55 protein-coding genes and 2 pseudogenes (1 of these 57 running past the window's edge) are annotated in these 57,671 nt (G+C 51.5%); 37 read left to right on the forward strand and 20 right to left on the reverse strand.

Going from position 1 to position 57,671, the window contains the following annotated elements; all coding sequences use genetic code 11:
• The first annotated feature begins 170 nt into the window (after positions 1-170).
• From AN477_RS18865 to AN477_RS18875, 3 genes are all read left to right on the forward strand, one after another.
• Complete coding sequence (locus AN477_RS18865) at positions 171-791, forward strand: hypothetical protein (protein WP_054970736.1); 621 nt, start codon at positions 171-173, stop codon at positions 789-791.
• Positions 792-903: 112 nt separating this feature from the next.
• Positions 904-1,482: an RNA polymerase sigma factor gene (locus tag AN477_RS18870; protein ID WP_054970737.1), complete on the forward strand. Its 579-nt coding sequence runs from the start codon at positions 904-906 to the stop codon at positions 1,480-1,482.
• A complete protein-coding gene (locus AN477_RS18875; protein WP_054970738.1) occupies positions 1,479-2,252 on the forward strand; it encodes an anti-sigma factor in 774 nt (257 codons plus the stop codon). The genes AN477_RS18870 and AN477_RS18875 overlap by 4 nt, the downstream gene beginning before the upstream one ends.
• Positions 2,253-2,311: 59 nt before the next feature.
• Here the strand turns inward: AN477_RS18875 and AN477_RS18880 are convergent, their stop codons facing one another.
• The 4 genes from AN477_RS18880 to AN477_RS18895 form a co-directional block, all read right to left on the reverse strand.
• Positions 2,312-5,194 carry a DUF2309 domain-containing protein gene (locus tag AN477_RS18880; RefSeq protein WP_054970739.1) on the reverse strand — a complete coding sequence of 961 codons (2,883 nt, stop codon included), beginning with the start codon at positions 5,192-5,194 and terminating at the stop codon, positions 2,312-2,314.
• Positions 5,195-5,202: 8 nt separating this feature from the next.
• Entirely contained in the window at positions 5,203-6,726 is a 1,524-nt protein-coding gene (locus AN477_RS18885; protein WP_054970740.1) for an NADH dehydrogenase subunit 5, read from the reverse strand.
• Between the two features lie 324 nt (positions 6,727-7,050).
• Positions 7,051-7,398 (reverse strand): Na-translocating system protein MpsC family protein, encoded by a 348-nt coding sequence (locus tag AN477_RS18890; protein ID WP_054970741.1) that lies wholly within the window; start codon positions 7,396-7,398, stop codon positions 7,051-7,053.
• A gap of 91 nt (positions 7,399-7,489) precedes the next feature.
• The gene (locus tag AN477_RS18895; RefSeq protein WP_054970742.1) at positions 7,490-8,476 is read right to left on the reverse strand and encodes an aldo/keto reductase; all 987 of its coding nucleotides are present in this window, start codon (positions 8,474-8,476) and stop codon (positions 7,490-7,492) included.
• A 169-nt stretch (positions 8,477-8,645) separates the two neighbouring features.
• Between AN477_RS18895 and AN477_RS18900 the strand changes: the two genes are divergently transcribed.
• A complete protein-coding gene (locus AN477_RS18900) occupies positions 8,646-9,908 on the forward strand; it encodes a beta-ketoacyl-[acyl-carrier-protein] synthase family protein (RefSeq protein ID WP_054970743.1) in 1,263 nt (420 codons plus the stop codon).
• Positions 9,909-9,964: 56 nt separating this feature from the next.
• Here the strand turns inward: AN477_RS18900 and AN477_RS18905 are convergent, their stop codons facing one another.
• Entirely contained in the window at positions 9,965-10,399 is a 435-nt protein-coding gene (locus tag AN477_RS18905) for a threonine/serine exporter family protein (protein WP_054970744.1), read from the reverse strand.
• Positions 10,400-10,420: 21 nt separating this feature from the next.
• Positions 10,421-11,179: a threonine/serine exporter family protein gene (locus AN477_RS18910; protein WP_425388201.1), complete on the reverse strand. Its 759-nt coding sequence runs from the start codon at positions 11,177-11,179 to the stop codon at positions 10,421-10,423.
• A 243-nt stretch (positions 11,180-11,422) separates the two neighbouring features.
• Here AN477_RS18910 and AN477_RS18915 point away from each other — a divergent pair, with 243 nt between their 5' ends.
• Both AN477_RS18915 and AN477_RS18920 read left to right on the forward strand, forming a co-directional pair.
• Positions 11,423-12,361, forward strand: a complete 939-nt coding sequence (locus AN477_RS18915; RefSeq protein ID WP_054970745.1) for a manganese-dependent inorganic pyrophosphatase — start codon at positions 11,423-11,425, stop codon at positions 12,359-12,361.
• Between the two features lie 36 nt (positions 12,362-12,397).
• Entirely contained in the window at positions 12,398-13,279 is an 882-nt protein-coding gene (locus AN477_RS18920; RefSeq protein ID WP_054970746.1) for a DUF1028 domain-containing protein, read from the forward strand.
• A 132-nt stretch (positions 13,280-13,411) separates the two neighbouring features.
• On the opposite strand, the gene AN477_RS18925 is transcribed toward AN477_RS18920, so the two are convergent.
• Both AN477_RS18925 and AN477_RS25960 read right to left on the reverse strand, forming a co-directional pair.
• On the reverse strand, positions 13,412-14,911 hold the full coding sequence (locus tag AN477_RS18925) for a leucyl aminopeptidase (RefSeq protein WP_054970747.1): 1,500 nt from the start codon (positions 14,909-14,911) through the stop codon (positions 13,412-13,414).
• A 122-nt stretch (positions 14,912-15,033) separates the two neighbouring features.
• Positions 15,034-15,234: pseudogene (locus AN477_RS25960) on the reverse strand (glutaredoxin family protein); the annotation flags it as partial.
• A 184-nt stretch (positions 15,235-15,418) separates the two neighbouring features.
• Between AN477_RS25960 and AN477_RS18930 the strand changes: the two are divergent.
• Positions 15,419-15,613, forward strand: a complete 195-nt coding sequence (locus tag AN477_RS18930) for a heavy-metal-associated domain-containing protein (RefSeq protein ID WP_054970748.1) — start codon at positions 15,419-15,421, stop codon at positions 15,611-15,613.
• A 25-nt stretch (positions 15,614-15,638) separates the two neighbouring features.
• On the opposite strand, the gene msrB is transcribed toward AN477_RS18930, so the two are convergent.
• Positions 15,639-16,070 carry a peptide-methionine (R)-S-oxide reductase MsrB gene (msrB, locus tag AN477_RS18935; protein ID WP_083486467.1) on the reverse strand — a complete coding sequence of 144 codons (432 nt, stop codon included), beginning with the start codon at positions 16,068-16,070 and terminating at the stop codon, positions 15,639-15,641.
• 238 nt (positions 16,071-16,308) lie between these two features.
• Here msrB and AN477_RS18940 point away from each other — a divergent pair, with 238 nt between their 5' ends.
• Positions 16,309-17,481 carry an MFS transporter gene (locus tag AN477_RS18940; protein ID WP_054970749.1) on the forward strand — a complete coding sequence of 391 codons (1,173 nt, stop codon included), beginning with the start codon at positions 16,309-16,311 and terminating at the stop codon, positions 17,479-17,481.
• 120 nt (positions 17,482-17,601) lie between these two features.
• Here AN477_RS18940 and AN477_RS18945 read toward each other — a convergent pair whose 3' ends face one another.
• The gene (locus tag AN477_RS18945; protein WP_054970750.1) at positions 17,602-18,081 is read right to left on the reverse strand and encodes a hypothetical protein; all 480 of its coding nucleotides are present in this window, start codon (positions 18,079-18,081) and stop codon (positions 17,602-17,604) included.
• Between the two features lie 280 nt (positions 18,082-18,361).
• Between AN477_RS18945 and AN477_RS18950 the strand changes: the two genes are divergently transcribed.
• The 6 genes from AN477_RS18950 to cysC all read left to right on the forward strand — a co-directional run bounded on the left by AN477_RS18950 (position 18,362) and on the right by cysC (position 24,926).
• On the forward strand, positions 18,362-18,844 hold the full coding sequence (locus tag AN477_RS18950; RefSeq protein ID WP_054970751.1) for a hypothetical protein: 483 nt from the start codon (positions 18,362-18,364) through the stop codon (positions 18,842-18,844).
• 125 nt (positions 18,845-18,969) lie between these two features.
• Entirely contained in the window at positions 18,970-20,841 is a 1,872-nt protein-coding gene (locus tag AN477_RS18955; RefSeq protein WP_083486468.1) for an alkaline phosphatase family protein, read from the forward strand.
• 264 nt (positions 20,842-21,105) lie between these two features.
• The gene (locus AN477_RS18960; RefSeq protein ID WP_054970752.1) at positions 21,106-21,804 is read left to right on the forward strand and encodes a response regulator transcription factor; all 699 of its coding nucleotides are present in this window, start codon (positions 21,106-21,108) and stop codon (positions 21,802-21,804) included.
• Positions 21,801-23,183, forward strand: coding sequence for a sensor histidine kinase (locus AN477_RS18965; RefSeq protein ID WP_054970753.1), 1,383 nt, complete (start codon positions 21,801-21,803; stop codon positions 23,181-23,183). The genes AN477_RS18960 and AN477_RS18965 overlap by 4 nt, the downstream gene beginning before the upstream one ends.
• 211 nt (positions 23,184-23,394) lie before the next feature.
• Complete coding sequence (locus tag AN477_RS18970; RefSeq protein ID WP_281176389.1) at positions 23,395-24,297, forward strand: sulfotransferase family protein; 903 nt, start codon at positions 23,395-23,397, stop codon at positions 24,295-24,297.
• Positions 24,294-24,926, forward strand: a complete 633-nt coding sequence (gene cysC / locus AN477_RS18975; protein ID WP_054970755.1) for an adenylyl-sulfate kinase — start codon at positions 24,294-24,296, stop codon at positions 24,924-24,926. The genes AN477_RS18970 and cysC overlap by 4 nt, the downstream gene beginning before the upstream one ends.
• Positions 24,927-24,956: 30 nt before the next feature.
• On the opposite strand, the gene AN477_RS18980 is transcribed toward cysC, so the two are convergent.
• Together AN477_RS18980 and AN477_RS18985 are read right to left on the reverse strand one after the other, a co-directional pair.
• On the reverse strand, positions 24,957-26,048 hold the full coding sequence (locus AN477_RS18980) for a glycosyltransferase family 4 protein (RefSeq protein ID WP_054970756.1): 1,092 nt from the start codon (positions 26,046-26,048) through the stop codon (positions 24,957-24,959).
• A gap of 20 nt (positions 26,049-26,068) precedes the next feature.
• Entirely contained in the window at positions 26,069-27,148 is a 1,080-nt protein-coding gene (locus tag AN477_RS18985) for an ATP-grasp domain-containing protein (protein ID WP_054970757.1), read from the reverse strand.
• Between the two features lie 158 nt (positions 27,149-27,306).
• On the opposite strand from AN477_RS18985, the gene AN477_RS18990 reads away from it, so the two are divergent.
• The 3 genes from AN477_RS18990 to AN477_RS19000 all read left to right on the forward strand — a co-directional run bounded on the left by AN477_RS18990 (position 27,307) and on the right by AN477_RS19000 (position 30,059).
• A complete protein-coding gene (locus AN477_RS18990) occupies positions 27,307-28,008 on the forward strand; it encodes a PIG-L deacetylase family protein (protein ID WP_054970758.1) in 702 nt (233 codons plus the stop codon).
• A gap of 115 nt (positions 28,009-28,123) precedes the next feature.
• On the forward strand, positions 28,124-29,221 hold the full coding sequence (locus AN477_RS18995) for a YheC/YheD family protein (protein WP_054970759.1): 1,098 nt from the start codon (positions 28,124-28,126) through the stop codon (positions 29,219-29,221).
• A 55-nt stretch (positions 29,222-29,276) separates the two neighbouring features.
• The gene (locus AN477_RS19000) at positions 29,277-30,059 is read left to right on the forward strand and encodes a L,D-transpeptidase family protein (RefSeq protein WP_054970760.1); all 783 of its coding nucleotides are present in this window, start codon (positions 29,277-29,279) and stop codon (positions 30,057-30,059) included.
• Here AN477_RS19000 and AN477_RS19005 read toward each other — a convergent pair.
• The gene (locus AN477_RS19005; protein WP_054970761.1) at positions 30,002-30,493 is read right to left on the reverse strand and encodes a DUF188 domain-containing protein; all 492 of its coding nucleotides are present in this window, start codon (positions 30,491-30,493) and stop codon (positions 30,002-30,004) included. The two genes, AN477_RS19000 and AN477_RS19005, sit on opposite strands and share 58 nt — an antisense overlap.
• A gap of 6 nt (positions 30,494-30,499) precedes the next feature.
• The gene (locus AN477_RS19010) at positions 30,500-31,663 is read right to left on the reverse strand and encodes an iron-containing alcohol dehydrogenase (protein WP_054970762.1); all 1,164 of its coding nucleotides are present in this window, start codon (positions 31,661-31,663) and stop codon (positions 30,500-30,502) included.
• Between the two features lie 167 nt (positions 31,664-31,830).
• Here AN477_RS19010 and AN477_RS19015 point away from each other — a divergent pair, with 167 nt between their 5' ends.
• The 11 genes from AN477_RS19015 (at position 31,831) to AN477_RS19065 (ending at position 41,908) form a co-directional block, all read left to right on the forward strand.
• Complete coding sequence (locus AN477_RS19015; RefSeq protein WP_211266034.1) at positions 31,831-32,937, forward strand: TIGR04053 family radical SAM/SPASM domain-containing protein; 1,107 nt, start codon at positions 31,831-31,833, stop codon at positions 32,935-32,937.
• Positions 32,938-33,140: 203 nt separating this feature from the next.
• Positions 33,141-33,758, forward strand: a complete 618-nt coding sequence (locus AN477_RS19020; protein WP_054970763.1) for a hypothetical protein — start codon at positions 33,141-33,143, stop codon at positions 33,756-33,758.
• A gap of 432 nt (positions 33,759-34,190) precedes the next feature.
• Entirely contained in the window at positions 34,191-34,751 is a 561-nt protein-coding gene (locus AN477_RS19025; protein ID WP_054970764.1) for a sulfocyanin-like copper-binding protein, read from the forward strand.
• Between the two features lie 12 nt (positions 34,752-34,763).
• Positions 34,764-35,408: a cupredoxin domain-containing protein gene (locus AN477_RS19030; protein WP_054970765.1), complete on the forward strand. Its 645-nt coding sequence runs from the start codon at positions 34,764-34,766 to the stop codon at positions 35,406-35,408.
• A 147-nt stretch (positions 35,409-35,555) separates the two neighbouring features.
• A complete protein-coding gene (locus AN477_RS19035) occupies positions 35,556-36,368 on the forward strand; it encodes a cytochrome c oxidase subunit II (RefSeq protein ID WP_054970766.1) in 813 nt (270 codons plus the stop codon).
• 66 nt (positions 36,369-36,434) lie between these two features.
• Complete coding sequence (locus AN477_RS19040; protein WP_211266035.1) at positions 36,435-38,300, forward strand: cytochrome c oxidase subunit I; 1,866 nt, start codon at positions 36,435-36,437, stop codon at positions 38,298-38,300.
• Between the two features lie 36 nt (positions 38,301-38,336).
• Positions 38,337-38,921 carry a hypothetical protein gene (locus AN477_RS19045; protein WP_054970768.1) on the forward strand — a complete coding sequence of 195 codons (585 nt, stop codon included), beginning with the start codon at positions 38,337-38,339 and terminating at the stop codon, positions 38,919-38,921.
• A gap of 63 nt (positions 38,922-38,984) precedes the next feature.
• Complete coding sequence (locus AN477_RS19050; protein WP_054970769.1) at positions 38,985-39,203, forward strand: hypothetical protein; 219 nt, start codon at positions 38,985-38,987, stop codon at positions 39,201-39,203.
• Between the two features lie 151 nt (positions 39,204-39,354).
• The gene (locus tag AN477_RS19055) at positions 39,355-40,284 is read left to right on the forward strand and encodes a heme o synthase (protein WP_083486473.1); all 930 of its coding nucleotides are present in this window, start codon (positions 39,355-39,357) and stop codon (positions 40,282-40,284) included.
• Between the two features lie 17 nt (positions 40,285-40,301).
• Positions 40,302-40,661 (forward strand): hypothetical protein, encoded by a 360-nt coding sequence (locus tag AN477_RS19060; protein WP_054970770.1) that lies wholly within the window; start codon positions 40,302-40,304, stop codon positions 40,659-40,661.
• A gap of 14 nt (positions 40,662-40,675) precedes the next feature.
• Complete coding sequence (locus AN477_RS19065) at positions 40,676-41,908, forward strand: hypothetical protein (RefSeq protein ID WP_054970771.1); 1,233 nt, start codon at positions 40,676-40,678, stop codon at positions 41,906-41,908.
• Between the two features lie 140 nt (positions 41,909-42,048).
• Here the strand turns inward: AN477_RS19065 and AN477_RS19070 are convergent, their stop codons facing one another.
• The gene (locus AN477_RS19070; RefSeq protein ID WP_054970772.1) at positions 42,049-42,708 is read right to left on the reverse strand and encodes an SCO family protein; all 660 of its coding nucleotides are present in this window, start codon (positions 42,706-42,708) and stop codon (positions 42,049-42,051) included.
• A gap of 66 nt (positions 42,709-42,774) precedes the next feature.
• Positions 42,775-43,662, reverse strand: a complete 888-nt coding sequence (locus AN477_RS19075; RefSeq protein ID WP_054970773.1) for a phosphotransferase — start codon at positions 43,660-43,662, stop codon at positions 42,775-42,777.
• Between the two features lie 174 nt (positions 43,663-43,836).
• On the opposite strand from AN477_RS19075, the gene AN477_RS19080 reads away from it, so the two are divergent.
• A complete protein-coding gene (locus AN477_RS19080) occupies positions 43,837-45,531 on the forward strand; it encodes an ABC1 kinase family protein (RefSeq protein ID WP_054970774.1) in 1,695 nt (564 codons plus the stop codon).
• A gap of 54 nt (positions 45,532-45,585) precedes the next feature.
• Here the strand turns inward: AN477_RS19080 and paaI are convergent, their stop codons facing one another.
• The gene (gene paaI / locus AN477_RS19085; RefSeq protein WP_054970775.1) at positions 45,586-46,050 is read right to left on the reverse strand and encodes a hydroxyphenylacetyl-CoA thioesterase PaaI; all 465 of its coding nucleotides are present in this window, start codon (positions 46,048-46,050) and stop codon (positions 45,586-45,588) included.
• A 106-nt stretch (positions 46,051-46,156) separates the two neighbouring features.
• Between paaI and AN477_RS19090 the strand changes: the two genes are divergently transcribed.
• From AN477_RS19090 to AN477_RS19115, 6 genes are all read left to right on the forward strand, one after another.
• Positions 46,157-46,978, forward strand: coding sequence for a mechanosensitive ion channel family protein (locus AN477_RS19090; RefSeq protein WP_169787928.1), 822 nt, complete (start codon positions 46,157-46,159; stop codon positions 46,976-46,978).
• 83 nt (positions 46,979-47,061) lie between these two features.
• Positions 47,062-48,558, forward strand: a complete 1,497-nt coding sequence (locus tag AN477_RS19095) for an MDR family MFS transporter (RefSeq protein WP_054970777.1) — start codon at positions 47,062-47,064, stop codon at positions 48,556-48,558.
• Positions 48,559-48,795: 237 nt separating this feature from the next.
• Positions 48,796-50,985, forward strand: a complete 2,190-nt coding sequence (locus AN477_RS19100; protein WP_083486476.1) for a HelD family protein — start codon at positions 48,796-48,798, stop codon at positions 50,983-50,985.
• A gap of 139 nt (positions 50,986-51,124) precedes the next feature.
• Positions 51,125-51,973 carry a VOC family protein gene (locus AN477_RS19105; protein WP_054970778.1) on the forward strand — a complete coding sequence of 283 codons (849 nt, stop codon included), beginning with the start codon at positions 51,125-51,127 and terminating at the stop codon, positions 51,971-51,973.
• A gap of 26 nt (positions 51,974-51,999) precedes the next feature.
• Positions 52,000-52,665, forward strand: a complete 666-nt coding sequence (locus AN477_RS19110; RefSeq protein ID WP_054970779.1) for a MarC family protein — start codon at positions 52,000-52,002, stop codon at positions 52,663-52,665.
• Between the two features lie 172 nt (positions 52,666-52,837).
• Positions 52,838-54,076, forward strand: coding sequence for an aminopeptidase (locus AN477_RS19115; protein ID WP_054970780.1), 1,239 nt, complete (start codon positions 52,838-52,840; stop codon positions 54,074-54,076).
• 60 nt (positions 54,077-54,136) lie between these two features.
• Here the strand turns inward: AN477_RS19115 and AN477_RS19120 are convergent, their stop codons facing one another.
• Positions 54,137-54,913 (reverse strand): SDR family oxidoreductase, encoded by a 777-nt coding sequence (locus tag AN477_RS19120; RefSeq protein ID WP_054970781.1) that lies wholly within the window; start codon positions 54,911-54,913, stop codon positions 54,137-54,139.
• 277 nt (positions 54,914-55,190) lie between these two features.
• Between AN477_RS19120 and AN477_RS24745 the strand changes: the two are divergent.
• Positions 55,191-55,302 (forward strand): annotated as a pseudogene (locus AN477_RS24745) (Lin0512 family protein); the annotation flags it as partial.
• 122 nt (positions 55,303-55,424) lie between these two features.
• On the opposite strand, the gene AN477_RS19125 reads toward AN477_RS24745, so the two are convergent.
• Entirely contained in the window at positions 55,425-55,607 is a 183-nt protein-coding gene (locus AN477_RS19125; protein ID WP_054970782.1) for a hypothetical protein, read from the reverse strand.
• A gap of 167 nt (positions 55,608-55,774) precedes the next feature.
• On the opposite strand from AN477_RS19125, the gene AN477_RS19130 reads away from it, so the two are divergent.
• On the forward strand, positions 55,775-56,653 hold the full coding sequence (locus tag AN477_RS19130) for an SDR family oxidoreductase (RefSeq protein ID WP_083486478.1): 879 nt from the start codon (positions 55,775-55,777) through the stop codon (positions 56,651-56,653).
• 124 nt (positions 56,654-56,777) lie between these two features.
• On the opposite strand, the gene AN477_RS19135 is transcribed toward AN477_RS19130, so the two are convergent.
• Positions 56,778-57,671 carry the 3' portion of a CocE/NonD family hydrolase gene (locus AN477_RS19135; protein ID WP_054970783.1) on the reverse strand. It continues 840 nt past the right edge of the window, so only the last 894 of its 1,734 coding nucleotides appear in the window; its start codon lies off the right edge, out of view; the stop codon is at positions 56,778-56,780.

Consider the following 57,671-nt stretch of genomic DNA (forward strand, 5'->3'; position numbering starts at 1 on the left):
CCGAGAGTCCATGGCAAAACTCACCGGTACCGACGAACAGCAATTGCTGGCGCCAACGTCAGTGTTGCATAAATAGCCGACACTAAGGGGTTGCACTCAAATTTACACCACTTGACGGGACACTACCGAAGGCAACTGCAACGCTTGGTACTATCACGGTAGGAATTACAATGGTCGCATGCACCACAACCGTCTTTGCCGCCACCGTCGACTTTCAAGCGCACGGCTTTCCAAACGTAGCAGCGGAAGCATTGATACCAGTGGGAGTAGGGGCCACACTCCAAGCTGGAGGAGCCAAGGTCACCATACCTGCAGGTGCGTTCAGCGACCCAGTGAAATTCGAAATCTTACAAGGACCGCTGGTCAGTTTTGACGCTAAGGCACCTGAAGGACAAACGTCGATTTTCGACTTCGCATTTAAGGTAATTGATGAGAAAACAGGAGCGCTTGTAGCCAGTTTTGGTAAACCAGTTGTCTTCAGTTATACGAATCGCAATGTGAATGTGCAAAGTATGTACTACAACATCGGTCCCACAGGGATGTACACACTGAATCCAGTCAAACCAACGATCTCTGTCGATACATTGACACACGGAATCACAGGCGCTTCGGTTGGATGGGTCATTACCTCTCCATGTGCAGAGGTAAAAGACCAACCGCGGTATCTAAAGGGTTTTCCCACTCTGAGCAACATTTCAACGGACCAACTTGGCTTGTCACAATACACATCTTTCTTTGTATTTGAGGAGGACATATTTTATGCGCTTTTACATCAATGGCGTGTTAAATAAGAAAAAGAGTCTGAACTGGAGAAATGATGATTGATGCTCGGAGTGCAGCGGACCAGTTACCGTATAATCGACGGTAACTGGTCCGCTTGATGTCAAAGGAGTGAGCGTGCGGATGGAACTGCTCGATGATGCCGATTTATTTTCGAAAATTCAGGAAGGAAACTCAGAGGCCTTCGAGCAGATGTATGACAGATACAGTGGCCTCGTTTACACGTTTGCGCTCCATGGGTGCAGCAATGAGGAACTTGCAAGCGAGGTCACTCAGGATGTGTTTGTCAGACTGTGGACTACGAGTGCACAGTACCGGCCGGAGCAAAGTCAGTTTCGAACCTGGCTGCTGACCATAACTCGACGCATTTTGTATGACAAATTGCGTCAACAGCGACGAAACGGAGCCGTAATATTGGAATGGTACGGACAGACTGCAGACGATCTAGGGACAGGCTTAGAACGCAGCGTAGAATCGGTGAGTTTTCACCACTGGTTTCGCGAAGACGTCTCAGAGGCGATGCAGGCTCTGAACTTTGAGGAAAGAACTGTCATCGAGTTAGCCTACTTTCACCAGTTGACACTAAGCGAGATCGCACAGCAGATGAACCGACCCTTGGGGACCGTAAAAACTCGTCTGCACAAAGCATTGAAATTCCTTCGAGAGATGATGCCGGAGTGGAGAGAGGGGGCTGAAAGGTGAAATACGAAAACTGCGAAGACCTCGATCTTCTAGCTTATCTGCGAATGAGAATGCATGATGATGAACGAAAATCTGTGGAGAAACATCTGGCTGCGTGTGCCAGGTGTCGACACGAGCTGCGTGAATTGAGTCAGGCAGAGGACCAACTGGTCCAGCTTTTGACACCTGTAATGCCGCCCGACGAATTACTTTCAAAGACTCTCTTGAAAGCGTACGAACAGCGACCTCCTGTGAATGTATCCCCGATAAGCGAAGTGGTTTCACCGCAGGCATATGGGCCGAGGCGGGCGACAGCATCAGATAAGGAACACCTACTGCGGTATCTCGTACCGTGGACGCTCAGTGCGGCTTTGCTTATTGTGTCCGTCTTCCTCGCCGGACAGGTCGCCAGGGATTCGACGTCATTAAAAACGATGCAACGACAACTAGCTGCTGCGTCTAGAGCAGTGACTCTGCAACCGACACAGGTGCAAGCCGGAGCAACCGGCAAAGTCGTCATCATGCCGACCCAAAGTGGCATTCAATTGCTTGTTTATATTTCGAATGTCAAACCGACAACGGGCTCACAGGTGTATCACGTTTGGCTGTTGCACCACGGTGTCCGGCAGAGTGCGGGCGTGATAAAAGTGAATTCGAATCGTGTTGGCGTTTTACAGGTTCCACTAACGGGACCACAGACGAGTTCTGACACAATTGGCATCACACTAGAACCGAATGCGAAAACCAAGATTCCACTCGGGCCGAAGGTGCTTGGCGCAAATCAGGTGTAGGAGCGATTGGGTTTCGTTATTTACTGCGAACCACAGATATCGAACATCTGTGGTGCCATTTATGACGTAAAGACAGGGCGTGTTGTGCCCGTATTATTCGACACCTCCGAGAATCCATGACCTCCATTATCTGTCACGAAGGCGTCACCAGTCCAATCTTCCCAGAGGCCGCTCGGGTCGATGGTGGCAAGACGGACCCATCCGTTTTGCACCTTTTGGCGAAACGAGGGATTTGCTTCGAGAATGTCCGCCATACGGGTTCGAGGTGCTTCGACGATGATGAGAAGCCGCAGGGGAGTATGGTACGGTTCCTTGTCAGACTCCATAACACTTTGCCACGGCACGCCAGTTAGTAAATCGCTGCCGTTACCCTCCATGACACCGAGTCCTGAGGTTACGGTTTGGGTAGCTTTACTCCCAGCGCCATAATAATCTGGAGCGACCGTCGAAGCGTAGTATTGCAGGTTAATCCACTGTGCAACTGTTCCCGGTCCCGAGAGGATAGCGTTCAAAATTTCGCCGTCCGAGTCCGCTTGCCAGTCGTAACTGTGGAGAAAAACGCGACCTTCCAGGTTGCAGGACTTGGTTAAATTGCGGTGCCCAATAACGAATGCGGCGTTCTTGGCCAGCCCCCACTCAGGTCGGACTTCACTCCAATCCTCTGATAAGCGCTCTGCCTGACGAACCGGCGCTTCAATCTGTCTTGGTGTCAACGGGAATTCGCGCAAACGCTCTGTGACAGCGGCCCTTTGGACAATCGGCAATACACGATTCACTTGATCAAACGCGTCTTTTGCGCCTTCTGATAAACTTGGTACATACAGCCAACGCAATGTGTCCAGGGTTGTGATGTGTTCCGCTGCAAGGAATAACGTTGCTTCGGGAATTTCAATGCCAATTTTCTTGAGTGATGCACGAACACTTGTTGTATTGCACAACGTTGCCAGAATCCTCGCGTTATGAGCCCCTGACGCTCCTCCACACGCTCCACAATCCAGCTTTGCAGCATACGGATTGTTCGTCGTTTCGCTGCCGTGTCCGCATATGACTACAATCGGAGCAAAATCTCTCGTAAGTCCAATGGATGCAAGAAACTGTCGAACGTATTCAACTTTCAGGTTATCTGGTATTCCGACAGCGAGAGGACTGTTCAGAGAAAGAGAAGACTCCTCTCGTTTTGCGTGAGCTGTATCTGGACCTGCATTGTCGGAGGCGTCCTCCCTTACGGGCCCTTTCGGTACGCCGGTTATCTGATCTGCTATGTCAATGGAGAACATGGTTTTTGGCTTTTTAAGCCATCGCTGACGCAATTGACGAATGGCTTTGCCAGTCATTCTTGGGAAGAAAGTACGAGCAATCATGTGCAATGCCATCCAAAATCCTGTCACTTCCGGCAAGAGCAGGCTCCCCAGAGTGCTTTGCTTCATGGTCTTAAAAGCGTGCGACACGGTGTCAACCGCATCACGGCGCGCCAGATATGGCATGTGATACTCGTCGGCTGCATACTCCACAATGAGGTGCTTAGGAGTGAGGATAACGGGCAAAGAGGCGTGAGCATGGCTCATGCCGAGCGACTTGACAGCTACTGGCAAACCAAAGAACCCTGCTGCACCGTAGGTCTCAAATGGTCCACTTCGTTCCAGCCGTCGACGATATGGCTCAGACCGTACGTCGATACAAAATACAAACTGTGCAGAAGGCGCGACGATGCGCTCTGAATCGCCGATATGGCTCTCAGCTTCAATGATTTCAAGCCTGCGGGACGTTCCAAAGTCCGGCTTTGTAAGCGTCTGAGATTCTCCCGTAAGGAGTTTTTGAAGTTGTGCACTTTGGGTGTCTTCCCAAGCTTCCAGCCACAGTCTCCGTGCAGTCAAAAGATTAAATCGATGTGCTATCGATAGTCGTTTGATTTGCCCCTCCGGTGAGAGGTTAAGCCATTCGCATGGCTGCATTCCGGCGTAATGTTTCCACGCTGCAATACCATTCTGGATGAACTTGGGCGCAGCTGGGGATTCATCCTTTAGGGGCAGGTATGGCGCAAGATATGCCCACTCCATCGAGATACGAATGGCTAAGTAATCCAGCACCAGAGATCTTTCAGCGTCAGCGCGCTGTGCGCGCCAGTACAGCATACCCGCCCAACCAGGTAACGCGAGAAGGTGTTCCCGCAAATACGATTCGACATCTGATACTGGGATTTGTAGTTTATCCAAGGCCAGTTGCAGAGCGGATGAGGCGTCAGCAGGCCACTGATGCAGGCGTTTTCGGACAGCCCTGGGCAACGCTGGGTCGTGCTCTACAAGTTGTCGCCAGGCTGCGTAAAATCCCTCTTCTCGATAAGGCAGTGACCACACTGCTTGAGATTCATCAAGGTAAAGCTTGCACCACTTGATAGCCTGATGGTTGAGCCTGTGGTTTGTGTCTCTGTTACTGAAGCGGTCAAACTGCTGGCTCAGCGGCTGGACTTCACCTTCGGCTTTCGATGAGAATGAAGTTTCCAGGTGCAGCATGGAGGAGGCAGCTTCTTGGACAGCGAGATTGGAGATAAGGTCACCAGGTATCTCTTGGAGTGACATTACAGCTCTACAGAAGACTTCCACCGTCTCGCGAAGATCATCTCCACCCATTTCTGCGTCGAGCCACTTTTGAAGTCGCGCGTCAACAAACCGCGGTTCAATTTCCCCTTTTTGCTGCGCTGCTCGAATGATGGCAGCACTAGGGTAGAGATCTACCCCTTGACTTCTCTTCATATGTTCGGCCACACGGTGAAAAGGTTCTGATTCAAGATTCATCCAAGGCGATCGCGCAGCAAACTGATCAATGGGCCAGAGTGGGGCAATCGCTTGAACTGCGCGATCCACAATCTGTTCGAGTTGAAATCGTCTCGGAAAATGGTCCTGATGCGTGCTCAGCAGCTCCGGCTTGATATTCATGTCTCTCATTCACATCCTTATCCTACCAATTGTCTGACTTGCGGCTTAGATTCGGGGTACGCTGGGCGGACTTGGATGAGGTTTGTACTCGGCTCACCAAGATAAACCAGCCAGAGATAAAGCTTGCTGAACCGACGCGTGGTTTGTCGGTGCAGCCAGTACATACCTACACCTGTAAGCGTTAACCACAGTACACTTACGACCACAAATCCAGTTGGCAAGACAACACTCGATGCGGGAGAGAGTTGAAGCCATGGAGCCAAGATGGCATGCACCATTTGATAGGTTAACGCGGACACGGTCAAAGCACCAATGCCAATTAGTAGCTGACTCTTTGGCATGCGATCTACCACGAGTTGATGCCACCCAATACCTGCTGCGCATCCAAGAATGACTGCACTCAGTAACCGATATCCCGGGGAGGGAGCAACCAACCAATAGCCCAATGCCACGATGACGCCGACAAGGAGCACAGATAATAAGGACCAGAGCGTAGGCGTTGTTACCTTGGTGGTGGCAATCTTTGGCTTGATTACAGACCCCGACTGAAAAAACAGACTGGATTTAAAGAACCCGTGCATGACCAAATGGATGACAGCTGCGACATACGCCCCAAGTGAACACTGAACCAACATGAACCCCATTTGTGCGATAGTCGATGCGACCAATTGTCGTTTGTAGTCGACATGGACGCGCATAATTCCAGTCCCAATCAAAATGGACACCGCGGCAATGGCGAAGAGTGTTTCTCGTGCAGGTATGCTCTGAAACAGCGGGGAGAAAACCGTCAACAAGACACCACCAACGTTCACGAATCCTGCATGCATCACTGCAGAGACAGGCGTTGGTACCGCGGCAGAGTGAACAAGCCAGCGTTGGAATGGCCACTGTGCAGCAGGAATAATGGCAGTGAGGACGAGCAGAAAGTCAATAGCAGTCGTGGAGGATGCTGTCATGTGTGCGAGTCCGGTTTGACTGAGTGCAACAGAGATATCCCAAGATTTTACGGTTTGTCGAACAAGAACAGCGGCGACGGTAAAGGAAACCCAACTCAGAGCAAACATCAGTGCTGCCTGTCTGACCATGATCTTTATAGAGGCAGATGACCGGTTTAGACTGAACAACAGAAGCATCCCAATCAAAGATACTCCCCAGCATAGAGCCATCCAACGAATATCATTCATCAGCCACGTCAATGAATTCACGGCTGTTGTCACTGTGAAGAGGGTGAAGTATTGACGGTACTTTCTGTCACCGAGAAGATACCGAATTGAGAATCGCTGAACCACGGCATTGACTATATTTACAAAAGCAGCCACGAGCCAGCCCAGTCTGCTCAAGTGCCAGAAAGAGGTCGTCATCGTATCCCCGCTCGTAAGCGCAACAATTGCGGCCAGGGAGGGCAGGATAAGGAGCCCTTGATGGACAAATACGTACCGAATTGAGACCCTGGGAGATAGAAAAATCAGTGCAGAGATTACACAGAGGGCCAGCGCCCCCAAGTACAAGTTTGCCATTGTCACGCCTTGCAACCAATCCATTGTGGCACCCCTTCCTCAATACGGTAAAAGGCTAATAAAAAAACCGATCGATCCCACAGAGAACAACCGCCCGCAACTGTCATGGTGACTGCAGGCTGGTGTACTCGTGGAGTCAATCGGTTTCGTTTATACTACCCTCTCATGTACGAAAGGGGGTTATTCAACGCTACCAAAAAACTACACTTCGTGTAATATGATCCTGTTGTTTCAAGCTTAACGAATTTTATTTTAACAAAGATGAGCCAGATGTCAACCCAATGGTCTCACTTCACAAAATGTGTCCATCTTGGGAGACGCTTGGCATGGGGTGAGTCTTTTCGTCCTTTACTCGATGGGACTTTTCATGATGAAGACCATGACTCGTTCACCCGTTTGAGTACTAATGTCCGTGTAGAAACTCATGACTTCGATACCGGTTAGTTCACTAACCAGTGCTTTCAGCTGGTTCGCACCGCTCTCAACGAGGTCTGAACGCATCCGTTTCACCGACATAAGGCCTTCCCGCGTCGTGGCCAGTTCCTGCTCTGCTGCAGTCAAAATGCCTCTCATCAACACGATCACCATGTTCCGCAAAATATCGGTTTTGACAAGGATGGACCCGCGTCCCAAGTAGTCTTTTTCCCACTGAGTTAAAGATTTGCTGATTTTATCCTCAAGTTCTCCTTTGGTCATGCTGTTACCTCCGAATAAAAGCTGCGCTGCTAGCCAGGCATACCAGGCCCCTGCAAAGACCCAGGGAGACGGTGTACGCTCGAGGCCTGTTTTATCGATGAACTGCGTTCATTGCTTGTGCCGGGTAGCGTTCACCTGCAGCCACGCCTTTTGGGGCAATCGTGTCAATGCGTGCGACGTCGTCCCTGGTGAGTTCAATGTCTGCTGCTTTCAGGTTATCCTCCAAATATGACACGCGTTTTGTCCCTGGAATCGGAACAATGTCCTCACCTTGATGAAGCAGCCATGCCAGAGCTAGTTGCGCTGGAGTACAGTCTTTCTCGGCAGCCATCGATTCAATCAGCTTGACGAGGGCCAAGTTCTTCTCGAAGTTCTCACCCTGAAAGCGGGGGGAATTGCGGCGATAATCATCTTGCGGCAAATCCTCAAAACGTTGGAAGCGTCCTGTAAGAAAGCCTCGTCCGAGCGGGCTGTAGGGAACAAATCCAATGCCGAGCTCACGAACTGTCGGGAGGATTTCGTCTTCTACGTCGCGGCTCCACAGTGAGTATTCAGTCTGCAGCGCTGAAATAGGATGAACACTGTTTGCCTTGCGGATGGTCTCCGGAGCAGCCTCCGAGAGTCCGAGATATCGGACCTTACCCGCTTGGACGAGATCGGCCATAGCTCCAATGGTTTCTTCAATGGGGGTATTTGGATCAACGCGATGCTGATAGTAGAGGTCGATGGTATCCACACCGAGCCGCTTCAGGCTGGCATCACAAGCTTCTTTGACATACTCAGGACGCCCGTTGATGCCAAGAAACTTCCCATCTGCTGAGCGCACATTGCCAAACTTTGTTGCAATGACCACGTCTTGGCGTTTACCCTGCAGAGCACGACCAACCAATGCTTCGTTTGCTCCTACACCATACATATCTGCCGTATCAAAGAAGGTGACGCCGAGTTCGATGGCTCGATGAATCGTGCGAATAGACTCCTGCTCGTCACGACCGCTGTAAAAGTCGGACATACCCATGCAACCGAGTCCGAGCGCGCTTACAACAAGCCCCTGACTTCCAAGTTTACGATGCTGCACCTGATTCACCTCACGCGTGATTAGTGTTTGCACATCTACGATACCCAAAATTCGATACAAAGGACAACCAGCCCGAAAAAATCACTGTGTAATTTGCGGGTCGCATTGGTTGAATTACAAATTTACACAATCTATCATGAAATGGATGAAGTCGAAAGGGGACTTTTGTATGCCCTCACGCACTAGGGTTGTTGTCACTGGGATGGGAACCGTCACCCCGCTCGGGGTGGGATTAAAAAGGTTTTGGAATGGTCTGCTTCAGGGAGAATCCGCCGTTCGAGAGATGTCCGATCCGGTTTTGCAAAAGTGGACCCCCGTCGCCGCACAGGCAATTGACTTTACCCCGGAAGACTATCTTCCGCGAAAACTTGTCTCTGATACGGACCGCTTCACGCAGCTTGCGCTTGTCTCTGCCAAGGAGGCACTTTTTGACGCCGGATTTGACGGAGATTCAGGGCACCCCTTTGGAAAAGAATCGGAGTCCGACAGGGTGGGGCTTTCCCTTGGTTCGGCTTTTGGCGGAGTCCAATCTCTTGAGGCGGGGGCCGTCAAACTGACCTCGTCAGTGCGGGTCAGTCCGAGATTAGTATCCAAGTCGATTCCGAACGCTGCAGCGGGTGCGATTGCGATGACATATCACATTACAGGGCCGTCGATGACGTATGCTACAGCCTGTGCTTCAGCAGCCAACGCGATTGGCGAGGCAGCTTATTGGCTGAAGAGTGGTGAGGTCGACGTGGTTCTTGCTGGGGGGGCCGAATGCCTGTTTACGCCTTCGATCCTTGCCGGATTAAAATCTGCGGGTGCGCTCGCACAGAATGGACCTGAAGACAAAAGCCGCTGGTCACGTCCATTCGATGCCAACCGTCAAGGTATGGTGATGGGGGAAGGTGCAGCGATATTGGTACTGGAGGAACTAGAGCACGCCCGCGCCAGAGGAGCCAGAATTTACGCTGAACTTACCGGATATGGAGCTTCCAACGACGCGTACCACGAAACGGCACCCCACCCGGACGGGATTGGGGCTGCATCGGCCATGTCACGCGCTCTCAGGTCCGCAGGGCTCAGTCCAAAGGATATCGACTATATTAACGCTCATGCGACCTCAACACCGGCAGGAGACAGTGCAGAATGTAAAGCGCTGTCGCGTGTGTTCGGGGACGACTTATCGAATATTCCCATCAGTTCCATCAAAGGCGTCACAGGACATTTGCTCGGAGCAGCCGGGGCCATTGAAAGCGTTGCTTGTATTAAAGCCATCGAGGACGAAATCCTTCCTCCGACTGCACATTGTGAGCAGCCGGACGAACTTGCACCTGCCAGTCTCATTTGTAATACACCGCTTGAAAAAAGAGTCAATCGGGTGCTCAGCAACTCTTTTGGTTTTGGGGGACAAAATGGGGTGCTGGTATGGGAGCGGTTTGTCGATTGACGTCACGATGGGAGCGCTGGCGTTGGTTCGAACTGCGGCCTGCTTGGTGGGCGGCGCTAGAACGCCCCCGGCTGGCGTTTGACAATTTGGTACACGACCTCCGCTACGATGAGCCCGATTGCAATGGCTCCTGAAATCATGAACGACTCAGCGGCGTAGCGCATGGCCAGGTTGTAATCGTTCTCCACGAAATAACGCATTGCGTTGTAAGCGAGCCCTCCCGGTACGAGAGGAATGATGCCAGCCACGCTGAACACGGTGACGGGTGCCTTGTAAAACCGTGCAAAAAGCAGGCTGACGAGCGTAATCATGAAGGCAGCCACAAGGGTTGCAGGTACCACCGGTATGCCTGAACGTGTGAATTCAATGTAGATCAGCCATCCAATCATTCCGACTCCACCGCCTGCAATCAGCAGTCGTTTGGGGGCACTGAAGATGATACCGAAGGCTGCTGTGGCCAAAAAGCTGACCACTAACTGTTGGATCAGCATCGTGTTTCTCCTCCTCTTCGTTTAACTGGCTACGAGAAACAAACTGGCCGCGATGCCACCGCCGATGGCGAGGGCCGTAAGCAATGCTTCGATACCTTTCGACATCCCGGAGACGAGGTGACCTGCCATCAAGTCGCGGACGGCATTGGTGATGAGTACACCAGGAACAAGGGGCATGACTGATCCGATAATGATGGTGCTTTGCGACTGACCCGCACCGATGCGGACCAAAACAAACGATGCGAGTCCAAGCGCAAGTGCAGCGAGAAATTCAGCAAAAAACTTGAACCGAGTTAGTCGATGAAAGTACAGCGCGCACGAGAATCCAATCGCTCCACAAACAAACGCAGATGCAAAATCAGACCAAGGTCCGTTAAACATGATGAGGAAGCACCCACTCGCGAGAGCTGCGGTGACAATCTGCAGCCATATCGGGTAGGCATGTCTGGAAGCCGCGATCTCAGTCAACTTTTCATATGCTTCTTCAATGGATAGCTTATCTGAACAGAATGCTCGTGAAACAGTATTTACCCGCGTAATCTTTTGCAGGTCAATAGCTCTCTCTGAGACGCGGATGAGCCTCGTTTTGTCTTCTCCGTCGATGGAAAAGATGATTCCCGTCGGCGTTACAAAACTCTGTGCATCCACGCCGCGGGCATTTGCCATGCGAATCATGGTGTCCTCTACTCGGTACGTCTCGGCTCCGTTTTGCAACATGATGCGTCCAGCCAGCAGACAGATGTCCATCAGCGGGCGTTCTTGTGCGAGATGCTGATTCACTCGATATCGCTCCAATCCCTATCCTCTGCTCTTCATACTCCGTCAAACCTGCAACCGAATCTCTCAAGCCTCATGATACGAATACCATGGACTTGCGGGCAAGGACTGCAGTCCGCACATTTCACAATCACCGACAATTTCCCGTTTCGTATTTTACTGCGACTGTGTTCTCACGTATGATAAGTAGGATAAATACTCTCGGCGCGAAAACCGTTATCACGCCCGAGTCATAAGGAGGATAACATGGACAAGCTTGTTATTTTCGGGCACAAAAACCCGGACACCGATTCCATCTGTTCTGCACTCGCATATGCAGATTTAAAGACACAGTTGGGCGTTTCTGTTGAACCGCTCCGACTCGGGGAACTGAACCCCGAGACCACGTTTGTCCTGAACCATTTCCAGGTTTTTGCACCGAGGCTTGTGCACGGTGTCGCGCCGGAAGCTAAGGAAGTTATTTTGGTCGATCACAATGAACGTCAACAAAGTGCCTCCGACATTGGAGAAGTGACTGTTGTTGAAGTCATTGACCACCACCGGATTGCAAACTTTGAGACGAGCCAACCCCTGTATTACCGTGCGGAGCCGGTTGGGTGTACAGCTACTATTTTGCGCAAAATGTACATCGAAAATGGCCTCTCGATCCCAAAGTCGATTGCGGGCCTGATGCTGTCCGCCATCATTTCCGACACACTCTTGTTAAAATCACCGACATGTACGGATGAAGACGTTAAAGCAGTTCAGGCACTCGCGGAGATTGCAGGTGTCAATTACGAAGAATACGGCCTTGCGATGTTAAAGGCGGGGGCTGATCTGAGTGACAAGACACCGGAGGAACTGATTTCCTTGGACGCAAAGGAATTCTCCATGGGCGCTTACAAGGTTGAAATCGCGCAGGTCAACACGGTTGATACCAATGACTTGCTTGCTCGCAAAGGTGAACTTGAAGCACTTCTGAACAAGGTCATTCTTGACAAGGGGCTCGACCTGTTTGTACTCGCAATCACGGATATCCTGAACAGCAACTCTGTGGCACTGGTGCTTGGCCGCGCAGCGAAAGCAGTCGAACAGGCGTACAACGTGACGATCTCTGACAACACAGCTAATCTTCAAGGAGTCGTATCCAGGAAAAAGCAGGTTGTGCCGATTCTCACCGAGACACTCGAAAAATTTGAGCTCTAATCCCGGACGAGAAACTCGTCCACAGGAGGATGGGGAATGTCAAAAACGCCTCTGAAAAATGGTCTGTCTGCTGTAGCGACGTTTTCGATTGTTGCTGTTGATGTCAAGACGGGCGAAATTGGCGTTGCTGTGCAGTCGAAGTTCCTCGCGGTCGGTGCCGTGGTGCCTTGGGTGAAAGCAGGCGCAGGTGCGATTGCCACGCAGAGTTGGGCGAACACGACATACGGCCCCAAAGGACTTCAACTGCTCGAGCAGGGACTGCAACCGGAGGAAGTCATTGTCCAGTTGACTGCAGATGATACCGATAAAGAGTCCCGGCAGGTGGGTGTAGTTGATATGCTGGGGCGCAGCGCGACCTTTACAGGGAAAGACTGTTTCGACTATGCAGGCGGTATCGCAGGGCCAGGCTTTGCTGCGCAGGGAAACATCCTGGCTGGTGCGGGCGTTGTCGATGGTTTGGTCAAGGGAATTCAATCTGAGGGCTCGCTGCCCGACAGGCTTCTTTACGCGTTGAGCTTGGCCCAGGAAGCAGGCGGGGATAAGCGGGGAATGCAAGGGGCGGCTCTGTATGTTGCTAAGCAGGGCGCAGGGTACGGCGGATTCAATGATCGGTATATTGATCTTCGCGTCGATGACAATCCGTCACCGATTGAAGAATTAAAACGCCTGCTGGCGCTTCAACGGTTGTATTTTGGCAGGACAGCTCCTGAAGACCGATTGCAGCTAACAGGTGAGACATTGCAAGAAATCCGCGACCTGCTTCGGGCCCATGGCTATGCAGCCGGAACGGGTGCAGATTACGACCAAGCAACCCGTCATTCTTTGCAAGCGTATTTTCTGACGGAAAACTTCGACGATCGGTGGACAGATGAGCCTGTGATAGATCGTTTGGTGCTCGAATTCATGCGTAAGTTCTGAGCGCATGCAGCCTGACGTGTCTAGATTCGACACTGCCCGAAATTCTGAATTCGATGAAGAAGTCAAGAAAAGACCAACATTCCTCGAGGTGAGGAATGTTGGTCTTTCTAGCTTTACTGAGTGGCGAATCGCTTAGCGGCTTTTCGTCAACAGGTACTGGACCAACGAACGAACCATTACACCTGTAGCACCTTTAGGCGTGAGCGCTGTGCCCTTGTCGGAATATGCAGTTCCCGCAATGTCCAGGTGAATCCAAGGTGTATTCTCAACAAACTCACGGATAAACAGAGCGGCGGTTATGGTACCCGCGAAGCGGCCGCCTGTATTTTTCACATCGGCAATATCGCTTTTGATTAAATCCTTATATTCATCGAAGGCAGGTAATTGCCAGGCCTTTTCACCCGCAGTCTGAGTGGCCTCCATAAAGTCGGCCAGAAATGCTTCGTCATTTGTCACTGCAGCGGTCGTTGTTGTCCCGAGGGCAACAAGTGCTGCGCCAGTAAGCGTGGCCAGGTCAATGATCTGAGATGCTCCATGATGTTTGGCGTAAGCTACACCGTCTGCGAGTGCTAGCCGACCTTCCGCATCCGTGTTCAAGACCTCAATGGTCTTACCGGTCATTGCCGAAATGACATCTCCCGGCCGAAAAGCACTGCCGGATGGCATGTTTTCAGTGGCTGGAACCACACCGACAACGTTGATAGCGGGCCTTAACTGGCCAATCGCTTTCATCGTGCCAAGAACGGAAGCACCGCCTCCCATATCGGTTTTCATGTTTTCCATCCCAGCAGCGGTTTTAATGGAGAGACCGCCGCTGTCAAACGTGATCCCCTTACCGACAAGTCCGATAGCGTTATCCCATGTATCTCTACCTTGGTAGCGCAAGACAATCATCTTTGGAGGTTCGACACTCCCTTGGGCGACAGCAAGCAATGCACCCATGCCGAGTTCTTCCATTTGTTCTCTGTCGAGTACTTCAAGGGTCATTCCATACTCGTGTGCAATTTTCGATGCATGTTCAGCCATGATAGTCGGTGTCATACGGTTGCCCGGGGTGTTGACCAAGTCGCGAGCCAGACAGACGCCGGACGCCACGGCTTCTCCGTTTTTGATCCCTGTGCTGAGACCTGCAACGTCATAGGTGCTGTAAACAGTGAACTTGGATACGTGGTGATGAGTTTTCTTGTCCCGCGCATAGCTTTCAAAATGATAGTTCGCGAGTAAAGCACCCTCCGCGATGGCTTGTCCAACTTCCACATCTGTCCATGAATCAGACAATTCTTCGGGTAAGATGAACGCGACGTGGTTTGCTTTGCACTCCGCTGCTCTACGCACCGCGGTGGCTGCTGCCAATCGAATGGCCCCAAGGTCAGGTTCTTTGGCGAGTGTCCCGAGTCCGATGAGGGCGAACCGGGGGGCGGTTATTTGACCTAAAGTATGAGTTTCAAACACATCACCTTGCTTTGCTGTCCAGGATTCGCGCTCCAGGAGTGCAGACAATTGATGGGCCATTGCGTGATTGAATGCGGTAAAGCCAGGTTCATTCTGGTATGTATCGGAGGAGCAGGTAAGTACAACGAGATCAGAAGAAATGGCTAAGAGATCTTTTGCAGATTGCACGTCGATTTGCATTTTGGTGCCTCCTGGGATATGAAATGCTGATTCACATTAATGTTACTTTAAATCTTCCAAATCGTCTCGGAAACGAACGTATTGTCTCGGAAACGAACGTAAAAATCAGAAATTGGGTGTGATTACTCAGACAGCCATCCTTCGTCAGTCAGAAGGGCTTCAAGCGCCGGAGGGTTGTAGCCTCGAACAAATCTTTGACCTGCAATCACGACGGGCGCAGTGAACGAACCGGTCAGGCGAACGAGTTCATCAATGGCACCCGATTGTCGTAACAGATGAACCTCACGAAACGGAACATGATTACGCGAAAGAAACTCTTTCGCAAGACGGCACTTTCCTCAGTTGCTGGTGGTGTAAACGACAACGTCCCCTTTCACGTTCGGCACCTCCTCTAGGTTAAGCATAACGGTTTTGCAGGAAAATACGAAAGTGGTGGGAAACTGTGTTGTTTCTGCGACAGGGGATACACTACACCGGTGTAATCAAACCTAGGGAGCGTGAATTGTTTTGGATACTTTGACATTGTCAGTTCATGGATTGAATGTCAATGCGGTCACAAAGGCACTCAGACAAACCCGGGGCGTTGCAGGTGTCAGTGTTGACTTGGGAGAAAGTGTTGCAGTGGTTACATACGATGAAACCGAGACAACCGCTGGTCACCTTGAGCAGGTTGTCTCGGCAACACATCACAGGTCGAACTGAATCACGGGGCTTCAACGCCGGGCGCTTATCTTTCAAACAAGCGCAGATACTCCCCGTAGCCCTCTTCCTCAAGTTTGTCTTTTTCAATAAAGCGCAGTGCTGACGAATTAATACAATAGCGAAGTCCACCCGTTTCTTCTGGGCCGTCATCAAATACGTGGCCGAGATGCGAGTCTGCTTTGGTGCTCCGCACTTCTGTGCGAATCATGCCGTGACTCGTGTCTCGTCGCTCACGTATTTCATGGTCATTGAGCGGTTTGGTAAAACTCGGCCAGCCGCAACCCGAGTCATACTTATCTAAGGAGGTAAAAAGCGGCTCTCCGGAGACAACGTCTACGTACAGCCCTTCCCGGTGATTGTTCCAGTACTCGTTGTGAAACGGGGGCTCAGTCCCACTGTGTTGAGTGACCTCATATTGCATCGGCGTTAATCGCTGTTTCAAGTCATCCTGCGGCACGTATCATCACCAATCCTTTCGGTTTTTTAGAAGCAAAGACCTGCCTGTGAGCATCATCGCTGAACGCTTCACTCCAGTCAAACCGGAGGTATGTTCAGGATTCTCAGATGTTGACACACGGGAACTTCGGGGTAATCTGTAGTGGTGGCGAGCGGCGGGAGGAATCTTTTTCCGAGTCTAGGCCAGTGACAGAGCCACACTGCTGCATAAAGACTGTACGGGAGTGGGGGTTAGAGGTTTGCCTGAAACAGAAGTATCTCGTTCATCCGTTGTGTCGTTCAATCGTCGAGCGGTCTTTTCTCTAAGTGGAACACATTTTCTTAACGACCTTGTCACGAGCGGGATGGTTCCAGCTCTTGTGGTCATGTATAAACATGCTCTTCACCTTAATTATACGCAGTCTACGTTAGTTGTGTTGGTATCTTACTTAACGTCCTCAGTTATGCAACCTATTTTTGGAACACTTACCGACAAGAAGCCGCGCGTTTGGCTGTTGGGGGCAGGGGTTTTTCTAGCGGTTCTCGGGTTGGCCCTAACTGGTTTTGTCCATAGCTTGCCTTGGTTGCTCATCTGTATTGCGATTTCCGGACTGGGATCTGGTGCTTTCCATCCTGAGGCATCACGTGGAACCCACCTGGCTGCAGGCTCTAGGCGTGGAATGGCACAGTCGATTTTTCAGGTTGGCGGGAACGCGGGTCAGGCATTCGGCCCCTTAATGATCCCACTATTTCTCGCCAGTACAGGACTGAAAGGGCTGCTTTGGTTCATTCCAGTCGCTATCCTGGCACTTGGACTCGGCGCACAGATTACACCGTGGCTGAATCGGCGGGTTGCGGAGTCAGCAGGCCGGCGTCGACAGATAACAGGGGAGAACAACATCCCAGGTGTCATTGTGCTCGTTATCATCATCATTCTTCGTTCCTGGTGCCAGGTTGGTGTGGTGGTGTTTTTGCCCTTTTATTTTCACAACTTATCCATCCAAACCTCAGAGCTGTTTAATTTCGTTTTCATGGGTGCGGGGGCATTAGGTACGTTTATCGGCGGTGTGGTTTCCGACCGGATCGGCCAGAAGCGCTTAATGATGTTATCGATGTTGATTGCAACACCTTTTGCGCTGCTGTTCCCCCATACACATGGGGTAGTGGCCGTCCTTGTACTGTTGTTCTTTGGATTTAGCGTATTGTCATCATTCGCCGTGACCGTCGTATTAATGCAGATGCTGTTGCCGAAAAACATTGCGCTTGCCTCTGGGTTATCAATTGGGTTTGGCGTTGGGGCAGGGGGGATTGGGGCCACGTTCTTGGGGGGAATCTCGGACTTGTTTGGTGTGCCAACGGTATTTGCGATTTTGTCATTCCTGCCCCTCATCGGTGCAGTTCTTTCAGCATTTTTACCTCGAGCACAGAAGTAACCAAAACCTGAATTCACGATGCAGCCCGTTGTCAAGGTGCCAAGGATTTCCGTCCTGGCACCTGTTATTTTTGTTACCAGCAGAACAAGTACGCATGCGGCACAGAAAGACGACGGTGTATCAGTTTTGCTGTTGTGTGGCGTTCTCAAGGGACTGTCGTAAATGATATTTGTACCACTTTGAACCGGGGTAGGTATGTCCCGTGGGTGCTATCGCTACTGTTGAAATACTCGAGATGGCAAAGATAAACGATAGACCTGCCATAGCAAGGTGCGTCATGATGATGCCCCATTTTGTTTTCCGGCGCTTAAAGTCGTAGCGAAAGAAAAAGTACAGCCCTGATAAAAGTGTCAGTGCCACGAGCGCAAATGAGATGCATGCAAAGACGATGGAAAACACGTTGACATGAGCAGACGTGGTAAACATTTTGACAATGAGAATGGCGAATAAGATAGTCGTCACAGCAGCAGCCGTAATGTGGCACGCGACGAGCACGAGCGGATAGTAAACTTTAATGCGAAAGGTATAGCCAGAAAACAGATACAGCCCGAACAGTGATGTTATAATAAAGGCTGTTAGTGTCACTTGCCACAAAAGCACTTCAAAGTTCCCTCCTTCTTACATTTCCCAGAATATGAACTAGTGTATTCCTCTGACGGTGCACCATCAAGCCTTTTCTACTCCCATTTGCAAATTGACTCGACTGTACGGATTCGAAAGAATTTAAAGTATTCACACATCTGTTATAATACACATAAATTGATTTCGATCTGTATATATACAGACCAACTCGTGAAAGACGAAGACGTTCAAGATCTGCACTGTCCACCCCATGTCAACCACTTGTTTCAACTACCCAACGCAGGGAGGAAACGAAGCCGTGCATCGTTTCACAGTAAAGTTGTCAAAATGGATTGAGTCTCTCATACGAATTTTTGAGATCATCCTGTCCCTCTTCCTTATCGTTGGGGTTGTCTCTGCATGCGTGATGATGGTGCTGAGTTTGCGAGGCGTGTTCTTGCGGGGTACGGTCAGTTCACTCCAGCAGTTTTTGGACGATGCGCTGCTGTACATCATTGGTCTTGAGGTCGCCCTTATGTTGATTAAACGAGATCCGCATCTGGTTACGGATATCCTTATTTTTGCCATCGCAAGAAAGATGATTGTTACGATGCAATCCGGGATTGACTTCTTTCTTGGTTCGCTAGCCATTCTCTTGCTGTATGTTGTGAAGTGCTATGGCATCAGCTGTATCTTGCTGCCGCGACGACTGTGGGCGAACCTGTCACAACGAGAAGGAAATATTGAGAACCCGCCTAGTTCTTCGTCTGAGTCCTCCACCACAAAATCTACAAACTCTTAACATCTAATCAATAGTCTTTTATCTCTCTTGCATCGTAAATTTACAAATCCTCTGTAAGATTTGGGTCGTGATAAGCGTGTTTACACGCTGGACACAGATGCAAATTCCAAGGAGGTATCTTGTTTATGCGGCGTAGTTTAAAGCTGTCCGCGGCAGTGGCTGCAACCCTAGCTTTGTCTGCCGTGCCTGTCTTTGCAAGTGTGTCTGGAGCAGGTCAAGGTGCTGCTCTATCGAGCCACTTTGCGGTGAGTCACATTCCTGCGACAACCACTCCGATTAAACATGTAGTTGTCATCTTTGGCGAGAATGTATCATTCGACCACTACTTTGGTACCTATCCAAACGCAACAAACCCGGCAGGTGAGCCTCCCTTTTATGCAGCTCCAGGAACTCCGTCTGTTAACGGCTTGACACCGTCTCTGCTTTCGAACAATCCAAACGGTGTCAATCCGCAACGTCTCGGGCCCAGTCAAGCAATGACGGGCGATATGGACCATGGTTATTCCGCAGAGCAAAAGGCGTTTGACAACGGCCTGATGGACAACTTTGTGAACGCGACGGGTCACGGTGACAAGACTGTGATGGACTACTATGATGGCAACACCGTCACCGCTCTCTGGAATTATGCGCAGCACTTTGCAATGAGCGATGAGTCGTTTGGCACTACGATGGGACCATCGAGTCCGGGGGCAATTAACCTGATTTCTGGTCAAACACACGGAGCGATTGCATTTAGTGGAAACTCCACAACCCCAAACCCCACTGCCTTGAAACCAGGAGACAAGGGATATCCCACTTGGGCCCTGAACCAAAACGGAACCTTGTTCAGCGACGTTGACCCGTACTTTGACAAAGCTTCAAAAGGTACAACGATTGAAATGACCGGTAAAAACATTGGTGACCTGCTGAATGCGAAGGGTATCACTTGGGGCTGGTTTGAAGGTGGATTTGCAAACCCGACGGCGCAGCACAAAAACGTTGGCGGGAAAGAGGTCACCGACTACATTCCACATCACGAACCGTTCCAGTTCTATGCATCCACGTCGAATCCGAACCACCTGCCGCCAAGCTCTGTAACGATGATTGGCAAGACGGACCAGGCGAATCACCAGTACGATATGACCAACTTCTGGCAGGCAGTGAATGCCGGAAATATGCCCGCAGTCAGCTTCCTGAAGGCGCCCGGGTATCAGGACGCTCACGCTGGCTACTCCGATCCGTTGGATGAACAGCAGTTCGTGGTTGACACCATCAACAAACTCGAACAGTCACCAGACTGGAGCAGCACTGCGGTTATCATCAACTACGATGACTCTGACGGCTGGTACGACCATGTCATGAGCCCGATTATTAACGGATCGAATGACCCAGCACAGGATGTCCTTGGCATGGTGAACGGGAAATACGCCGGGAACGCAACCATAATGGGGGGTTATCAAGATCGGATGGGATATGGTCCGCGCCTGCCATTGATGGTTATCTCGCCTTACTCCAAGCGGAATTATGTGGCAAACACGGTCAGCGACCAGAGTTCTATCCTGCGCTTCATTGAAGACAACTGGAACCTTGGCCGTATCGGCGACGGATCTTATGACGCAATTGCTGGCAGTCTGATGAACATGTTCGACTTCAGCCATGGTCCTTCGAACACGAAGCTCTTCCTTAATCCGTCCACTGGCGAACCGATGCCGCAAGTGACGCCGTTTATGGTGAGTGGACAGACGTACATGAGCATTTATGACATTGCGCAAATGGCTGACTTCGGATTCACACAGTCTAAGCATGACTTGCAGTTTGTCTACAACAACCAGATTGTGACTGTCCCATTTCATGGCAACACGATTCAGGTAAACGGTCAGGACGTCAAGCTGGACGCCAACATGGTTGGAAGGGACGGTCAGTTGTGTCTGCCTATCGCTTCCTTTGCGCACGTTCTTGGGGCAAGTGTCAGTCAAAGCAGCAGTTACGGCGTCACGTGGATTCCGCCGCAAAACTGATGCTTTCGGCAATGTGAATCGTTAACAGTGCATCACTCGATCCCGTCCCCGGGCTGATAAGCACAACTTCACAGCAGTTTGAGACCTGTCAGGAGCTGTCAGGAGAGTGGTCTGACACAGTCAGACCACTTCTCTGGACCTGCGCTTCTGCCTTTTTTGGATTCTCCATACAAACACCACAACTCGCCGATGGATCTGGGACAAGTTATCGTTAAACTATAATTAGAGAAAAATCGACGAAGTTTGTGAAAGGGGAATCCCCACATGGGAACAAGTATCCTCATCGTCGATGACGAACCGAAGGTAATCGACGTCATCAAACCATTCCTTGAAAGCGAAGGATTTACGGTTTCGACAGCTGGTACAGGCCAAGAAGCACTGCGACGAGTCGATGAAGTAAATCCTGATATTGTTATTTTGGATTGGATGCTTCCAGAGCGCAGCGGACTGGACGTTTGTCGCGAGTTGCGACAAACGGGGCGTCCCATTGGCATTATCATGCTTACGGCGCGAACTGAAGAAACGGATCGCGTTGTGGGCCTTGAAATGGGCGCTGACGACTACATGCCAAAACCCTTCAGTTTGCGAGAGTTGTTGGCGAGAGTTCGGGCGGTTCTGCGACGCATTCAAAGTATCCCAGCGGCGGAGGAAGAGACGGGGATTATCCGGCGCGGGGACCTGACGATTGACGAGAGCAAGTATCGTGTCTGGAAGAAGGACGAAGAGATTATCCTGACGCCGGCAGAGTTCCAAATTCTGCTCACCCTGGCCTCACGGCCTGGTGTTGTATACAGCCGTCTGCAGCTCCTGAAAGCTACGCTTGGAGACGCGTATCTGAATTACGAGCGGACGATTGACAGCCATATCAGTCACCTGCGCAAGAAGATTGAAGATGACTCGACCAACCCGCGCTACATCAAGACTGTGCACGGTATCGGCTACAGGTTCGGCGAGGATTCATGAAAGTCCGTCAAAAACTCTTTGCGGCAATGGCCGCACTCGTGTTCATGACGAGTGTAGCCTTCTTTACGCTGTCCCATGGGTATCTGTCGGGGCTGTTCCGAGAGTATGCGCAAGCTGCTCGAGAGGGCGATGCGGAGACGTGGGCGACGCTTCTCGAGAACTACTATCAATACAATGGCGATTCGTGGGCTGGTGTAGATGCGTATATCTATCGCTTGTTCGGATCGCGGTCAAATGTCGGACAAGTCGCCTCTCTGATACTGTACGATGCACAGGGAGAAGTGATCGTCCAGACCGCGCAGAGTCCCCCCGACGGAACTGACGGGCAGTCTCCGTCTCATAGTGACTCTGGACTGGTTGAGGCACCTATCATCGTGAACGGCACAAAGGTTGGGGACCTTCAGATTCATGACCGAGGCATCGAGGGACTCACCAAAGTGGAGCGCACTGTTTTGCACTCGGCCACGCTGGCGACGGTATCTGGCACGGTTGTGACGGGATTGTTGGCACTGTTGATGGGAGCGTGGTTTACCCGTTGGATGACCAAACCGCTCCAACTCGTTATGCAAGGGCTGCGTAGAATTGGGGCTGGCGAACTGGAAGCGAAGGTCATGGTCAACAGTAAAGATGAGTTTGGTGAAGTTGCGGAAGCATTTAACGAGATGACCAGTAAATTGTCCCGCACAGAACAGGCGAGGCGACACTTGGTTGCCGACGTGGCACATGAGTTACGGATGCCGCTGACTGTCATGCAGGGGCAACTTGAGCTGATTCAACAAGGGTTAAAACCGGCTGACCCGGAGTCTTTGTTGCCTATTCAAGACGAGGTCTTCCGACTGACACGTCTCGTACAGGACTTGCACCAACTGAGTCTTGCGGAGGTCGGCAAGCTGTCCCTTGTCAAAAAGCAGGTGTATCCGGGACAACTAGTGGAGCGGATCGCCGATAACTTTGACATTGAGTTTGAAGATAAAAATATCACGCTCCAGATAGAGAACCATTTTCCGGCCGACTTGACCGTGACGGTCGACCCCGACCGGATTACCCAGGTTTTCGTCAACCTCCTAGGAAACGCCTTGCGTTATACCCCGGAGGGGGGAGCGGTCCGCATCGATGTTGAACGGGACGGAAACCAGTTTCGCACATCGATTGCAGACACAGGTCCCGGCATTGGTGCGGACCACCTGACGCATATTTTTGACCGGTTCTATCGAGCTGATGAGGACCGATCTCGGGAGACAGGAGGCACAGGACTCGGTCTTGCCATTGCGAAGGAGTTTGTGGAAGCACACAGTGGACGCATTGCAGTGGATAGCACCATTGGCAAAGGAACCGTGTTTACGGTCTGGCTGCCGCTTGACGCAGCAGGGACCGCATGATTTAGGACTGTGATGTTGCTAGGTAGCGAACAGGTTTCGGGTCCTCCACACGATCTCCATATTTTTTACATATCCGTGTAACCACGGGGAGTGGTTGGACGGATAGTATGAACATGAGGTATCCTATCCGAAGTGTGAAAATTTTGGGTATCGAAAGGATGCTGGCGGGAGAAAGGGGAGGATTTCAATCCCGAACATACCGAACTTATTCATTGCTGGGGCTGCTAAAGCGGGGACAAGTTCTCTGTACCACTACTTGACACAACATCCTGCCGTCTTCATGAGTCATATTAAGGAACCGCACTATTTGTGCAGTCATCGTTTTCCCCCATCGTTCACGGGACCTGGGGATGAAGGGTTCAGTGACAACGTGGTTCGGAACGAGACGGACTATTTGAAGCTGTACTCGAATCCTGGCAACGCCACTGTACTCGGCGATGCATCCGTCTACTATCTGTACTACCCCGACACGCCGAGGTTGATTCGTGAACTGAATCCCGACGCGAAGGTTATTATTATCTTGAGAAATCCCGTTGATAGAGCTTTTTCAGCGTACTCTCATACGGTTCGTGACGGTCGTGAAACGCTCAGTTTTGAACAGGCGCTCGAGCGTGAGCACGAGCGCCGGGAGATGGGTTACCAGCCTCTGTGGTGGTATAAAGAGGTTGGCATGTACGCAGCCCAAGTGAAGCGCTACTTAGACACCTTTGATAGACAGCACCTTCGCATTTATCTTTACGAGGACTTAAAGGATATGAGCCGTGTGATAGGGGAGATTATCTCTTTTCTTGGTATCGATCAAGACGTGCCGATTGACACCTCAATCCGCCACAACGCCTCGGGTGTACCGCGTTCACGTTGGTTGTACAACTTCTTTGCCAAGCCTAATCCCTTGAAGAATGCCCTGAAGCCATTCCTACCTGCCAATGTACAGCATAAACTGGGAAACAAGGCAAAGAATATGACCTTGAAGCACCTGTCTCTACGTCCAGAGACAAGATTTCAACTAACAAAAGAATTACAATCTGACATAAAGGTACTTGAGGGCCTAATAGGGCGCGACCTGTCTCATTGGGTCAGAGTGGATTCCCTAGGAGGAGCTATCGCGAAATGAATGAACAGAACCTGACCTGGCACCAAGGGCGCATCACAAAAGACGCACGTACACAGCTGAACGGTCACCGCGGACTGTGTATTTGGTTGACCGGACTTTCCGGTGCTGGGAAATCAACACTTGCAAATCGCCTCGAAGAGGAACTGTACCGTCGCGGGATCCACACCTATCTCCTTGATGGAGACAATGTTCGGCACGGATTATGCGCTGATCTCGGTTTCTCCGAAGAGGACCGTAAGGAAAATATTCGCCGCGTCGCACACGTTGCAGGATTGTTCGTCGATTCAGGAGTTGTCGTTTTATCCGCACTTATCTCTCCTTTTGAATCGGACCGAGAGCATGCAAGGGCCCAATTTGAAGACGGAGAGTTTGTCGAGGTTTACGTGGATTGCCCGGTAGACGTTTGTGCAGCCCGTGATCCGAAGGGCTTATATGATAAAGCAAAACGCGGAATCATTTCGAATTTTACCGGTATCTCAGCGCCGTACGAGCCCCCTGCTTTCGCGGATGTGACCGTGAACACTGCTTTGCAGTCTGTTGACGAATGTGTAGCTAAGGTTATGAAGTCGATTTTGCCAAAACTCGGTGTAAATGACGAGCAAGCCATCCTTGAGGAGTGCGAGGCCTAGGATCGACCTCGCGCCTCCCTTTGGGCAACTCTATTTCGTACTGATTGCCAAACGATACACTCGGAGGATCCGGCGGATCATTCGATGCGAACTCAATTGGTCGGCCAGTGCTTTGCGCACTTGGCCGGCTTCATGTTTGAGCATCCTTTGTTTGGACATGGCATGACTCAACTTGGTGTTCAGTTGACTGTGTGTCCAGGGACGAACGGCTCCGTGATCACCAAAGTTGGTTTGGATCATATGCCGAAGGCTTTTTTGCGTGACAAGTCCATGGTCACCTGCTGACCCAACAGCCATGGTGGGAACACCGCAGATGGCCGACTCTGCAGCCACGCGAGCGGTTCCAATGACGAGATCGCAGGAGTTATAAAAGTCAGGCATTTTCCCCATGCCCATCGGGCCGAGGACCTTTACCCGTCCCCTTGATGTCCCCACAATCCGTTTGGATTCGCGGCCGACAACCAAAACGTATACCCGCTTGTGGGCAAGCGAAAACCTTTTTAGGCTTCGTACTACCCGTCTTCCTAAAGCTGCCTTCTCGACAGTAAACCTCCCGGCGTATCCAATCACATAGGCATCTTCCGGGACTTTGTGCAGCTTCCGCAGCGGTTTGTTCTTTCCGGGTCGAAACAGGTCTGTGCGGATGCCGTTCGGTATCGTATAGACCCGACCTGCTGGCAGTCTTGTAGCAGAGACGGTCTTTGGTTTGAGGGCCGGGGAAACCGTGATGACTGCTTTTGCAATCCCTTTCGTAGCCCCCAAGGCAGCAGCACCTACGTAAGGTCCATGAACGGTTGCCACAAGTTGCGGTCTTCTCACTAGACCTCTCAGTGCAAGTGCTGCGAGTGTCATCGTAGGTCCATCATGAGCGTGCACAATATCAAATGTATGAGCTTGTAAAAAACGCCGCAGGCGAAGCACCTTCGGGCGCCCAGGACGCTGCAGGACAGTGTCAATGTGCAGAGGAACGCCCAGTCGACGTGCCTGACTGACCCATGGCCCACCGGATGTGTAGAGTGTGACATGATGTCCCATCTGACGCAGGCCGGAAGCAAGTGTCAACACATGCGTCTCGGTCCCGCCGCCTCGCCACAGTCGTTGGACGAGCAGTAGTATCCTCAATCAAAATATCCCCTTTCTCTTTATTGCATGGTAAAGGCTGAACCATCCGACCGGAAGAAGACCTCATCCCAGTGACGGACGAGTCGCACGCCCGTTTCAAATTCCAATTCTGTCTTCTGTATCTCTTCTCCGAGTGCGAGCTTAACACCCAACCAAGGCAGGTTGACGCCCGCTGCCGTGCACAGGATGGTCGTACCCTGGAGCCGAGGGTTGACCTCAAGGATCCTTGGTTCTCCGTTGTCATTTCGGCGTACTTGGACACCGACATTTCCGTGAAGACCGAGGGCGCTGACGACGGATGTCACATAGCGGACGACGTCCGGTTCATCCACGATCCGCCCTTTGGTTGTGATTCCACCCGTAATCTGTTCACGAAGTCGCACCACCGAAACGACCATCTCACCGTGGCGAGCTAATAAATCTACGCTGTACTCGGCCCCTGGCAGATACTCCATCACAACCAGCTCGGGCAGCCCCGTATTGTTCTGCAGTTTGTCAAACAACTCAGTCTCTGAGATATGGGTGCTGTCGGGTTTATCCTCAAACAGGCTCTTGGCTGCGTTCAGGGTTTTGTCCAAAATCCGAAATCCCCGACTTCCATCTCCATAGACCGGCTTGAAGCACACCGGGCGAGCCGGATATCCCAAACTCATGAAAGAACTTCTCAGTTCATTCAGGGTTTTCGCCGGTTGAAACTGCGGAACGGGAATTTTCACCTGTGCCAAGGCCCGAAACAACATCCCTTTATGGTTGGCCGTACGGAGAGTCTCGACGGTTGGAAGGGGCATACGAGTTCCAATTGCCGCTAAGTCTTGTTGCATCTCGGCCAAGGGAATCAATTCTCGTGTTACAAGCGGCAGGACCACGTCAACTGATTCCGCTTTGCAGACGTCCTTCAGGACCTGAGGGAAATCGACGGAGTCAGCGCGCGGGATGACGTGAAATCCATCGACCCAGGCCTGCCCGGTCGCGTCTGAATTGGCATCCGTACCAATGATGTGCAGCCGTCGTTCCTTTATCTGGCGCAGTGAACGCACGACGCCGAAAGCACCGGGCGATCCGATGCCGGTAACAAGTATCGTAACTGGCTTACCCTCCACACTGTTCACCTCTCGTCGATAACCTGTACTACTGTAATCACCTTGTCCCCGCTTGGTGCTGGGCGTTGTCATTGACTTTGCAGGAGAACCGACCAAATGCCCGAGCAGACCAGGGTAACAACCGTATATTGGGGTAGGACGAGAATGGGGGTGAATGCGTGGAGTCTTTATCCTACGAAAACCAGCGGGTTCTGGTACTGTCTCCCCACGCGGATGATGAGACGCTCGGTTGTGGCGGGGTAGTACAAAAATATGTAGCTGCGGGAAGCTCAGTTCGAGTGGTGGTTGCTTCGTTTGTTAAGGGAACTTACCGACGGTTTCACAAACACCAGGAGACTTACACTTTTTACAGTGGAGACGTACGGTACCGGGAGCTTAAAGAAGCGATGTCCGTGCTTGGGATTACGGATTACACGATTTTATTCGAGGACGATGACGTGGCTATCCAGTATCATTCCCTGCTTGATACAAGACCCCGGGCGGAATTGACAGCCGCAATTGAGAATCACATTCACGATTTTCACCCGACTGTTTTGTTCATTCCGTCACAAACCAAGCATCAGGACCATCTTGCACTTCACGACGCATCCATCACCGCTGCGCGACCGTATTTCTGGCAAGGAACTGTGATCGCATATGAGACAGACGGGGAAACAGAGTTTTCTCCCAACCTGTACGTATCCCTTCCAGATGACATCATGCAAACGAAATTGAAGGCGATTCGCTGCTATAAGACGCAGTTGTCTACCCACCCCCATCCGGTCAGTGAACAGACGCTCATGGCCAAGGCACAGTTTCGGGGGCAGTACATTTATGCCACCTATGCCGAAGCATTTCAGGTGATACGGCTGCACGGATAGCCCTTTTGGAGATCATCAATGCCAAACCTTCGGCCTGTGCATATAGTAGATGGCCGAGGTTTCCGTTTTGTCAGCCTCCAGGCTCTCGGAGCACTGGGAAAGGGGACGAAGTGTTGTGCTTGTAACAGTAACCGGGTGGTCGCCCCTGAAGAAAACCAGTCGCAGACGTCGCTTGGCATTTCAATCTCTTGCTGCAGCCGCGACAAAGTACGATATCTCTCTTGTCATTACGAGCCCCAAACGTTTGCTTGGCCTCGCCCATTTTCCCGGGTGGACGTCGTCGGAAACGCCAGGCAAAGAATGGCGGAGAAAAGTCTCGAACATGAATCGGCAGACCGTGATTTACGATGCCATGTACCTGGATGACCTGAAGGCATACCAGATATCTTATCCCCACCTTCTCAAGGCGGTCGCAAAACAGGATATTCCCATGTTTAACCCCGTGTTGCCTTCCAAAAGTACCTTGTATGAGCTCTTGACGCAAAACCGCATCCGAGGCGGCAGACTTCCCCGGACAATCACGCAAGTGACACCAACGCGCGTGATTCAGATATTGGATGAAAGCGACCGAGTGTGGCTAAAACCTGTGTACGGGTCTGGCGGCCGTAACATAGTCATGATTGATCGTCTCCCCAATGGAAGGTATGAACTCACTGCAGAACGATATCGTGGTAAACACCTGCACCAGGAGATGGATCGGCAGCGCTTGGTTCAGTTTATTCGGCAATTGACCACGTATCGGCAATACATGGCTCAGGAGCATATCGAGCTTGGCGTCACGCGTGAGGGAAGAAAAGTTGACTTCCGAGTGACTGTCCAGCGTAAAGACAGCGGCGCATGGGGTGTCACAGCTACGACAGCAAGAACGGGGGCTGCCGGATCGGTTCTGACGAACTACCATGCCGGCGGCCGCATACGGTCCCTCACAAACGCACATCACGATTATCATCTTCTTAACAGCTTTGGTGTCACTCCAAGTGATCTTTCGCATATGAACGAGTTTGCACTGCGGGTGGCACGAAGGCTCCAGTCTCATTATCCGAGACTGGGCATTCTTGGACTTGACGTAGGTCACACACCGCAGGGTGAGTTTTACGTCTATGACTTTAACGGCCGGCCCGGACGAGACATTTTGACCGACGATGAAGTGGTTCAGTTCATGGATTGTGTTGCAGGTTATGCGAAGTACCTGTCCAATCGGCGCCTGGATTGACTCGTTGCATCATCCACCTGTCCATGTATCATGCTATGGACGTGAGGTGGATAACGTGGACAAGTTGTATGACCACAGGTACGGAAACAACCGCAGCGCAAAGAGACAGGTCCGTACAGTTCTCGGCGTAGTCCTCGCTGCTTTCGCCGGTTGTCTTGTACAGCCTTCCGTGTATGCAGAGACAACACAAAACACAGCGCCTTCATCCGAGGCGGAATCCATTGACCCCCATTCCGCTCAGAAGGTCAGGTATGAGATTCGAATTGACACCAAACGTCCGGTCTTAAACCTGTATCGGAACAGTTCACTGTACAAGACGTATCCCGTCGCACTGGGCAAGCCTGCCACCCCGACGCCAATTGGGAATTGGAAAATCGTCGATAAACAACGGGGGTGGGGCGGAGGGTTCGGAACACGCTGGCTGGGGCTGAACGTGCCATGGGGGACGTATGGTATCCACGGGACCAACCGCCCCCAGCTCATTGGTCAATACGTGAGCAACGGCTGCATTCGAATGCGCAATGCTGATGTGGAACAGTTGTATGATACAGTGCCAGTTGGTACGCCTGTCATCATTCATGGGAACCCTGTGAAATCTTTGCGGACCCTCTCACTTGGCAACATCGGTGCAGATGTTCTCGTGGTCCAACAGCGGCTGCACAGTGCTGGCTTTTACAGCGATAGAATGGATGGCAAGTTTAGCGGTGAGATGCAGTTTGCACTTAGTCTGTACCAGTTGGCTCACCATTTGCCTATGGACGGTACCGTGAGTTTGGATGACTATGCGTCACTCGGTATCACTTCCGACAAGAGGGCTTCCAGCGCGGCGGCAAACTGAACTGCATCCTCAGTCGTCCTCGCAGCTGGCCCTTTGGTGCGACGTGATAAACGACGCTCTCTTGCGTGAATATCCCGTTCCATGAGCAATCTGTCTATATTGTCGTTGGTGTAGATGAGCCCTCGCGGGGAGATGGCTCGAGCTCCTTTGCCGAGGGACAAAGCCGCAAGCCCATAATCCTGGGTAACAACGATATACGCTTTGTTTCGGTTTATACGAGCTATGATGACCATATCAACAGCTTGGGGATGGGCATCCACGAGGACGTGGTTCGTCCGTTCAAAATGATGATTGACTGTGCTGATGGTGATTACCTCGGCGCCAAACTGCGCGCCGAGGCGGTCAGCTGTGACGATAGTGTCACGAGGAGCTGCATCTGCGTCAATCAGGATTACGATTTCATTATTTCGATGTTCTTCGTCAACATTGGCCACTCGTCATCATCCTTGTTCTTCGTAAGCAGAGAGCAGTAACTCCCGATAATCTCCCCTCGACACCGTTCGAACATTACTCGGGGTCGATCCGTTGGCAAAAGCCAGCTCTACGAGCTCATCGAAGTCTGCAGGGGACACCTTCGGCAGGTCACGCAGGCGAGGGATGCCAAGATGGCGAACCCACTGTACGATACCTTCGACAAGCTTCGTTGAAGCTTCAGCAGGCGTGTCCTCTCGTGAAGCGAACCCCATAATCTGGCTGAGGTCTGCGTGCAAAGCTTCGTGTCCGACGACATTGAACCGAAGCACATGCGGTAGAAAGACGGCATTGGCCAGTCCGTGAGGAGTATCATATAATCCGCCAAGCGCTTCCGCAAGACAATGAACGGATGCGACGTCTGATGCTCCGAAACAGAGCCCGGCTAACAGACTTCCCTGTAACATGTCGGACCGTGCAGCAAGGTCCGTCGGATTCTGCATGACCCGCGGTAACGCGGGGATAATGACACGCATCGCCGCTGCACCAAAGGCTTGAGTGATGGGTGATGAACTGCGACAGGTGTAGCCTTCAATGGCGTGTACCAGTGCATCCACGCCGGTTGCACTCGTTACAGCAGGTGGGACGGTCAGTGTTAGAGCAGGATCGAGCACAGCGAGAAGGGGCCTCAGCATGGCGTGTTTCAAGGTCATCTTTCGATGCGTAGAAGACTCCGTGATGACCGCTGAGCGCGTCACTTCAGACCCTGTCCCGGCGGTTGTCGGTACCAAGGCCAGAGGAGCGACACACTCATAAGGACGTGCTCCATCTACATAGTCCGACACGCGTCCGCCTGTTTGGCTGAGGAGGGTGATGGCCTTGGCGGTATCCATGGCACTCCCTCCGCCAATTCCAATAACCCCTGTCATACCCTGCTCAACGTATACCTTTGCTCCTGCTTCACAGTCAACATCCCGGGGATTGGGAGCGACTTCTTGGTAAACCAACGTTTGATAACCAGCAGCCTGAAGCGTTTGTTTAATTGGAGAGATGAGTCCGGTCTCTTGGATACCGGGATCCGTTACAATCATAATTCGCTTCCCGAAACCGATTCCCTCGACGAGGCCGGGCAGACGACTGACGAGCCCTGGTCCAAACTCAATTTGTGTACCCATCTGATATGTAAACATCATCTTCTGTCCTCCTCAACCATGGATATAGATTATCATGGTTCGGATGGACTACGTAACAATCATCTAAACGGATAGGGGATTATACAAAAAGACTGTCTGTGAGGACCTGCATCACTTCTAGTTACCGCCTTCATAATGAGATGAGATGAGATGGGGAGGCGGAAACTTTGGGACAGGTCAATTTTGACGAGCGCCCAATGCTCGTGTTTTGGGAATCCACACGTGCTTGTCTGCTCGCATGCAAGCACTGCCGGGCGGAAGCCATTCATACACCAATGCCGAACGAACTGACCACCGCTGAGGCGTTTCAGTTTGTCGAAAGTCTTTTATCTTTTGGACGACCGTATCCTGTGTTAATTATTACCGGGGGCGATGTGCTGATGCGGTCAGATGCGTTTGAGATTGTCGCGTACGCCAGGTCACTCGGGATTCCGGTCGGACTTGCGCCAAGTGTTACCCCGAAATTGACCGATGGCAATATTGCACGTATGAAGGAACTTGGAGTCAAAGTTGTTTCTATCAGCTTGGATGGGGCAAAGGCTGAGACTCACGAGAAAATCCGCGGCGTTGCCGGACATTTTTCTGAAACCGTAAGAGCCGTTGAACGGCTTGTGGCGGCCGGATTTGAGGTCCAAGTCAATACGGCTGTAATGGAAGACAATATGCACGAACTACCCGCAGTAGCAAAACTGCTCAGAGATCTCGGAGTGCATATCTGGGAGGTATTCTTCCTCATTCATGTCGGACGCGGGAAGCAGTCTGGTGAGCTGTCCGCCGAGGCTTGTGAAGATGTCTCTCACTTTCTCTACGAGGCTTCTAAGTATGACATGATTGTACGGACCGTGGAGGCGCCATTCTTCCGGAGGGTTGTTGCAGCACGTAAGGCCGCTGAGCCGTTTGCACAAGTGAACGCAGGTCCCCTCTATGAGCAACTGTCTCGGGATTTACAAGAGTTGCTCGGTGAGCCCATCTCACAGCCGCGGGCCCAGACGAGCGGGACACGTGATGGAAAAGGGATTATTTTCGTATCCTACGACGGAACCGTCTACCCTGCAGGATTCTTGCCGCTCCCGGTAGGCAGCATCCGGCAGCAAACACTCTCGGAAATTTACCGGGAGAATGAAGTGTTGGTGGGGATTCGTGAAGGTCAATTCTCAGGGAAATGCAGTGTTTGTCGTTATAAAGACGCCTGCGGAGGATCGAGGTCAAGGGCATTTGCAAAGTACGGGGATGTACTTGCCGAGGACCCATCCTGTGTGTACCAGCCTGCCTAGTCTGTCTTGTGGTGCTGTGTAAAATAACGGGAATTATCTCGGCTCATACGTTTCAACAGCACGGCTCATAACACCTATAAACAGCCTGGCATGCGCCCATAATTTGGCGCATGCTTTTTTATTTTGACAAATAGGCTTGGCCTTCGACAATGGTCTCGGTATATGATGAGTAGTAAAAAATACTTAAGAATGGAGACTTAGATGTGAAAAGCAAGTTTCAATGGACCAATTCCATGACCTTTGTGATTGTGGTTGCGGTGATTCTGTTGATTGGCGCCTCGCTGGTACCGATGCGTTCATCGCTGGGACAAGGCATTAACGAGCGTGTGATTGACGCGTGGTACGGGGTTTACAACCTGGACACCAAAACCTATCAGTTCCGTCTTGTTTTTAATGACGGATCACAGATTGAGATTCCGATGAAATCCATTCCGCAAACCGATTTTGTCACAAAATCCGACAGCACGACAATGTTGACCAACCCAAACATCATCCCCGCGATTCAGGCGGCCTATCAGGCAGACAGTAAAACCTTGCAAACTTTTTTAGGTACGTATAACAATGCGCCTGCAGTGCTTCATCCGTTCTCTGACGCACCCGTTGCATACTCGGTTGGAGTGATTCAGGCAATGGCGAAGGCGGGATTTAACCCGAAGTCCGTCGGGGGCCCGAATATCGTGCCCGGCAGCGTTCCCGTTGCAAAACTCAACGGCGGTTCACTGCAAATTGATACTGCGGCAGATGGCAATACCATAACGCAGTGCCACCCAGGCCAGGTGCCTTTGCAACTTGCACAGTGGCAAATTTCGCAGAATCACTAGGATGGACCAGTAACATGGTATGACCAAACTATTGACATCATAAATTTATACCCATGTAGGTGTTTGACGTAGAGTAGGGATTGTGTCTAAAATGTGATCAGACACACAACTGCAACACAAACATCACAAAACTGTTAAAAAAACAAAGAGAAACTAGAGAGAGAGCAGAGAGAAACCAGAAAGGAGGGCAGGGACACGGCATGAGTGGTTGGGGAACCGCAACATGAACGCTTCGGTCAGCCGAAGACGCCATCATACGACATTCCTCGACAGATTATCTTTCTTCCCACACAAACCCAGCGCCAAGTGAACTTTTAGTAAGATTCATTTCGACGTTCGCAAATTTCATTATGCGTTGCACCCATAGTCCGACGATTTGGACAGGTGCAAATGTAATGGTTTGTGATTCACACGATGAAGGTGGGTGATCGCGTGCAGAACGCGTTTCGCGCAGTGCCAGGTCGTTGGGTCACTTTGGCCGCTGCATCTGCGGTGCTTGTAGCGACCGTGTCAGGCTGTGGTCAGACGCAAGACCTAACCCAGCAGTATATGACCGTCGACCAGAGCACAAAAACGGTAAACATCAAGGTAATTGGTGGATACAACGCAGTCAACGACCGGATGAACTTTAACGGTTATGCCAACGGCCAGATGACCATCCAGGTTCCTGTTGGGTATACGGTGAATCTGGACTTCCAAAACAACGGCGGTATTCCTGCTGAAATTGGCGTCTACGACGCGGCAAATAATCTCGCATTCCCGAAGGCGGGAGACTCCTTGCAAGCAATCGATGAGAATGCAGACATGGGCGTACTTCCGGGAACCAATGAGAAATACACGTTCGTAGCTGACCACACAGGAACCTATGAAATGGAAAACTTGATTAACTTCTTTCCGCAATTCGCACAGGGTAAGCAAAACCGTAACGTAGGTATGTGGGACGTCTTCAAGGTAGTTCAGAACGGCTCCCCGCAAATTACGGCGCAAAACTGAGGAGGGATGAACGTGAGCGACGACCTCGAGAAAAACCAACAACCTCTGGTAGAAAGAGAGTGGAGCCGCCGTGAGTTTCTGCTTGGAGCCGGTGGGTTGGCGGTGGTCGGTGTAGGTGCTTTATTCGCCAAGTCTCCTATCGCTAATGCATTTCAGTCACTGCGCCCACAGACAACTGACCAAGGGCACGTGCGACTCTATCAAGGTGATTTCTATTTCGATCCAAACCATATGCAATGGCGCGTTGGTGACCAAGTTACGCTGCACCTGATGAATCAGAGTCCGAACCGCCCGCATGAAATGTGGATTGGTCGTGGTTTTGACACGACTCCAACCGAATTTGGTCCAATTGCGACTGGTTTCCACACAGACTTTTGGGATGGTGTCCATATCAACATCCTCGAAGCCTACCATGTCAGTAACTGGGTAACAAACAATGCGATTGTTACGAGTCAGGTAAGTCCGCACCCATGGCTCGTCACTGGGCCTGGCAATGGTAACTTCAGTCCGACGCTCGAACCAGGTGGTTATGTGACGTGGTCATTCACGGTTCCGAACAAACCTGGGCGATGGATGTACGGTTGTTTCGTACAATCTTACATTCACTACGATGAAGGTATGCGCGGTACCATCGACATTCTTCCTGCCAAAGTCTGACGAAGGATTCGAGATCAGACTGAACGATTGACTTCTAAGGTTTCACTGAGAGCGCTCTCAAAGAGCGAGCTCCAGTGCAGCAATGTAAAGCGTGCGTGATGCTTCTCAAACTTTGAGATGCATTCGGCATGGATGGAGGTGTAGCACGTGGGTGATTTCTGGGGATTTGGCATCATCTGGGTTGTCCTGAGTGTCATCGCGGATTGGATAGCGTCCATTGTAGGACGTCACTTTTACGTCTTTACCGCGTCGGTCCAGGCTCAGGAAGGTCAGGCAGCAGCATCATTTTTGTTGATGACTGTTGTGCCAATCTTCGTTTTTGTCGTGATGATGCTGTTTTATGCGCTCTTCCGTTTTCGCCGTAGGAAAGGCGATACAGGAAGCTCAACATCACAGGTTAAGTTTAATAAGGCATATGTCGGTCTTTGGGTAACGCTCAGTTTGGTTGTCAACCTGTTTCTGTTTGTTCACCCAACGGCATCCGCCATGCAGGTGTACTGGCAAGAAGGTCAGGCATATAACAAGAGTTCCAATGAGCTGATTGTCGACGTAACGGCTCAACAATGGGGTTGGTCGTTCTCATATCCACAGTACGGGATTCAGGAATCTGTGGATTCGAACGGTAACGATGTGCTGTATCTGCCTGTCGATCGTCCGGTTAAGTTTGTCCTGAACTCTTACGGCGACGGCGACGGTCTTTCGGAACAGATTGACGTCATTCACAGCTTCTGGATTCCCGCATTCGGCATGAAGACAGACGTCATCCCTGGCGAAACGCGTTATGAGTACATCACCCCGACTGTTATTTCTGATACGCAGCAGAACGGTATGATGCGTGTTCAGTGTGCTGAGGTCTGTGGCCCGGGACATCCGTACATGGAGTCAAACCTCCATGTGGTGTCGCAGTCGAACTTTGCAAGTTGGGTACAACAACAGCTGAAACTGCAGAGCGGAAGCTGAGTTCGTCTGTTGGTGCAGTGAGACCAACTTTGCAAATCTACCGTAAGGAGAACGGGGGAAGGCAGCGTGAGCGTAACACCGGGCAATAGCCCATTACAGGCAACAGGAGAACTGCCGGTAGTGCCCCGGCGACGAATGTCTCCGCCCATGAAAGGTGTCATTTGGGCGGCCATTGGTTTCCTGTTGTTAAATTCGATTGTGTCTGGCATTGATCCAGATGTGCTGCATTCGTATGTTAACCAGGTGTCTGTTGTGTTTGGTTGGATGGGCGCTATGGTTGGCTGGCTGTTTGGTGTTGGAGGCTGGGATGCCCTTGTCAAACCGGCATTTGGTTTCCCACTTAAATGGAAGGAAACAGTTGGTTGGCGCCGGTATTTTGAATACAGCACGGACCATAAGGTCATCGGTATTCAGTACATGGTGTCTTCGGGACTTGGTTTCCTGATTGCGGGTATTGCCGCCATGATGATGCGGTTGCAATTGATGTCCGATCATATGTGGCTGTTCCAATACTCCAAAGGCTATCTCACCACTGTAGGCGTCCACGGAACCATCATGATGTTCTCCGTCGGTACCGTGTTCATGGTCGGTGGTCTTGGAAACTATCTGATTCCGATGATGGTCGGTTCGAATTCGAGTGCATTTTCTCGACTGTCCGGTATCTCTGTGTGGATGGTGCCAGCGGGCATCATGACTGTCGCGTTCAGTCCCTTGCTTGGTGATTGGACGACGGGCTGGCGCGGATATCAGCCGCTGGCTTCGCAAGATGGCGACGGGATCATCTTCTATTACTTGGGGGTCTTCATCCTCCTCTTGTCGTCGTTGATTGTTGCGTTAAACCTCGTCGCAACTATCGTGTTCAAACGTGCTCCTGGCCTCACCTGGAACCGTTTGCCGATGTACGCATGGGGCATGCTCGCAGTGAGCTTCCTGAACATCATCTGGATTCCTGAGATTATGATGACGTTCATCTTGGCGCTTCTAGCGAAGATAGTACCTTTACCGCTCTTCACCGCAGTTGGCAGTCCGATGGTCTACTTGCAGATGTTCTGGCTGTTTGGTCACCCTGAAGTGTACATCGTCGTTGTTCCGGCCTTGGCACTATGGATGGAGATTCTTCCAGTTCTCAGTAAAAAGACCTTGTTCGCAAGACAGTGGGGCGTTATCGGACTGGTGTTCGTCATGCTTCTGTCCGGTATGGTTTGGGCGCATCACTTGTTCCCAACACAGGGCAACTCGACGATTCTTCCTATCTCGTTCTTTACAGAGATGATTTCGATTCCGACCGGTTTTGCCTTCATGGTAGCCATCGGAACCATCTGGAAGTCGAAGTTTACCTTAAATACACCTTCGCTGTTGGTATTGATGAGCATGTTCAACTTCTTGATCGGCGGATTGACGGGCGTGTTTTTGGCCGATCCGATGGTCAACATGCAGCTTCATGACACGTTCTTTGTCGTCGGGCACTTCCACTACACCATCATTGGTGGAATGGTATTCTCGTCGTTTGCGGCAATGTACTACTATCTGCCGAAGTTCTCCGGACGCACTTTCAATGACAAGTGGGGTCAGTTCGGCGCATACTGGATCTTCATCGCCTTCAATGCGACGTTCTTCCAGTTCTTCATCGTTGGCTTGCGTGGCATGAACCGCTGGGTTCCTGTGTATCCGCACTATTTGATGTGGCAGAACTTTGAAATCTCGATCTGTGCATTCTTGCTCGGATTCGGTTTCTTGTACAACATCGGCTACATCATCTGGGCTTGGGTCAAGGGACCAGCTGCGGAAGAGAACCCATGGAAGGCGAAGACGCTCGAGTGGTATGCTCCGTCTCCGGCTGTGGGTACAAACTTCGAAACAGAGCCGCAAGTAGTTAATGGTTTCTACGACTACAGTGACGGCGCCGGCGAGGCAGTTGTGTTTCAGTCCTGACGTACGGAATGATTTTCACAAAGCGAGGTGAACATCTTGGCAGCATCCTCGAATCAGTCCAATGATGTGTTGTATCCGATGCAAACCCCTCTGTCCCGAGCCGATCTGTTTAAGCTCAAGGGCGGTTTGACACTCTTTTTGATAGGCCTGGCAGTGCCGATTCTGCTTCTGCTTGAAATGCGTTACGTGGTTGCGGGAGGCTACGTCGCCCCACAAGTAACGCAGTGGCCAGCGATTGCGGCGACCGTTGCCATGCTGTTAAGCGGTTTGTTCACGGTGGCAGGGAGCAAAAGTGCAAAGAAGGCCAATCGACCAGGCATCGTGCGGAGTTACAACTGGGCTATCCTGTTTGCCTTGATAGCCATCATTCTTATCGGCATTCCAGCTTTTAATGGAGTGCTCGATCCGGTCTCACACTACGGAGAGACCTTCATTCCAACCATGGGAACAATTGATGTTTATCTGTTCTTTACTTGGATTGGAATGCTTGCAACTCGGTCCCGTGTGAAGAGATTAGGTAACAAGATTGAAAACTACTGGGGCGTCTACGCGACCAATATTGTGCTCTGGTTTATGTTCGTGTGCTGGGTCGTGACCTGGGTTCAACTGTACTATCTGTAAAGAAATTTTCCGGGACTTCAGGCAAATCCGAAGTCCTTCGGAGACAAGAAACGAGGTGCTCTTATGGACCACTTCTGGCCCCAGTTACCGCTCATCGTTCCAGGTTCTGAAGCTGGTGTAGGACTCTGGTGGTTTATTGCATGGTGGGTCTTCCAGATTGTTGTGATGGTAGGCCTCCTCGTGATCGTTGCCCGGTGGGCAGTCAACATGGACAGACACATGGAGACGGCTCGCAAACAATCGGCCAACGATCATAGCCAGCAACCTCCAGTGCAAGGGTAACAGCGCCTTGGCGGGGCGAAGGTAACCCATTGTTCTGACGGGTTCTTCGTCCCGCTGCGCTGGAAGTAGACGCGTATCTCAGGGGACGGTTCCGAGTGCTTCGGAGCCGTCACTCACTATTTGCTTGATTTCACGATAGCGGGGGATATCCATGAACGTTGTAAAAGGATTGGATGTCACGCCGGAAGCAGCCGCAGTACCAGTCGTACCAAAGCGCTTGGCCGACGTCATAAACGGGTACTGGCAGCTTACGAAGCCTGGCATCATGGTGATGTTACTCTATACTGCCTTGAGTGGCATGATTTTGGCCCAGCGTGGGATTCCATCTCTGCGAATCATTGTCGTTACGTTGCTTGGCCTGGCAATGTCAACCGGGGGATCCGCCGCACTGAACATGTGGTATGATCGCGATATCGATGCCGTCATGAAGCGCACAGTCAAGCGCCCCATACCGGCTGGGATTATCACACCGAATCAGGCCCTCATATTTGGCCTCAGTCTCATCGTCCTTTCTTTTGTCATGATGGCTGTATTTCTCAACCTGTTGGCCGCGACACTGTCGTTTGCCGGTGCTGTTTACTACGTGGTCATCTACACGTTTTGGCTGAAACGAAGCACCCCGCAGAACATCGTGATCGGCGGTGGTGCAGGTGCGATGCCTCCGTTGGTCGGATGGGCTGGTGTCACCGGACACCTGAGTCTGACGGCTGTCCTGTTGTTTCTCATTATCTTCCTCTGGACTCCGCCGCATTTTTGGTCACTTGCGCTGTATAAGAATGAAGATTACCAACGAGCAGGGATTCCAATGATGCCTGTTGTGAAAGGTTCAAGGAACACGAAGTGGCAAAGCTTCATCTACGGAATCGTGCTCCTAATTGGATCACTTGCCTTGTACTTTGTGACACCGCTGAACTTGGTGTATCCTATCGCCGCAGTTGTGCTCGGGGTTGGATTTCTGTACTACCTTACTCGCACCTTGAGAGAAGAAGAAGGTTCGTTCCGTTGGGCCCGCAGGTCATTTTTCTTCTCGCTTGCGTATTTGATGTTGCTGTTCATTGCGATTGATTTCAGCATTCTATAAAAGCTGGGTGATGTGATATGAAGTGGATGGGATTGGCTGTAGGCCTGGCTGGAACCATTGTTGGCGCAATTACGGCTCACTTAGAATTGGGTAACTTCTTTCACGGCGTAAATGCCGGCTCACCGTATTGGACCATCACGATGGTTACAATCGGGGGGCTTGCGGCGATTCTTTCACTTTGGAAGGCGAAGTGGGCAGGCTGGGTTTTGCTCGCAATTTCAGTTGGCGGCGTATTTGGCAACTTCATCATGTGGGAAGGGCCAGGCACGTTTTACTTGGCGAGCGCACTCATCAGTTTCACGAATGCGGGTCAACAGTCAAAAGCGAAGGTGTTGTCCCAGTACCAGGATCACACGTCCGGAACACAGCATCTGTAAGGAAGTGAAGACGATTGCCTGCGAGAGCTGAAGATATCCACAGCTATTACCTGATTTTGCTAGACTTCCTGCTCTTCGTTGGTTTTGTGATTGTGCTGAAAGTGGTCATGTTGCTCCTGATGGCAAAGTTATCTATCAGTCTGAGCGACAACCCTGAGGAGGCACAACAAGCGAAAGTGCTTCACAAGCAAAAGACCACTTTTGATCAAACACTGGGCCAAAAGTGGTTGCGACTCGGAATGGGGACGCTTATCACCATCTCAGGGATACTTCAAATTCAACCGAGGATGGTGGACATTTCCAAGGCGGCGGTTATGCGTGATTTGGGACTGAACCAAGCCCCCGGAGCAATTCACGCCCTGGCCAGCCCGTTTGTCAATCTGTGGGCTGCAAACTCCGCATGGATGAACGTGTTATCGTGTACCGTGCAACTACTTGTTGGGCTGGTGCTTCTAACGACGGCGAATCGAACAGCGGTTCGAATCACCGCGGTAGCAGGTGGTTTGTTTGCTGTGTTTGACTGGGTCTTAATGACGGGATTTGGCGGACTGTTTGTACCGAATACTTCCCTGTCCGGAGGGTCACCCTTGCTTGAAGTTGTATACTTGCTCATGCTCTTGATGTTTGTTTTGCCTGCAAGTGCTTGGCAAATCGCAGAGAGGACAGATAGCGGGAACCGAACTCTAGCTGTACGTGCGAAGCGTTCTGGTGACGTGGCGAGTATAGCAGGCAGGGCACCGCAGAACGCCCGAGCGTACACGTACCTGCGGATCGGCATTATAGGATTCTGGTTATTGCAAGTTGTTTTTCATGTTTTACCCATGGAAGGGTTCTGGACCTCGTCGGGCTGGAACCGGTTTTTAAGCCTCACTAACAATGGCACTGTCCCTGGATGGGTTGCGAATACATCAGACCATGTCGCACACATCATTAGCCCAGGTGGGCTAATCGTCAACGTGGTTGCAGTTGTTCTGTTCCTGGCTTTCATGGCAGTTGAATGGTTTTTGACGCCTGTTCGGTTTGCAACGGTGATCCGCGTCATCAGTATCGTCTGGCTTGTTCTCACGTGGTTTGGGTTCGATCACTTTGGCTTCCAGCCGGTGTACATGTTCTCCTTTGGAACCAGTCCAGCCATCGTCCTCGCCTTGTTCATTCTAATGATTGGACCGAAGCAGGCCAAAGAGCACAAGGATACCCAGACAGCTCATGGGGCGCGGCTCAGCGCGACTGGGTCGAGAACTGTATAGTTGGAGCGCTCCCACTTGATAACGTCGTGTGCACAGCAGTAAAGGGCTGCCCAAAATGGGCAGCCCTTTACTGCTGTGCATGTTACATGGGGATACCCTTTCAAAGGCACCCGTATTGTGAGGGAGGTGGCTGCTCGTTGTTAGACCATCTGCAACGTCACAGCCACAATGCCCTTCGCCCATGGCTCGACTTGGGATGGATTGTTATCAGGATTCGCCAACGCTTGTTCGTTTCCGTTGCGATCGATGAAGTACATGAAGGAAGAGTGCTGGACATCACCTGTGGGATTCGGCTTTACGTAAATGTTGTAGTCTTTCCATACCTTCTGCAACTGGGAGGTCGAACCGGTAAGGAAATACCAGTTGTTGAGCTTGGAAAGACCGTGTTGATTTGAAAACTTCTTCACATCTGCCACCGACTCGTGATATTGATTGACATTGACAGCCACGAACACGACGCCTCGTGACCGACTTCCAAGCAATTGATTGGCCCGAACGAATTCTGCGGAGACGATTGGGCAAATATCTGTGCAGACTGGATCCATAAATTCAAGAACGACAATCTTGCCACGAAAACTTGACAGAGAAACGCGATTGCCATTCTGATCAATGAGGTTCATATCCGGCGCCGGCTGATTCGGAATTTGTGTTAATCCCATCAGCTGCGCCGACGCTGCGAAGGCTGCCACTTGCCTGGCCCGTTGTTGATTCCACGCGTAGGTGCCAATGATGACGCCAACAACGACGACAATGATGACTGCGCCCCACAGGACCAGTTTTCGTGCACTCCTCGTGCCCAAACCTTCACATCCTTTCGCCCATATGAACTCAGTTCAGTATACAGAAAGCGAGACAAACTGACCACTTCAGCTATTGAATCGAATTGGGTGGTTCATCCATTGCTGCAGGGGGATTGGACCCTGAACGGACAGGATTCGATTTAGAAAGCGGTACAATCCCCGCACAGCACTCAAGTTTGGAAATGGCAGCACTGCCTTGTATCCCTCCTGAAAGGCTTTGGCTCGCGGAGAGTCAAGCAGGTACTCGAGTGCGATCAGGTCCAGTTCTGCCGGCCCATAAGCATACACTTCCGTGTCAACCAGCCCTGTCAGAGCACCATCAGCGGCGATGAATTGGGTCGGGTCCAGATCGAGCAACACTGGAACTGCAGTGGGAGGAGAGGGAATTGTTCGTGCTGCTGTTACGAATCCCCCCAGCGCCTCTGTGATCTCAGTATCTTCAGCGTGGTAACGGGCTGTCAAAAGGGGCATGACACCCGCCACTTTGGTGTGAAATTCGCTGGCAGGGTATCGGACAGTTCCACGGAAGTTGCCGCAGGTTACGCGCTGCAGTTGATGAATACTGGCGATTGACTTACCTAACTGATATGAAGCGGATACCGGCAAAGCAGAGAAGGACTGCACAGTCTGACCTGGCAGTACTTCTACGATGGCAAACGGCACCCCATTCAATGAGTCAGTCCGCAGAACCTTGGGAACCGGAATCAGCGACGTTTGCCGCAAGGACTCGTTAACAGCTTCGAGTGCAAATACATCCGTGGGATCAATTCCGAACAAAGACAGGCATCCGTGCCAGAACTCGTCCGCAGGTTCTTTTGACATTCGAGTTGTGCGCACGATGGCGCGTTCTGATTCGGTTTCTACCAGCCATACAAAACTCGCTTGGCCCGGATGGGTGTCAGGGAATTGCGTCACGGATACAATTGGTGTCGGAAAGAGCGGCTGAAGGTTCACGGTTGTACAAACTCCTTTTCTACTGCTACTTTCGCATTGTAGCGAAATTAAGCAGAAAAGCGGAGTCTGGTTTTCGTTACATTTCTGTAAGTCCGCCTCGGTCTCATGGAGACCCGCGGAGAATGTGATAAACTGTCAAGGAAGACTATGGGACGACGGAGAGGACACCTGCAAATGGTACCGGGAGCATCCATCGGTAGACGCGTGCGTCACTTCCAACGTTATCGTGAGATTACACAATTGCTCGTGGCGAATGGCTTCGGGTGGTTCATCGCGGAGATTGGGCTGTCTGATCTTCTCGATTACCCAAGGAGATGGCTAAAAAAGTCGCCTCCGGAACGCGTGACATTATCAACGTATGAACGTGTCCGGAAGGTGATGGAGCAACTTGGACCGACCTTTGTGAAACTCGGTCAACTGGCGAGTGTGCGCCGGGACCTGTTTCCGTCCGCGCTGATTGATGAGTTGTCTAAACTCCAGGATGACGTTTCTCCTGTCGCGATGGATCAAGTGCGCATAGCAGTAGAGGCAGAACTTGGTCTGCCTGTTGATGAGATATTTGATGAACTCGATCCGATGCCTGTCGGAGCGGCCTCGATTGGTCAGGTTCACCGCGGCGTGCTTCGAACCGGTGAAGAGGTTGCTGTCAAGGTCCAACGACCCGATGTTGAGCGACAGATTCGAGTCGATTTGGAAATTCTCATGGATTTTGCTCTGATGGCAGAACGGCACTTTGACTGGGCGAAGCACTACGCGCTTTCCGACGTTGTGGAAGAGTTTCGGACCACGATTTTGCGCGAGCTCGACTATCAGATTGAAGGGCGCAATGCCGATAAACTTCGTGAGATTCACAAGCGTGATGGAAACCTGAAAATCCCCGAGATCTATTGGGATTTGACGACACCGAAACTTCTTGTCATGGAATACGTGGGAGGTTTGAAATTGACCAACCGCGACAGTATGGTAGAGCAGGGGTATGACTGCAGGGATGTTGCGGAGCAAGCGGTCAATGCAATTTTGACAGAGCTTTTACTGCACGGTTTTTTTCATGCTGACCCGCATCCTGGCAATCTTGCAGTGATGCCAAATGGCAATCTGGTGATGATGGATTTCGGTATGGTTGGCAAGTTGTCGCCAGATACGAGGGGATACTTGGCATCACTTGTGATTGCGTTGATGCGTCGAGACAGTGAAGCGATTCTCCGGACGCTGTACCGAATGGGTGTTGTCCCGTTAAACGTGGACGACGGCAAGCTGCGGCACGACGTAGAGGCGCTGCGAGATAAGTATTACGACGTCTCCTTCCATGAAATCAGTATGGCTGAGGCTACGTCTGACCTGTTTACGGTTGCTTATAAGCATCACATCAAAATCCCGTCCGACCTTACTCTGGTCGGAAAAACATTGCTTACCCTGGAGGGGGTGCTTGAGCACCTTGCGCCGGATTTTCGCATCCTTGATATCGCCGAACCATTTGGGCGCCGTCTGCTGCGCGAACGGTTGAACCCGAAGAATGTCACAAGGGACACCGTCCGCGGGGCGTTTGACGTCTTTGACTTTCTCATTGATCTGCCTCGTCAAGCCCGTTCCATCGTGCAGGGCCTGGCTCGCGGGCGAGTCAAAGTAGAGCTCGACTTTGGCGAGTTCGAGCGAATCGTGCGTCAGATTACACGCATCAGCAATCGTTTTACACTGTCGGTCATGCTGCTGTCTCTGAGTATTTTTTTGGCCGGTTTGATGGTAGCTTCATCACTCGCAAAATCCCCAAGCCAGTTGTGGTCATTCCCGTTTAATGACATCGTCCTCGGCGTTGGTGTTGTGCTCGGCGGGTTTGTCATGTGGTCGATCTTTCGGTCTGGCAAGTCTTAGCCGAGCGGACTCCTGTATGTCGGCACACGGGTGCCGGTCCCGAGTTCAATTGTCTTACTTCTGTGGACTGTCCCACCCTTTAAATGGATTACCGGTGTAAAAGACGGTACCCCGAGCGGAAGCGACCAGTTTGCCATCTTCGCGTTCAACGCGAATGTCAAACAGGCCGGTGCGTCGGGTGACGTTCAGTTCACTTGCGGTGGCGCGCAGCACGCTGCCGTTCAAAGCGGGCCGACAGTAGGTAATCGATACGTCGAGCGCAACAGCCTCCAGTCCTCTGGAGTTACTCGCCACCGCCAAGGCGCTGTCGGCCAGCGAAAAGATGGCCCCGCCATGTGGGGTGCCATGGGGATTCATGTGTTCCGGGCCGACAGTCATTTCGACCGTGCCGATGCCTGGCTTCAGATCTACCAGGCGCATGCCAAGGAGTTGGGAAAACGGATCGAGATCGGGATGAAGAACTTTATCTGTGGTTTCGACGCCAGGCATAGCTAGCTTGTCTTGATGCAAATCAGCCAATTTACCAGCCCTCCAGAATTGGTTTGTGATGTAGCGAATGGATGTGAACCACAAACTTATTACTACATACATTCAACCATTTCTCAATCGGGAAGGAATGTTTTCGTTGAAAAGGCCGATGTTCCGGTTTTTGTGGATGACGATCTGGCTGATTGCGCTCTCCATTTTGCTGAATGTCCTCCTGGACAGTAAGATTATCTCGCTCTATACCGGTGTCAGCCACTCGTGGGTGAGTTGGCTCATCTGCTTGTTGTGGTTGTTTGTAGCGTCTATGTTAATTCGCTACTCCTCAAAGGCTATTCAAAACTCGATCAACAGGAGTTCACAGTTCGCCAAGATATCGGTTCTTGTAGCCCGGGTATATAGTACTGTGGGCTATGCTTTCATGATTGTGATTGGGCTGCACCTCATACATATCAAAGTGGGCAGTATTTTGGTTGGAGGTGCGCTGACCGGTGTCGTCGTCGGCATCGGAGCTCAGTCGACGTTGTCTAATGTTTTCGCAGGCATCATCTTGTTAACGCTGCATCCATTTTCTATCGGACAAACAATCACCGTCAGAACGTATCTATTCAGCGGAGTGGAGTACAGCGGGGTTGTTGAGGATATCAATTGGTATCACACGGTGATTCGCGAGAATGGTCAAAAGCGAGTCATTCCGAACTCGGCTATGATACAGTCGGCTATCACAATCATTTCAGATACTCATTCAATGGTGTATCCGGTGCCCGTTCCGTACAGTGTGTCGATCGATGAATTTAAGCAGGCTCTGATGGAGAAAACGGGCGATAGTGTTGACGTGATTGTACGGGAGTTTCGTCAGGATGAATATGTCCTTGATGTTACAATACCAAGTCAGATGAAGCCGGATGACCTGCGCGCGGTTCTGAATCATTACCAGAACCGAGGCCAGAAACAGGAATTGTAAGACGCCTATCGACAATATCTACCGAGAGGATATAATTGTTGAAGTGTCTCACGCAATGAAAACAAGGTTGGGGGCAAGAATCCATGAACCATCGGACAAATCGCCGCATGGTCACGGCGGCCATGATGGTCGCTATCCTACTCGTCGCGATTGACGTAACCGTCGTCAGTACTGCGATGCCGACGATTGTCAGTGATTTAAGCGGAATCAACCTGCTCAGTTGGGTCTTTGCCATCTACACACTGACAACATCTGTGACGACCCCGATTTACGGGAAGTTGGCAGACCTCTATGGCCGAAAGACCATTTTCAGTATTGGCGTGGTTTTGTTTTTGCTCGGCTCCATTCTTTCCGGAGCTTCGCAAACCATGATGCAGCTCATCTGGTTCCGCGCGTTGCAGGGAATCGGGGCAGGAGCGGTAATGCCTATCACGTTTACGATTATTGGTGACTTGTTCTCCGGCGAAGAACGAGCCAAAATGCAGGGCTTGTTCAGTTCCGTCTGGGGTATCGCAGGTATCCTCGGTCCTCTTGTCGGAGGATTTTTCGTTGATTATGGGTCGTGGCGCTGGATCTTTTATATTAACGTCCCGATTGGTATCATCTCACTCGTGCTTGTATGGTTCAACCTGCATGAAAGTTTTGAACGGAGATCGCACAAGGTGGACTTCCTTGGTGCGGCACTGTTCACCGTTTCGATCTCATCACTTCTCTACGCACTCTTAAATGGCGGAAAGCCGAATTTCGCTTGGACGTCGGTAAATATCCTTGGTCTGTTTGCAATTACTGTTGTTGGTCTCATCTTGTTCGTGGTTGTGGAACTGAAAGCCAAAGAGCCCATGCTGCCGCTGACCTTGTTCAAGATGCGTATTATCGCTGTGTCTAATGTTGCCAGTTTCTTGGCAAGCGCGGTCTTGATTGCGAGCAACGTGTATCTGCCAATGTGGATTCAGTCGATTCTGGGACACAGTGCAACGAGTTCTGGTCTCACCTTGATGCCGATGTCTATCGGCTGGCCGATCGCAGCGACAATTGGCGGACGCCTGATGTATAAGGTCGGTTCGAAGAGCATCTCTGTTCTCGGCGGTATTCTCATCGTCGCGGGATGCGTGTGGTTGAGTTTTGTAGGATTGCACACTCCGTATTGGTATCTCGTCGTCATCATGGTCGTGATTGGATTAGGCATGGGTTTCTCCATGACACCGTTCACCGTCCTGATTCAGGCGTCCGTACCGTGGCGGCTTCGCGGGTCTGCAACGGCATCGAATACCTTTATGCGATCGCTTGGCCAGACCATGGGCGTGGCCATTTACGGAACCTGGTTTAACAACGCGGTAACGCAGCACGTCAAGACACAGTTTGCGAGTGGGCAACCGCCAAAGAACTTTAGCAAACTGCTTACACCAGGCGCCGCGATCGATCACGTTCCGAAAGAGGTCCTGACAGCCGTGCACACAGTGTTGTCACAGTCGCTGCATACGGTGTTTGTTGTGGTGATGGCAACGTCCGTGATTACCTTGCTTTCGATTTTATTCCTGCCGCTGCACAAAACGGTAATGCAACACCAAGTCACGGAGTAACATCAGTACCTGAACGGCATCACGAGGTACCGTAACGAATAACGGAAGGCCCCTTGTACATGTACAAGGGGCCTTCCGATTTGAAAGTACTTGATTGAATCTCAGGTCTTCGGTAAAATAAAGTCCTTTCAGGACAATACAAGGAACCACAAACAAAGACGGACCGGGCAAGGGGTTGAATTGCTGGGTCCGTAATTTGGTCTGTGGAGCTTTTCCATGTGTTACGGAGGGATGCTGATGAGTTTCGACGTGATGGAGTCTGTGCCGCAAGACCCTGAGCATGAGGAAAAGAAACGACTTACCTACGTGCTCTCGCGAGTGGGCGATATGCTCCAACGCCTCGCCGCAATTCCCCGGTATTTTAACGAGGATACCTCCGAGCCCCAGACAGCAGACGAAGTCGCTCAGCAGACGGTGGAGCGTCTTCGCGACGAACAAATCGACGCACTTCGGCGAAGCCAGTCTGAACCGTACTTTGGCAGACTTGACCTCATCGAGGAGAACGAGTCGAGTGCCTTGACCTTGTACATCGGCAAGCGCGGCGTCGAGGACAGTCACACTGGGGACCGCTTGGTGATTGATTGGCGCGCTCCCATTGCGAGTATCTTCTACTCGTTCAGTGGCCAGGGACTGGCCCGGTACGAAGCACCGGACGGAATCATTGAAGCTGATGTTCTGCTCAAGCGAAACCTCGCCGTTCGAGATGGCCAACTCATCCGGCTCGTGGACAGTTATGTAAAGGGACAAGAGAACCTGAATGTCACTGACGAATTCTTGTTGTACCGACTTTCAGAGCACAAGGAAAGCCGCCTGAGAGATATCGTCTCGACGATTCAGGCTGAGCAGGACAGGATTATTCGCGCTGACCGAAACCTGGCGATCGTCATTCAAGGCGTTGCCGGCAGCGGGAAAACCACAGTTGCACTGCACCGCCTCGCATACCTCTTGTATCAGCACTCCGAGCGGATGCGTACACATCGAATGGTGATATTTGCGCCTAACGCCATGTTTGTTGAATATATCTCGGAAGTTCTGCCTGAGCTTGGCGTGGGCGGGATTCGCCAGACTACGTTTGCCAAATGGGCGCTTCAGGTGTTGGACCAAAAAGTAGCGTTGGCCGATCCGATGAACCGCTATGAACGTTGGTTTTCGGTTCACAAAGATAAGATGGTGGAACGAGAATTTCATGTCACTCGGTTCAAGGGCTCTATGCAATTCCTTAAACAGTTGGAACACACACTCACGGTCATCGAGAAAAACATCGTTCCAAACGGCGACTTCGAACCGTGGGATGGGGCAGTGTTGCTGGAGTCAGACATTCGTAGGTGGTTCTTCGAAGAGTATCGACATTACCCAATTGCCCCACGCCGTGACCGGGTGCTTGCCAGAGTCAAGCGCTACATGGATATGGCTTATCGGGACGTCAAGGCTGATGACAAGACCGGATCGCGTAAAAAACAGGGTGCCGCCAGGTTTCGAAGCTACTCAAAAAAATGGTCTGCGCTCACGGTCTATGATATTTACCAAGAAGTACTCGCTTCAACGCTTGAACTGCAGGGATTTGCTGGCGCCAAGGACGCCGGCAGACGAAAAGCTGGACAACGCACTGGCAGGGGGCCCGCCACCAGACCTCAAGTCAATCTGGAGGATTTGGCACCGCTTTTGTACATCCATCTGCGTCTGCACGGGATGGGCGGGGATGAGTCCTTTGACCACGTTGTGATCGACGAAGCACAAGATTTCTCACCGTTTCAGATTGCTGTGCTCCAGCACTATTGCCCAAGCGGGTCGTTCACGATCCTTGGAGACCTGTCACAAAGCATTCATGGGTATCAGGGAATTGGAAACTGGTCCGAGTTCCTCGACCGCTTTACGCAAGAACGGCGCGAATTCTTTCGCTTGGATGTCAGTTACCGATCGACGATGGAGATTATTGAGTTCGCAAACCATGTCATTCGACGCTTCAAACAATTTACGCTTGCGAAACCGGTATTTCGGAGCGGTCAACCCGTCAAGGTCAAACAGGTTCCTGTCGGCACACGTTTGCAAGAGTCAGTCACTGCGGTGAAGGACTTGATGCAGCAAGGTGCGAATACCGTGGCAGTCGTTTGCAGGGTCGAAGGAGAATGTCAGGAGGTTTACGATGCACTGATCACGGCCGGATTGACTGCCCACCAGATTACATCTCGTCAGCAGTCTTATCTTGGCGGTATCTCCGTGCTCCCGGTGTACTTAACGAAGGGCCTGGAATTTGACGCGGTACTCCTCTTAGATGTGGATGCAGCCAACTATGATGACAGTCCTGAGAGTGCAAAACTGCTTTATGTGGGATGTACGCGGGCCTTGCACCAACTTCAAATTCACTACACTGAGGCCCCATCACCCCTCATCACGGAGGAGCGGGAAGGCACTGTTTCAGCTGGCTGAATCTCCAGGACATTGGATGAATGTACCAGGTTATTTTTCTTGGAAGTAGTCAATTTGTACCTTGTCGGCACTTTTGCCACATGCCAAAATGAGTTCCGTAATCTACGAAATACCCGAAAGAGCGTGGGGAGGGATTCCGGTGGGCTTCGCGGTTGATCATGTATTGCATGCTGTCAATGACCCATACGACGTTCGCAGAGGCTTTGAGGATCGCTTTTCCCTCCACGGCACCGCGGGTGGGAAACACCCCGATTGGGGTACATATAACGAGTTAGCCTACTTTGATTTGTCATATATCGAGTGGATTGGCATCCAAAATTTCATTCTTGCTGCACGAAGCCGATTCGGTCGAGAGGTGATGCGTAGTCTGTCTGTTCGTGAGGGCGTCGGCCAGTTTGCGCTTCGGACACACGAGATGGATGCTATCGTGGCTGATTGGGCTAGACGTGGGTTGCCGTTCTGGGGACCCGCCCATGGCGAGCGTATCCGCCCTGACGGGACTGTCATCCGCTGGCGGCTGCTGTTCCCAGGGCACACTGGATCAGATGACTACGCACTGCCGTTCTTGATTGAATGGGCCGAGTCTGATGAGGAACGACGTGCCGCTTTGACGGCTGCAGGAGCCATAGGCCGGCAGCCCCAGGACCTTCGTTTGTCTGCCATTCACTCGTTGGTAGGAAATATTGATGATTTTCGAGAAAGCTGGGAACCTTACTTTGGTCCGATGGATTCCGAAGAAATCCACATCCCAGACATTGGGGACTATGTCGCCTGCGAGATGGGCGGCGTACGAGTGTGCTTTTGGCGGCCGGAATCTATCGAGTTCCGACAGGAGTTAGAGAGATACGGTGAGCGGCCCGTTCAAATCGACCTTTTGCCCCATGGACAGCCGGAGGTCAAAGGTGTTTTGGATGCAAGTCTGGAGGCCTTTCATGGACTCCGTCTAAACGTCTTGTCTGCTGAAGTACCACTCAAAGCGGTGAAGTAAATACAAAGGGACTGACTGATAAACGAATGGTAGCTTTCTTTTTGCATGCACTGGTGTCGATTTTCGCTGTCATGAATCCATTTGGAATTTTGCCGACATTTTTAGCGTTGACTACCGGTTACTCCCAACGAGAACAACGAGATGTTGCAAAACGAACCGTTTTGCACAGTTTTGTCATCCTGTTGGCGTTCCTTTTGCTGGGGAATTTCATTTTACAGATGTTCAGTATCACTATCAGTGCCTTTCGCGTTGCGGGGGGCATCCTGTTGTTTGGTATTGCATATGACTTACTTCACGCAAAACCGTCTCCCATTCAGGACACCTCAGAAGAAACGGAACTTGTCAGTTCAGCAGACGGTGAACCTCTTCAGGGGCAGGAGGCAAGGCCAGACATCACCATTACACCGCTTGCAATCCCCGTGATTGCCGGCCCAGGGACCATTACGAGTGTCATGGCGCTCGCTGCAGGGCCAAATCTCATCATGCGCAGTGGGGTAGTATTTGTTGCTTTCAGCGTAGTACTCGCGATCACATTTCTCATTTTCTACTACGCTTCGCACATCCATCAAAGGATCTCCCAAACCGGACTCAACGTAATCACCCGTTTAATGGGCTTCCTGCTCTCCATTATCGCCATTCAGATGGCGGCAACCGGACTCGGCCAGTTGTTTCCTGGCCTGTTGCACGTTTAGATTTCGACTGTGCGAGTGTACGCAGGCGCACCGCGAGAGGGGTGCCAGGTGATGTGAGTGGTGGACAGTGAGAATCACTGTCCATTCGCACAGGGGGCCTGTTGTGCTATGCTGTACGCGTGTCAATACATAGGTACAAGCATCCTGAAGCTCACCAACGGGAGGGAAACGTATGCTTCGAGAAGGGTTACAGAAGTACGCAGAACTGGCTTTGAAGGTTGGCCTGAATCTGCAAAAGGATCAAATTCTGGTCGTTGGCTATGGGAATCGGCAGGTCTTGCCGGAACACGTCCAGTTTTCCGAAATCTTAACTGAAACAGCCTATGACATGGGTGCGAGATTCGTACAAGTGGACTGGGGCGATGAACACTGGATTCGTGAAACGGTAGCACGCGGTGATCTAAAACTCCTCGAAGAACGGTATCGCTGGCAGGCTCAGTGGGTAGAGCAGCTCGCAAGCGAAGGCGCGGCTTATCTAGCACTGCCTGCGTCAAATCCGGATCTGTTTCAAGGCGTAGACTCGGCACGTGTGGGAACAGCAGAACGAGTCCATCGTCAGACATTCCAGCCGTTCACCCGACGCCGGACCAATGAAGAGTACAGTTGGTCTCTGCTCTCTGTGCCGACTCAGGCTTGGGCAGACAAAGTGTTTCCCAACCTGCCCGCAGCAAACCGCGTAGATGCCCTTTGGGAGGCAATTTTGTATTGCAGTCGTGCGCTCGGAGACAACCCGGTCCAGGAGTGGACTGACCACATTGAGCGCCTGCGCGGACGTGCAGATTGGTTGAATCAACTGAACTTCCGAAAGCTCCACTATCACGGTGGGGGGACGGACTTGTTCATTGAGTTCCATCCCGAGCACTTCTGGAAAGCGGCGCTCAATACAACACCTGACGGAATCCAGTATGTTCCGAACATGCCTACGGAGGAAGTATTCACTGCGCCGTTGAAAACAGGCGTCAATGGTGTCGTGAAGAGCACGATGCCACTGAACCACGGTGGTGCTTTGATTGAGGGCCTCGAGCTCACCTTTGAGAATGGGCGAATTGTGGATTTCAAGGCGGATTCAGGAGTGGACGCTTTACGCAATATCGTCGAGACGGACGAAGGCAGTCATTATCTTGGCGAGGCTGCACTGGTTCCTGTCAATTCACCAATCGCTGAGCGTAATCTGCTGTTCTACAACACGCTGTTCGATGAGAATGCCTCCTGCCATTTGGCGATTGGCATGGCCTACCCGCTCATCAAAGGCGGACGTGATTTGCCCCGCGAAAAGTGGGAGGAGAATGGACTCAATGACAGCCTTGTGCACGTGGACTTCATGATTGGTTCACCGGCGCTGAACATTGATGCCGAATTGGCAGACGGATCCGTGGTTCAGGTCATGAAGGACGGCCGCTTCGTTCAATAAATGGATAAAACGAGAAATGGATAAAACAACCGTGGGAACTCCTCCCACGGTCGTTCTTTTTTATAACAGCTCTCGCTTGCGAAATGAAGCCGTCATAAATCGGTAGGTCGCTTTTGCTTTCGTTAACCAAGCTATTCGAGCTCCGTTTTTCGACCCGGCTGCCATGCGTGAGACAAGAAACTCCGCGACAGTTTCCGGTCTGTCGCCTAGAATGTTGAACACCTTTTTAACTCTTGCCTCATCATTGAGAATGCTCTGGGATTTTGTGATAAAGTCGGTCACCATCATTCCCGGGCTGATACAACCAACGTTCACCGATGTGCCCGCGGCTTCCTTCGCCAGTGCCTCTGTGAAATAGGTAATGGCACGTTTCGTGGTCCCGTACAAGTTCAGTCCAGCCTGCTGCATGTCGTTGCTGCCGAATCCTTCGACGTTAAAGATGCGGCCATGTTTCTGACGGAGCATACCATGCATAGCCACCTGAGACCCGTAAATGACGCCGAGGAGGTTGGTGCGGACAACGTGATCGACATCCTCAGGGGAAATGTCCCACAAATGTACATCAGGCTGATTGATGCCCGCGTTATTGATCCAGATGTCGACAACGCCCCATCGCTCAACGGCTGATTCCCAAAGGCGCACAACGTCTCGTCTGTCCTGAACATCACAGGGGACTGTCAAGATACGGTCTTGGTATTCTCCAAGCTGTGCCTTGGCAGAAGAAAGCGCTTCTTCTGTTCGCCCAGAGAGTGTTACCAGGTAGCCTCGCTGTAAAAAGCAACGTGCCATCGCAAACCCAAGTCCACGTGTACTGCCTGTAATCACAACGCTAGGCATTCAGAGACCTCCTCTTTACTCTGTGGCCACTCAGGCATTGTCCGTAATATCTCACGCGTATCATAGCCTGCAAACATACGGCGTGTAAAGGCAATATGTGGATAGCGACTCTCTCTGCCCATTGTTTGTGAGCAATTTGCTAAGAAAGGCAGTTCGGTGATTGTGCTTGGCTGAATGTGACTGGGTAGGATCTCGTAAATCGGCTATACTCTTTGTGGACTTGGATGAATCCTGAATTGGATAGATCTTGAATCTAGCCACAGAAAGGGACTGTACGATGGAGAAGGTTGTATTTATTGAAGTTGGAATGGGCATTGACCTGCATGGTCAGGATGTCACACAGGCCTTCTGTGAAGGCGTGTAAAAATGCCATCGGGCACAAATCGATGAACGCTGTCGTTGAGGTTGGCCGCTGAGGGGGATGTGGACGGAGTTCCACATGCAGACAGATAAGGCCGCTCCTCCATCAGGTAACTGAAGCCTGTACTGGAGAGCGGCCGTGTGCGCGGAACTACATCGCGTTGTTGGTCATATTACTGACACCGTTTTGCACAGCATTTGTCGTGTTCTGAATTGCGTTGCCTGTGTTATTTACGGCGTTCTGCACAGTATTTGCGGCATTGTTGGCTGCTCCGCAGCCACCGAGCGTCAGCATGACAGTCACTGCAGAGAAAGCAATCCACATCTTTTTCACAACGTCTTCCTCCTCGGAAATGAGTTCAGTCTCCATAAGTTTCCGTTCTATGGGAGTGAATTATGCATACCTGCGAACACAGGATGAGTTTCACGACCACTACGGATGGGTGTTCCTGACGGTCTCAGGATGAAATTTCATGGTCCTTTGCAGAAAGGGGTGGAACTGTGGCAGATCAACCGTACCAACAATGGAGTCACGAGGCTGCTGAAGCAAGTGGCAGTGTGGCACTGATTACCGGGACAAACAGCGGATTCGGTTTGCTTACGAGCATCGCTTTGGCGAAAGACGGCTATCAGGTCATTTCCACGATGAGAAACACCGGCAAAGGGGATACTCTTCGTTCAGCAGCGGGCCGGGCGGGGGTGACGGACCGGATCGACATCATGCAGATGGATGTGACCAATGAAACCCAAGTTCGCGATGTAGTTGAACGTGTGGTTGCCAGATACGGACGAATCGACGTCCTCATTAATAACGCAGGCTATGCCGCCGGCGGGCTCGTTGAGGAAGTAGCCCTATCGGAATGGCGGCGCCAGTTTGAAACGAATGTCTTCGGTGTTTTGGCTTGTACGCAGGCGGTGCTTCCCTGCATGCGCGAGCAGGGAGCAGGGCGAATTGTTACCGTCAGCAGCATCAGTGGGCGAATTGCCATGCCGGGTCTCGGGCCATACAGTGCGTCCAAGTTTGCATTGGAAGGTATGATGGAGAGTCTGCGCTTTGAAGTTGCTCGTTACGGGATAAGTGTCGTACTTATCGAGCCTGGACCGTACCAAACGAATGTATGGGAAAACAGTCTGAGGGGGTACCAGATGGACCCAGATTCACCCTACAGCGACACGGCCAACCGGTTGTACAAGCAGGTACAAAACACTGCTAAGTCAGCTGGCGATCCGATGGAGGTCGTAGGCGTTATCCGAAAAGTCTTGCGACATCGCTCACCGAAGTTCCGTTATCCGGTTGGCAAAGGCATGAGACTCGCACTGACGGCACGCAAATGGTTGCCGTGGAGACTGTTCGAACGAGTAGTTCAGTCACAAATGTAAGATGGAATGGCTGTTGGCCTATGGGCGCTCGGGGGTGGGAACTTTGCGGCTGCCAGCCTGCGCAGTAATTCTGTCTCTGGCTCGATCGGAAGCTGGCAGCCACCTTATCCCATCCTAATGGAGACTAATTTCGCGGAATAACGGGTAACAGGATGTGCGACGGATGAGCCGCATCGTGCAAAATGGTCTGTGTTGCGACGACAAACTCGGCTGTCTCCTGGTTGGACGCACCAGTATTCAGGTTTCGGTTCCATTTCGGGAAGTTGCTGCTTGTCACCTGAACGCGAACTCGATGCCCAGACAGGAACACGTTACTCGTTGCCCAGAGGTCGATGTCGACTTCGTAGAGTGCGCCGGGTTCTATCAGTTCCGGTTGCTCGAAGCTGTCGCGGTAACGCATCCGGATAACGCCGTCGGCGATGTTGATGGACGTTCCGTCTGGGTAGACATCTGTGAGCCTCACGACGAAGTCCGTATCCGGCGCACTGCTTTTCACCCACAACTTCGCGGTCAACGGACCGGTTACTTCGAGCGGCGCCTCGAGCACTTCAGAGGTGAACACGAGAACATCGTCCCGTTCCTCAACCACTGACTGTTCAATCGGGCCAGGCGGGTAGGCCGCAGTCATCAGCAGGTTACCCCCGTTCGTGAGGACCGGGTTCGCTGGATCGTACATATAGACGTCCGCGGGACTGTTATCTGCGGGGGTGTGGAAGCTGAGTCGTCCATTGCCGTGTTTGGAGTTGGCATGTCCGTCGCTGTTCAGATAAAACGGTGTATACTTGGTCTCCGGCAGCGGCCAATCGGTCGCCACGCGCCACTTGTTTTCGCCCATGACAAAGATACGGATCGGAGGCTCCGATGCAAGGTCGTTCTCAATCCCTTTCAACCGAGCGTCAAACCACCGTTGATGCAGCGTCGTGGAATCAAATTTCAGATCGAGAAAGTTGCTGTTCGCGGCCATGCCAAAATCGAGATCGCCGACGGCGTTACCGTAGTTGCTGTGCGTCCACGGTCC

The organism is Paenalicyclobacillus ferrooxydans (genome assembly GCF_001399675.1).
GTDB lineage: Bacteria > Bacillota > Bacilli > Alicyclobacillales > Alicyclobacillaceae > Alicyclobacillus_B > Alicyclobacillus_B ferrooxydans.

What these genes read in the sequence shown, in the direction of transcription:
- AN477_RS18865 (WP_054970736.1), top strand. Translation starts at nt 171, where the DNA reads ATGGTCGCATGCACCACAACCGTCTTTGCCGCCACCGTCGACTTTCAA.
- AN477_RS18870 (WP_054970737.1), top strand. Translation starts at nt 904, where the DNA reads ATGGAACTGCTCGATGATGCCGATTTATTTTCGAAAATTCAGGAAGGA.
- AN477_RS18880 (WP_054970739.1), bottom strand. Translation starts at nt 5,194, where the DNA reads ATGAGAGACATGAATATCAAGCCGGAGCTGCTGAGCACGCATCAGGAC.
- AN477_RS18885 (WP_054970740.1), bottom strand. Translation starts at nt 6,726, where the DNA reads ATGGATTGGTTGCAAGGCGTGACAATGGCAAACTTGTACTTGGGGGCG.
- AN477_RS18890 (WP_054970741.1), bottom strand. Translation starts at nt 7,398, where the DNA reads ATGACCAAAGGAGAACTTGAGGATAAAATCAGCAAATCTTTAACTCAG.
- AN477_RS18900 (WP_054970743.1), top strand. Translation starts at nt 8,646, where the DNA reads ATGCCCTCACGCACTAGGGTTGTTGTCACTGGGATGGGAACCGTCACC.
- AN477_RS18905 (WP_054970744.1), bottom strand. Translation starts at nt 10,399, where the DNA reads ATGCTGATCCAACAGTTAGTGGTCAGCTTTTTGGCCACAGCAGCCTTC.
- AN477_RS18915 (WP_054970745.1), top strand. Translation starts at nt 11,423, where the DNA reads ATGGACAAGCTTGTTATTTTCGGGCACAAAAACCCGGACACCGATTCC.
- AN477_RS18920 (WP_054970746.1), top strand. Translation starts at nt 12,398, where the DNA reads ATGTCAAAAACGCCTCTGAAAAATGGTCTGTCTGCTGTAGCGACGTTT.
- AN477_RS18925 (WP_054970747.1), bottom strand. Translation starts at nt 14,911, where the DNA reads ATGCAAATCGACGTGCAATCTGCAAAAGATCTCTTAGCCATTTCTTCT.
- AN477_RS18955 (WP_083486468.1), top strand. Translation starts at nt 18,970, where the DNA reads ATGCGGCGTAGTTTAAAGCTGTCCGCGGCAGTGGCTGCAACCCTAGCT.
- AN477_RS18960 (WP_054970752.1), top strand. Translation starts at nt 21,106, where the DNA reads ATGGGAACAAGTATCCTCATCGTCGATGACGAACCGAAGGTAATCGAC.
- AN477_RS18965 (WP_054970753.1), top strand. Translation starts at nt 21,801, where the DNA reads ATGAAAGTCCGTCAAAAACTCTTTGCGGCAATGGCCGCACTCGTGTTC.
- cysC (WP_054970755.1), top strand. Translation starts at nt 24,294, where the DNA reads ATGAATGAACAGAACCTGACCTGGCACCAAGGGCGCATCACAAAAGAC.
- AN477_RS19010 (WP_054970762.1), bottom strand. Translation starts at nt 31,663, where the DNA reads ATGATGTTTACATATCAGATGGGTACACAAATTGAGTTTGGACCAGGG.
- AN477_RS19050 (WP_054970769.1), top strand. Translation starts at nt 38,985, where the DNA reads ATGGACCACTTCTGGCCCCAGTTACCGCTCATCGTTCCAGGTTCTGAA.
- AN477_RS19055 (WP_083486473.1), top strand. Translation starts at nt 39,355, where the DNA reads ATGAACGTTGTAAAAGGATTGGATGTCACGCCGGAAGCAGCCGCAGTA.
- AN477_RS19060 (WP_054970770.1), top strand. Translation starts at nt 40,302, where the DNA reads ATGAAGTGGATGGGATTGGCTGTAGGCCTGGCTGGAACCATTGTTGGC.
- AN477_RS19080 (WP_054970774.1), top strand. Translation starts at nt 43,837, where the DNA reads ATGGTACCGGGAGCATCCATCGGTAGACGCGTGCGTCACTTCCAACGT.
- AN477_RS19095 (WP_054970777.1), top strand. Translation starts at nt 47,062, where the DNA reads ATGAACCATCGGACAAATCGCCGCATGGTCACGGCGGCCATGATGGTC.
- AN477_RS19100 (WP_083486476.1), top strand. Translation starts at nt 48,796, where the DNA reads ATGAGTTTCGACGTGATGGAGTCTGTGCCGCAAGACCCTGAGCATGAG.
- AN477_RS19110 (WP_054970779.1), top strand. Translation starts at nt 52,000, where the DNA reads ATGGTAGCTTTCTTTTTGCATGCACTGGTGTCGATTTTCGCTGTCATG.
- AN477_RS19115 (WP_054970780.1), top strand. Translation starts at nt 52,838, where the DNA reads ATGCTTCGAGAAGGGTTACAGAAGTACGCAGAACTGGCTTTGAAGGTT.
- AN477_RS19120 (WP_054970781.1), bottom strand. Translation starts at nt 54,913, where the DNA reads ATGCCTAGCGTTGTGATTACAGGCAGTACACGTGGACTTGGGTTTGCG.